Origin of the sequence: Pseudomonas chlororaphis, assembly GCF_001921865.1 — a bacterium.
In the GTDB taxonomy this organism is placed as follows: domain Bacteria; phylum Pseudomonadota; class Gammaproteobacteria; order Pseudomonadales; family Pseudomonadaceae; genus Aquipseudomonas; species Aquipseudomonas chlororaphis_D.
This window is the reverse complement of the sequence record NZ_MSCT01000018.1, coordinates 226,533-281,791: the sequence shown is the minus strand read 5'-3', so window position 1 is coordinate 281,791 and position 55,259 is coordinate 226,533. Positions and strand designations below refer to the sequence as shown.

General features: G+C 61.7%; 56 protein-coding genes (2 of these 56 cut by a window edge). 26 read left to right on the top strand and 30 right to left on the bottom strand.

The window, feature by feature from the left end:
- The 3 genes in view from BTN82_RS20105 to BTN82_RS20095 are tightly spaced (at most 29 nt apart) and all read left to right on the top strand, a layout consistent with a single transcriptional unit that may run on beyond the window.
- Positions 1 to 207, top strand: the final stretch of a protein-coding gene (locus BTN82_RS20105; RefSeq protein ID WP_075120847.1) for an MFS transporter. Its footprint begins 1,098 nt before the window's first position; the window shows 207 of its 1,305 coding nt (coding positions 1,099–1,305); its start codon lies beyond the left edge, outside the window; its stop codon occupies positions 205 to 207.
- A 29-nt stretch (positions 208 to 236) separates the two neighbouring features.
- Positions 237 to 1,466, top strand: a complete 1,230-nt coding sequence (locus tag BTN82_RS20100) for a Zn-dependent hydrolase (RefSeq protein WP_075120846.1) — start codon at positions 237 to 239, stop codon at positions 1,464 to 1,466.
- Positions 1,467 to 1,476: 10 nt separating this feature from the next.
- Positions 1,477 to 2,502, top strand: a complete 1,026-nt coding sequence (locus BTN82_RS20095; protein ID WP_075120845.1) for a histone deacetylase family protein — start codon at positions 1,477 to 1,479, stop codon at positions 2,500 to 2,502.
- A 203-nt stretch (positions 2,503 to 2,705) separates the two neighbouring features.
- On the opposite strand, the gene BTN82_RS20090 is transcribed toward BTN82_RS20095, so the two are convergent.
- The 12 genes from BTN82_RS20090 to BTN82_RS20035 form a co-directional block, all read right to left on the bottom strand.
- The gene (locus BTN82_RS20090) at positions 2,706 to 4,595 is read right to left on the bottom strand and encodes a hypothetical protein (protein WP_075120844.1); all 1,890 of its coding nucleotides are present in this window, start codon (positions 4,593 to 4,595) and stop codon (positions 2,706 to 2,708) included.
- 118 nt (positions 4,596 to 4,713) lie between these two features.
- Complete coding sequence (locus BTN82_RS20085) at positions 4,714 to 5,451, bottom strand: lytic transglycosylase domain-containing protein (RefSeq protein WP_081375502.1); 738 nt, start codon at positions 5,449 to 5,451, stop codon at positions 4,714 to 4,716.
- Positions 5,448 to 6,500, bottom strand: coding sequence for an EscU/YscU/HrcU family type III secretion system export apparatus switch protein (locus BTN82_RS20080; RefSeq protein WP_075120842.1), 1,053 nt, complete (start codon positions 6,498 to 6,500; stop codon positions 5,448 to 5,450). The genes BTN82_RS20085 and BTN82_RS20080 overlap by 4 nt, the downstream gene beginning before the upstream one ends.
- On the bottom strand, positions 6,497 to 7,285 hold the full coding sequence (gene sctT / locus BTN82_RS20075) for a type III secretion system export apparatus subunit SctT (RefSeq protein ID WP_222610220.1): 789 nt from the start codon (positions 7,283 to 7,285) through the stop codon (positions 6,497 to 6,499). The genes BTN82_RS20080 and sctT overlap by 4 nt, the downstream gene beginning before the upstream one ends.
- 2 nt (positions 7,286 to 7,287) lie before the next feature.
- The gene (sctS, locus tag BTN82_RS20070) at positions 7,288 to 7,557 is read right to left on the bottom strand and encodes a type III secretion system export apparatus subunit SctS (RefSeq protein WP_053280204.1); all 270 of its coding nucleotides are present in this window, start codon (positions 7,555 to 7,557) and stop codon (positions 7,288 to 7,290) included.
- Between the two features lie 11 nt (positions 7,558 to 7,568).
- Positions 7,569 to 8,219, bottom strand: a complete 651-nt coding sequence (gene sctR / locus BTN82_RS20065) for a type III secretion system export apparatus subunit SctR (protein WP_075120841.1) — start codon at positions 8,217 to 8,219, stop codon at positions 7,569 to 7,571.
- An 85-nt stretch (positions 8,220 to 8,304) separates the two neighbouring features.
- The gene (sctQ, locus tag BTN82_RS20060; RefSeq protein ID WP_075120840.1) at positions 8,305 to 9,264 is read right to left on the bottom strand and encodes a type III secretion system cytoplasmic ring protein SctQ; all 960 of its coding nucleotides are present in this window, start codon (positions 9,262 to 9,264) and stop codon (positions 8,305 to 8,307) included.
- Positions 9,261 to 9,725, bottom strand: a complete 465-nt coding sequence (locus BTN82_RS31180) for a hypothetical protein (RefSeq protein WP_148169598.1) — start codon at positions 9,723 to 9,725, stop codon at positions 9,261 to 9,263. The genes sctQ and BTN82_RS31180 overlap by 4 nt, the downstream gene beginning before the upstream one ends.
- A 3-nt stretch (positions 9,726 to 9,728) precedes the next feature.
- The gene (locus BTN82_RS31175; RefSeq protein WP_075120871.1) at positions 9,729 to 10,112 is read right to left on the bottom strand and encodes an exodeoxyribonuclease VII large subunit; all 384 of its coding nucleotides are present in this window, start codon (positions 10,110 to 10,112) and stop codon (positions 9,729 to 9,731) included.
- Positions 10,091 to 11,431: an EscN/YscN/HrcN family type III secretion system ATPase gene (locus BTN82_RS20045; RefSeq protein WP_075120838.1), complete on the bottom strand. Its 1,341-nt coding sequence runs from the start codon at positions 11,429 to 11,431 to the stop codon at positions 10,091 to 10,093. The genes BTN82_RS31175 and BTN82_RS20045 overlap by 22 nt, the downstream gene beginning before the upstream one ends.
- A gap of 1 nt (position 11,432) precedes the next feature.
- Positions 11,433 to 13,487, bottom strand: a complete 2,055-nt coding sequence (locus tag BTN82_RS20040) for an EscV/YscV/HrcV family type III secretion system export apparatus protein (protein WP_075120837.1) — start codon at positions 13,485 to 13,487, stop codon at positions 11,433 to 11,435.
- Positions 13,484 to 13,852 carry a type III secretion chaperone SycN gene (locus BTN82_RS20035; protein ID WP_075120836.1) on the bottom strand — a complete coding sequence of 123 codons (369 nt, stop codon included), beginning with the start codon at positions 13,850 to 13,852 and terminating at the stop codon, positions 13,484 to 13,486. The genes BTN82_RS20040 and BTN82_RS20035 overlap by 4 nt, the downstream gene beginning before the upstream one ends.
- 226 nt (positions 13,853 to 14,078) lie before the next feature.
- Between BTN82_RS20035 and BTN82_RS20030 the strand changes: the two genes are divergently transcribed.
- Entirely contained in the window at positions 14,079 to 16,835 is a 2,757-nt protein-coding gene (locus BTN82_RS20030) for a two component system sensor kinase (protein ID WP_075120835.1), read from the top strand.
- A gap of 15 nt (positions 16,836 to 16,850) precedes the next feature.
- Here the strand turns inward: BTN82_RS20030 and BTN82_RS20025 are convergent, their stop codons facing one another.
- Entirely contained in the window at positions 16,851 to 17,501 is a 651-nt protein-coding gene (locus tag BTN82_RS20025; protein ID WP_075120834.1) for a two component system response regulator, read from the bottom strand.
- 121 nt (positions 17,502 to 17,622) lie between these two features.
- Here BTN82_RS20025 and BTN82_RS20020 point away from each other — a divergent pair, with 121 nt between their 5' ends.
- From BTN82_RS20020 to BTN82_RS19995, 6 genes are all read left to right on the top strand, one after another.
- Positions 17,623 to 18,018 (top strand): hypothetical protein, encoded by a 396-nt coding sequence (locus BTN82_RS20020; protein WP_148169597.1) that lies wholly within the window; start codon positions 17,623 to 17,625, stop codon positions 18,016 to 18,018.
- Positions 18,015 to 19,505, top strand: coding sequence for an EscC/YscC/HrcC family type III secretion system outer membrane ring protein (locus tag BTN82_RS20015; RefSeq protein WP_075120832.1), 1,491 nt, complete (start codon positions 18,015 to 18,017; stop codon positions 19,503 to 19,505). The genes BTN82_RS20020 and BTN82_RS20015 overlap by 4 nt, the downstream gene beginning before the upstream one ends.
- A 10-nt stretch (positions 19,506 to 19,515) precedes the next feature.
- On the top strand, positions 19,516 to 20,733 hold the full coding sequence (gene sctD, locus BTN82_RS20010) for a type III secretion system inner membrane ring subunit SctD (RefSeq protein WP_075120831.1): 1,218 nt from the start codon (positions 19,516 to 19,518) through the stop codon (positions 20,731 to 20,733).
- Positions 20,734 to 20,759: 26 nt separating this feature from the next.
- Positions 20,760 to 21,008, top strand: coding sequence for an EscE/YscE/SsaE family type III secretion system needle protein co-chaperone (locus tag BTN82_RS20005; protein WP_075120830.1), 249 nt, complete (start codon positions 20,760 to 20,762; stop codon positions 21,006 to 21,008).
- A gap of 218 nt (positions 21,009 to 21,226) precedes the next feature.
- Positions 21,227 to 23,359, top strand: coding sequence for a TcdA/TcdB catalytic glycosyltransferase domain-containing protein (locus BTN82_RS20000; RefSeq protein WP_081375501.1), 2,133 nt, complete (start codon positions 21,227 to 21,229; stop codon positions 23,357 to 23,359).
- Between the two features lie 105 nt (positions 23,360 to 23,464).
- The gene (locus BTN82_RS19995; protein WP_261793003.1) at positions 23,465 to 24,688 is read left to right on the top strand and encodes a CyaA/EF/ExoY family adenylyl cyclase toxin; all 1,224 of its coding nucleotides are present in this window, start codon (positions 23,465 to 23,467) and stop codon (positions 24,686 to 24,688) included.
- Between the two features lie 39 nt (positions 24,689 to 24,727).
- Here BTN82_RS19995 and sctW read toward each other — a convergent pair whose 3' ends face one another.
- The 8 genes from sctW to BTN82_RS19950 are packed head-to-tail and all read right to left on the bottom strand — an operon-like array spanning position 24,728 to position 29,396.
- Positions 24,728 to 25,828 (bottom strand): type III secretion system gatekeeper subunit SctW, encoded by a 1,101-nt coding sequence (gene sctW, locus BTN82_RS19990; protein WP_075120828.1) that lies wholly within the window; start codon positions 25,826 to 25,828, stop codon positions 24,728 to 24,730.
- Positions 25,716 to 26,486 carry an EsaK gene (locus tag BTN82_RS31170; protein ID WP_148169596.1) on the bottom strand — a complete coding sequence of 257 codons (771 nt, stop codon included), beginning with the start codon at positions 26,484 to 26,486 and terminating at the stop codon, positions 25,716 to 25,718. Before BTN82_RS31170 ends, sctW begins: the two co-directional genes overlap by 113 nt.
- Complete coding sequence (locus tag BTN82_RS19975; RefSeq protein WP_081375499.1) at positions 26,483 to 27,094, bottom strand: type III secretion system domain-containing protein; 612 nt, start codon at positions 27,092 to 27,094, stop codon at positions 26,483 to 26,485. Before BTN82_RS19975 ends, BTN82_RS31170 begins: the two co-directional genes overlap by 4 nt.
- Positions 27,070 to 27,801, bottom strand: a complete 732-nt coding sequence (gene sctJ / locus BTN82_RS19970; protein WP_075120824.1) for a type III secretion system inner membrane ring lipoprotein SctJ — start codon at positions 27,799 to 27,801, stop codon at positions 27,070 to 27,072. The genes BTN82_RS19975 and sctJ overlap by 25 nt, the downstream gene beginning before the upstream one ends.
- Positions 27,798 to 28,130, bottom strand: a complete 333-nt coding sequence (gene sctI, locus BTN82_RS19965; protein ID WP_075120823.1) for a type III secretion system inner rod subunit SctI — start codon at positions 28,128 to 28,130, stop codon at positions 27,798 to 27,800. The genes sctJ and sctI overlap by 4 nt, the downstream gene beginning before the upstream one ends.
- 10 nt (positions 28,131 to 28,140) lie before the next feature.
- Positions 28,141 to 28,449: an EscG/YscG/SsaH family type III secretion system needle protein co-chaperone gene (locus tag BTN82_RS19960; protein ID WP_075120822.1), complete on the bottom strand. Its 309-nt coding sequence runs from the start codon at positions 28,447 to 28,449 to the stop codon at positions 28,141 to 28,143.
- Positions 28,446 to 28,661 (bottom strand): type III secretion system needle filament subunit SctF, encoded by a 216-nt coding sequence (sctF, locus tag BTN82_RS19955; RefSeq protein ID WP_075120821.1) that lies wholly within the window; start codon positions 28,659 to 28,661, stop codon positions 28,446 to 28,448. Before sctF ends, BTN82_RS19960 begins: the two co-directional genes overlap by 4 nt.
- Before the next feature lie 6 nt (positions 28,662 to 28,667).
- Positions 28,668 to 29,396 (bottom strand): helix-turn-helix transcriptional regulator, encoded by a 729-nt coding sequence (locus tag BTN82_RS19950; protein WP_075120820.1) that lies wholly within the window; start codon positions 29,394 to 29,396, stop codon positions 28,668 to 28,670.
- 360 nt (positions 29,397 to 29,756) lie between these two features.
- On the opposite strand from BTN82_RS19950, the gene BTN82_RS19945 reads away from it, so the two are divergent.
- From BTN82_RS19945 to BTN82_RS19915, 7 genes are all read left to right on the top strand, one after another.
- Positions 29,757 to 30,542 (top strand): hypothetical protein, encoded by a 786-nt coding sequence (locus BTN82_RS19945; protein WP_081375506.1) that lies wholly within the window; start codon positions 29,757 to 29,759, stop codon positions 30,540 to 30,542.
- A 119-nt stretch (positions 30,543 to 30,661) separates the two neighbouring features.
- Positions 30,662 to 31,021: a hypothetical protein gene (locus tag BTN82_RS19940; RefSeq protein WP_075120819.1), complete on the top strand. Its 360-nt coding sequence runs from the start codon at positions 30,662 to 30,664 to the stop codon at positions 31,019 to 31,021.
- A gap of 19 nt (positions 31,022 to 31,040) precedes the next feature.
- Positions 31,041 to 31,592, top strand: coding sequence for a hypothetical protein (locus BTN82_RS19935; protein WP_075120818.1), 552 nt, complete (start codon positions 31,041 to 31,043; stop codon positions 31,590 to 31,592).
- A 127-nt stretch (positions 31,593 to 31,719) separates the two neighbouring features.
- Complete coding sequence (locus tag BTN82_RS19930; RefSeq protein WP_075120817.1) at positions 31,720 to 32,205, top strand: SycD/LcrH family type III secretion system chaperone; 486 nt, start codon at positions 31,720 to 31,722, stop codon at positions 32,203 to 32,205.
- Positions 32,202 to 33,689: a type III secretion system translocon subunit SctE gene (gene sctE / locus BTN82_RS19925; RefSeq protein ID WP_222610219.1), complete on the top strand. Its 1,488-nt coding sequence runs from the start codon at positions 32,202 to 32,204 to the stop codon at positions 33,687 to 33,689. Before BTN82_RS19930 ends, sctE begins: the two co-directional genes overlap by 4 nt.
- Positions 33,690 to 33,705: 16 nt before the next feature.
- The gene (locus tag BTN82_RS19920) at positions 33,706 to 34,293 is read left to right on the top strand and encodes a pathogenicity island effector protein (RefSeq protein WP_148169594.1); all 588 of its coding nucleotides are present in this window, start codon (positions 33,706 to 33,708) and stop codon (positions 34,291 to 34,293) included.
- Position 34,294: 1 nt separating this feature from the next.
- Complete coding sequence (locus tag BTN82_RS19915; protein ID WP_075120815.1) at positions 34,295 to 34,726, top strand: hypothetical protein; 432 nt, start codon at positions 34,295 to 34,297, stop codon at positions 34,724 to 34,726.
- A gap of 127 nt (positions 34,727 to 34,853) precedes the next feature.
- On the opposite strand, the gene BTN82_RS31400 is transcribed toward BTN82_RS19915, so the two are convergent.
- On the bottom strand, positions 34,854 to 35,006 hold the full coding sequence (locus tag BTN82_RS31400; RefSeq protein WP_186828422.1) for a hypothetical protein: 153 nt from the start codon (positions 35,004 to 35,006) through the stop codon (positions 34,854 to 34,856).
- Between the two features lie 45 nt (positions 35,007 to 35,051).
- Positions 35,052 to 35,342 (bottom strand): hypothetical protein, encoded by a 291-nt coding sequence (locus BTN82_RS19910; RefSeq protein WP_075120814.1) that lies wholly within the window; start codon positions 35,340 to 35,342, stop codon positions 35,052 to 35,054.
- A 1,092-nt stretch (positions 35,343 to 36,434) separates the two neighbouring features.
- Between BTN82_RS19910 and BTN82_RS19905 the strand changes: the two genes are divergently transcribed.
- The 4 genes from BTN82_RS19905 to BTN82_RS19890 are packed head-to-tail and all read left to right on the top strand — an operon-like array spanning position 36,435 to position 42,016.
- Positions 36,435 to 38,327: a sigma-54-dependent Fis family transcriptional regulator gene (locus tag BTN82_RS19905; protein WP_075120813.1), complete on the top strand. Its 1,893-nt coding sequence runs from the start codon at positions 36,435 to 36,437 to the stop codon at positions 38,325 to 38,327.
- Positions 38,327 to 40,045: an ABC transporter ATP-binding protein gene (locus BTN82_RS19900; RefSeq protein ID WP_075120812.1), complete on the top strand. Its 1,719-nt coding sequence runs from the start codon at positions 38,327 to 38,329 to the stop codon at positions 40,043 to 40,045. Before BTN82_RS19905 ends, BTN82_RS19900 begins: the two co-directional genes overlap by 1 nt.
- Entirely contained in the window at positions 40,035 to 40,712 is a 678-nt protein-coding gene (locus tag BTN82_RS19895; protein WP_075120811.1) for a S8 family serine peptidase, read from the top strand. The genes BTN82_RS19900 and BTN82_RS19895 overlap by 11 nt, the downstream gene beginning before the upstream one ends.
- A complete protein-coding gene (locus BTN82_RS19890; RefSeq protein ID WP_075120810.1) occupies positions 40,709 to 42,016 on the top strand; it encodes an NAD(P)/FAD-dependent oxidoreductase in 1,308 nt (435 codons plus the stop codon). The genes BTN82_RS19895 and BTN82_RS19890 overlap by 4 nt, the downstream gene beginning before the upstream one ends.
- A gap of 100 nt (positions 42,017 to 42,116) precedes the next feature.
- Here the strand turns inward: BTN82_RS19890 and BTN82_RS19885 are convergent, their stop codons facing one another.
- Entirely contained in the window at positions 42,117 to 43,607 is a 1,491-nt protein-coding gene (locus BTN82_RS19885; RefSeq protein WP_075120809.1) for an aldehyde dehydrogenase family protein, read from the bottom strand.
- Between the two features lie 213 nt (positions 43,608 to 43,820).
- Entirely contained in the window at positions 43,821 to 45,749 is a 1,929-nt protein-coding gene (locus BTN82_RS19880; protein WP_075120808.1) for an amidohydrolase, read from the bottom strand.
- Positions 45,750 to 45,938: 189 nt separating this feature from the next.
- On the opposite strand from BTN82_RS19880, the gene BTN82_RS19875 reads away from it, so the two are divergent.
- Entirely contained in the window at positions 45,939 to 46,328 is a 390-nt protein-coding gene (locus tag BTN82_RS19875) for an MliC family protein (RefSeq protein WP_075120807.1), read from the top strand.
- Positions 46,329 to 46,445: 117 nt separating this feature from the next.
- Here the strand turns inward: BTN82_RS19875 and BTN82_RS19870 are convergent, their stop codons facing one another.
- From BTN82_RS19870 to BTN82_RS19860, 3 genes are all read right to left on the bottom strand, one after another.
- Positions 46,446 to 48,011, bottom strand: coding sequence for a methyl-accepting chemotaxis protein (locus BTN82_RS19870; RefSeq protein ID WP_075120806.1), 1,566 nt, complete (start codon positions 48,009 to 48,011; stop codon positions 46,446 to 46,448).
- Positions 48,012 to 48,235: 224 nt separating this feature from the next.
- Positions 48,236 to 48,649 (bottom strand): DUF1090 family protein, encoded by a 414-nt coding sequence (locus tag BTN82_RS19865; protein ID WP_075120805.1) that lies wholly within the window; start codon positions 48,647 to 48,649, stop codon positions 48,236 to 48,238.
- Positions 48,650 to 48,773: 124 nt separating this feature from the next.
- The gene (locus BTN82_RS19860) at positions 48,774 to 49,439 is read right to left on the bottom strand and encodes an HAD family hydrolase (RefSeq protein ID WP_075120804.1); all 666 of its coding nucleotides are present in this window, start codon (positions 49,437 to 49,439) and stop codon (positions 48,774 to 48,776) included.
- A 560-nt stretch (positions 49,440 to 49,999) separates the two neighbouring features.
- On the opposite strand from BTN82_RS19860, the gene peaA reads away from it, so the two are divergent.
- The 4 genes from peaA to peaD all read left to right on the top strand — a co-directional run bounded on the left by peaA (position 50,000) and on the right by peaD (position 54,575).
- The gene (gene peaA / locus BTN82_RS19855; protein ID WP_075120867.1) at positions 50,000 to 51,580 is read left to right on the top strand and encodes a quinohemoprotein amine dehydrogenase subunit alpha; all 1,581 of its coding nucleotides are present in this window, start codon (positions 50,000 to 50,002) and stop codon (positions 51,578 to 51,580) included.
- 78 nt (positions 51,581 to 51,658) lie between these two features.
- Positions 51,659 to 53,092: a quinohemoprotein amine dehydrogenase maturation protein gene (gene peaB / locus BTN82_RS19850; protein ID WP_075120803.1), complete on the top strand. Its 1,434-nt coding sequence runs from the start codon at positions 51,659 to 51,661 to the stop codon at positions 53,090 to 53,092.
- Position 53,093: 1 nt separating this feature from the next.
- On the top strand, positions 53,094 to 53,417 hold the full coding sequence (qhpC, locus tag BTN82_RS19845) for a quinohemoprotein amine dehydrogenase subunit gamma (protein WP_075120802.1): 324 nt from the start codon (positions 53,094 to 53,096) through the stop codon (positions 53,415 to 53,417).
- Positions 53,418 to 53,456: 39 nt separating this feature from the next.
- Positions 53,457 to 54,575, top strand: a complete 1,119-nt coding sequence (peaD, locus tag BTN82_RS19840) for a quinohemoprotein amine dehydrogenase subunit beta (RefSeq protein ID WP_075120801.1) — start codon at positions 53,457 to 53,459, stop codon at positions 54,573 to 54,575.
- Positions 54,576 to 54,772: 197 nt separating this feature from the next.
- On the opposite strand, the gene BTN82_RS19835 is transcribed toward peaD, so the two are convergent.
- Together BTN82_RS19835 and BTN82_RS19830 are read right to left on the bottom strand one after the other, a co-directional pair.
- A complete protein-coding gene (locus tag BTN82_RS19835; protein ID WP_075120800.1) occupies positions 54,773 to 55,174 on the bottom strand; it encodes a lysozyme inhibitor LprI family protein in 402 nt (133 codons plus the stop codon).
- Between the two features lie 73 nt (positions 55,175 to 55,247).
- Positions 55,248 to 55,259, bottom strand: partial view of a DUF6308 family protein gene (locus tag BTN82_RS19830; protein WP_075120799.1) — the 3' end only. It continues 636 nt past the right edge of the window; only the last 12 of its 648 coding nucleotides appear in the window; its start codon lies off the right edge, out of view; the stop codon is at positions 55,248 to 55,250.

The window sequence follows — 55,259 nt, the reverse complement described above, 5'->3', positions numbered from 1 at the left end:
TACACCGCGATCTCCCTGGCCTATCAGGTCTGCGGCGCGTTGGCCGGGGGCCTGACGCCGCTGATCGGCACCTGGCTGGCCCACCAGTTCGCCGGCCAGTGGTGGCCGATGGCGCTGTTCTACAGCCTGATCGCCACGGTCTCGCTGGCCTGTGTGCTGGCCCTGGCGCGCCGGCATGCCGCCGCCCAGCGCTTGGAAATGGCTTGAATCTTTATCGAATCCTGGAGAACCCAAGCATGTTGAAGATCAACGGCGAACGCCTGTGGGCGAGCCTGATGGCCATGGCCGAAATCGGCGCGACGGCCCGCGGCGGCAGTTGCCGCCTGGCCCTGAGCGAAGAAGACAAGGCCGGGCGCGAACTCTTCGCCCATTGGTGTACCGAGGCCGGCCTGAGCCTGAGTGTGGATGCCATCGGCAACCTGTTCGCCCGCCGCCCGGGCAGCGACCCCGACGCTGCCCCGGTGCTGATGGGCAGCCACCTCGACACCCAGCCCGAAGGCGGGCGCTTCGATGGCGTGTACGGCGTGCTCGCCGGCCTTGAGGTGGTGCGCCGCCTCGACGACTTGGGTATCCGCACCCGCAAGCCGCTGGAGATTGCGGTGTGGACCAACGAGGAAGGCGCGCGCTTCACCCCGGCCATGTTCGGTTCGGCGGTGTTCACCGGGATCATGGACCTGGAGACGGCGCTGGCGGTGCGCGATGCCGACGGCATCAGCGTCGCCGAGGCGTTGCAGCGCACCGGTTACGCCGGCACGCGGCCGCTGGGCGGTGCGGTGGATGCCTATTTCGAGGCGCATATCGAACAGGGGCCGATCCTCGAAGACAACGCCAAGAGCATCGGCGTGGTCAGCGGCGGCCAGGCGATCCGCTGGCTCGACGTGCAGGTCGAGGGCATGGCAGCCCATGCCGGCACCACGCCCATGCCGCTGCGCAAGGACGCGCTCTATGGCGCCGCCGAGATGATCCTGGCGATCGAAAAGCTCGCCGCGGATTTCGCTCCCGAGGGCCTGACCACCGTCGGCGAACTGAGCATCGCCAAGTCCTCGCGCAACACCATTCCCGGTTTGCTGCAGTTCACCGTCGACCTGCGCCATCACCGCGACAGCGCCATCGCTGCGATGGAGCAGGAAGTGCGCGGGCGCCTCGCCGCTATCGCCGAACAACGCCAGCTGAATGTGACTGTCAGCCCGCACTGGATCAGCCCGGCCACGCCTTTCGACGCCGAGTGCGTGGCGGCGGTGCAGCAGGCGGTGGACGGCCTGGGCTACGCTCAGCAATCGATCGTCAGCGGCGCCGGCCACGACGCAATCCACCTGGCGCGGTTCTGCCCGACGGCCATGGTGTTTATCCCGTGCGTCGGCGGCCTGAGCCACAACGAAGCCGAAGACGTCCTGCCCGAGGACGTGCGCCAGGGCACCGACGTCTTGCTCAACGCCGTGTTGGCCCGCGCCGGCCAGGTCGAATAAGGAGAAGGTCATGCGCAGTTTTTTCCACCCCGAACAGCTGTTGCACCATCCGCGCAGCTACTACTCCCGCGGCCAGATGCGCACCCCGCAGGAGGTGCCCGAGCGCGCCCAGCGCTTGGTCCAGGCCGCGCATTCTTTGGGCTTCGAGGTACTGCAACCGACGGACGCCGGCTTGCAACCGCTGCTGGCGGTGCACGGCGCGGCGTACCTGGAATTCCTCGAGGAAGCCCATCAGCGCTGGAAGGAAATCCCCGAGGACTGGGGCGACGAAGTGATGTCGAACATCTTCGTCAAGGAGCCCAACGCCCTGCGCGGCATCCTCGCCCAGGCCGCGCGTTACCTGGCCGACGGCAGTTGCCCGGTGGGCGAGGCGACCTGGCGCTCGGCCTACTGGTCGGCGCAAAGCGCGATTGCCGGCGCCCGCGCCTTGCTCGACGGCGAACCGGCAGCCTACGCCCTGTGCCGCCCGCCCGGCCACCACGCCCGGGCCGAAGCGGCCGGCGGTTTTTGCTACCTGAACAACGCCGCGATCGCCGCCCAGGTCTTGCGCGAGCGCTTCGCGCGGGTCGCGGTGCTGGACACCGACATGCACCACGGCCAGGGCATCCAGGAAATCTTCTACGAACGCGACGACGTGCTCTACGTCTCGGTGCACGGCGACCCGACCAACTTCTACCCGGGCGTCGCCGGTTTCGCCGACGAGCGCGGCAGCGGCGCGGGGCAGGGCTACAACCTCAACCTGCCCATGGCCCACGGCGCCAGCGAAGCGGATTTCCTCGGCCAACTGGACATCGCCCTGGAAGCGGTGAGCGCCTTCGACGCCCAGGCGCTGGTGCTGTCCCTGGGCTTCGACATCTACGAGCTCGACCCGCAAAGCAAAGTCGCGGTCACCCGCGCCGGCTTCGCCCGCCTCGGCGAACGCATCCGCGGCCTCGGCCTGCCGTGCCTGATCGTACAGGAGGGCGGCTATCACCTGGAAAGCCTGGAAGACAATGCCCGCGCCTTCTTCGCCGAGGCCGGGGCCTGGAAACTCTGATTGCGGTGGCTGGGAGATGTTTCGCGAGCAAGCTCGCTCCTACAGGGAAAGCGCTGTTGCGGTCGCCGCCGTACTGTAGGAACGAGTTTGTTCGCGGTCTTGCCCATGGTGATGGTGGCGTCATCCGCCTACATATTCAGGCGCGGTCTGCCACGCAGCGTCGCCGAACTCAACGAACATCGGTTGCTGAACTTCGCCTCCGCCTACTTTTGCTGCGCATCCCTAGTTAATTCATTGTTCAGCCGTAAAATAATACGTTCGATAACACAGGCCGAAACGTTGTAAGACTCAACGCTCGGGTGTGAAGCGATCCATCCATTGTCTTTGAACTTATGCAGCAGATCATCCAGGCTCATTTTCTGCTCCTCGAACTCCACCCAGGTATTCTTCTCCGCTTCGAAGAGTGCCTTGAGGGTCTGGGTACGGCCTTCGTTCCAGTAGACATTCGGGGTGTCCGCTGGCCCCTTCAGCTCCTTCTTGATGATTCTTTCTTCTGGCAAAACCGTATTGCGCCCCTCTTTGCTCAGGCCTAGTTCCTTGCTCATCAACATGTCTTCGCCACCTGCAACCATATAAGGAGGGTAAATGCCATCCTCCCATTGCTTGCGAAACGGCGCCTTGATTGAAACAAACTGTTCCGCTGGCCCGTTCAGATCAGCTGGCGTGGGCGGGAGTGTTTCTCCGAAAGGTGCGGGAGGAGACTGTCGCGCCGGGTAACCAATACCATAGCCGACAATCGGCTGATGGCTTGTCTGGTGCAGACCTTCTACTGCCGTTCGCACCTTTGGGTTGGTGTGTCTGGTCTGTTCCGTCTTTACAACATCCTGATCGATCATCATGACTCTTTCAGGGCGATACGAAAGGGAATCGGCAAAGGCCAGGGCCGATGCTCGCGCAGCGCCAAACCCGGTCAACTTTCCGCCATCCCAACCCACCAGGTGCAGATTCGGGTACTGTTCAAGCAGCTCTTTCATCGTCGAGGCATAGGTCGGGTAATCGAGCCTGTGAACAAGAAGATAGACAGGCTCAGCATGCGTGCCATGCTCATTCGTCATGTTTTTCGGGTGCCATGCCAGGCTGTAGTCCTTACTGAGATCTGCACTCAGCTTGTTGGCACTTCCGCCACTGATGACCAGTGCCGGAACAGTGCCTTTGTTCAGGTGCGGCTCATGTAACTGCGGGCCCCTGATAAATGAAAACCAACTGCCAGCACTGGGTATTGCGCGTTCCATGGCAAGCTCCCTGCAGGTATCAATCCTCTTATCAAGAACTGCCTGCATACTTTTAATGGCGTCTTCCCGAGTACTTTTAATGGCGTCGTGATGCGACAGATCGCCTACTTTGACCGGGGAATATTTACAAGTCGGCCGGGTTTCGGGATTGATCCAGCGCTGATTGCGCTCCAGATTGACAGGCACGGAACTCACAAGGGGCGTGATGTTTTTTGCAGCAGTGGCAGCCCCCGTACCCTCCAGTTTCACAAGGTCCTGGAGCCCCTCTTGCCACAGCGCTCCCAGCACGGTGCGCTGTTCAAGGGCATCGCTAGCCAACTGCTTGCGAAACTCGGCGGCTTGTTTGTCACTGATCGCATCTACAGAGACATTCCCTCTGACGGCCAGCATCGTTTTAAAAAAAGCATCTTCGCCGGAGGCTGCCCAGACCTCTCCGGATTTGCTTGCCGAGTAGTTATCCTTGCCGTCATGGCATATTTCAATACTCTGTTTTTGTTGATCCACAGATAACATCCCGGCCTCCACCCAGCATTTGCCCTCCCCAGGGATAAATGCCGTATAGGGCCGGGTATCAGCATCATGTTTCCAGACCAGGGGTATATCGACGGGCCATTCCTTATTCTTGACCAGCGTCAAACTTAATAACTCCAACGTGCTGCCGTTCAGCGAACAAGGCGCGTCTTGTGCAAGTCGATGGGAGGCATCATCGACCTTGCACAGCATTGCCGCTGATGTGTTGTACGCAAAGATGCCGGAGCTGGCTGAGTTACTTTTTTTTCCAGAGGTATTTTCGTTCTCGGACAATTCATGGGGACGACTGGCGGCGTGCAGATTGGGTAGCGAATGACTCGGAGTCAGCATGGGGATTTCCTCTTATGTTAATGGTTACTTTTGACTGCTCGTAAAGGCTGGCCATTTCGTTTCACCGTGGCGCGAGGCGCTGCTTCCAACTCAATGCCAGCCATGTTGTTTGCTGCTTTTATCCATCCTTGTGTTCCGGCGAAGCTAACAGCAGCGAGCCCAGGGTGTGTAAGAACACCGCGGCACTGCGCAGGGCTGTCGATGGATTTTCCGTTGCGTGGACGCCGGGTTGGCGCGCCCGGTCAGGAGCAGAAAACCCCATGGGGTTTTCCCGGTAGCGGGCCATGACGCGAGTGACATAAGCCTGGGTTTCGGGGTAAGGCGGAATTTCCCGGCCGTACCTTTTTACCGCGCCTTCCCCTGCGTTGTAGGCGGCGATGGACAGCTCCAGGTTGTGATCGAAATGATCGAGCAGCCATCTCAGGTAGGCCGCGCCGGCGCGTAGGTTGTCGGGGGCGTTGCTCAAGTTGGTGTAGCCAAATCGCGCGCCTGTGAGGGGCATGACCTGCATCAGGCCGACCGCGCCTTTATTGGAAGCAGCGTCCTGTTGATATCGGGACTCCACGTGAATCATGGCGTGCAGCAAACGTGGGTCGAGGTGGTACTCCCTGGCCACGCTGTCAATCAGTGGACCATAAGGGACGATGAGCCGGGATGGCGCCACGCTGGTCGCAGAAGGAGGAGGCGAAGGGGGCGGCATGAGGGGGGCCGGCTCAGGAGAAATGTCGCTTTCAAGGTCGCCTCGGGTCCAGGTCAGGGGCGCGTCCAATCCGATGCCCTGGGCGCAGACCTGGGCACCGGGGCCACAGGCCAGGAGCAGCCCCATGCCGAGCATTAACCTTCGCCAGCGGATCATGGCGCTTGCTGCTCGTAGTCCAGCTGCATGGCGATTCGCAGAATATGCGCCACCGGTTCGAACAGCTCGGCGGGAATGTAGCGACCCACGTCGCACTGGGCCGCCAGGGCACGGGCGGTGGCGATGTTCTCGACCACCGGGATACCTGCCTTTTCGGCAAGGGCGACGATGTTCAATGCCACATGGTCGTGACCGATCTCGATCACCCGTGGCAAGGGGGTTTCACCGGGCTTGAAGTACAGGCAGACCGCAATGTGGGTAGGGTTGCGCACCACCGCTGTGGACTTGGCTACATTCGCCGCCAGGCTGCCGCTTTGCACTTCCCGGTGCGCTTCCTTGCGTTTTTGCTTCATGTGCGGATCGCCTTCGGCGTTCTTGTACTCCTGCTTGATGTCCTCCAGCGACATCATCAATTGCTGGTTGGTGTTGTAGCGTTGGAAAGCGAAATCGGCGATGCCGACCATCACGTAGAACCCGATCAGCACCGCCCACATCCAGTACAGCAACTGTGTGCTGACCTCCAGGCCACACGCCACGCTGCACAGGGGAAGGAACTGGATGGACGGTGCGTACTGTCGGATCAGGTAGAAAAATATCAGTGACAGGACCCCAACCTTGGCCATGGATTTGCTGAACTCGAACAGGCTGTGCATGGAAAACATCTGCTTGGCGTTGGCCAGCGGGTTGAGTTTCTCCAGGGAGGGTTTGAGCGCCTCGGGCGCGAGCAACGGTCCGGTCTGGGCAACGACGGCCACCAGGGTGGTAAGGATGAGCATGGCCGCGATGCCTCCCGCCACCCGCACAACGATCGCCGCGAACAGCTCGCCCAACTGTTTGAGCGCCGAGGCTAGGTCCAGGTTGATGGCGTTGATCGTGGTATCGAGCAGTGCCGTGAAGCTGTCGAGCAGGTAGCCGCCTTCGAACATGAAATAGCCGAGCATCACCGCCAGTTGCACGCCGCTGGTGACCTCCATGCTTTTGGCGACCTGGCCTTTGGCGCGAGCTTCGCGGATCTTTTTCGCCGTGGGTTGCTCGGTTTTTTCGCTCATCGCAGGTGATCCATCAAGGTGAATATGTGCTGCACCCATTGGTTGCTCTGTTCAAGGGGCGCCTTGAATGCGAAGCCCAGGCTCATGACCAGCATCAGTAGGGCGAAGGCGCTTTTGATCGGCATCGACAGAAAAAACACGTTCAGTTGCTGGGCCGAGCGGTTGATGAGGCCAAGGGCCATATCCACCAGAAGAATGGCAACAATCGCCGGCATCGAGAAACGCAGGCACAACTCATAGGCCAGTTGCCACTGCCGGGACAGGAACGCCAGAAAACCCGGCCCGAAATGAAACACTTCGCCAGGGGGCAAGACGCTGTAGGAGTGATAGATCCCCGCAATCAACTGGTTGAAACCGCCGGTCACCAGGAACAACACGCCAAATATCTGAGTAAACAGGATGCCGAACAGCGACGATTGCTGGCCCAACAGGGGGTTAAGCACGCTGGCCATGGAAGCACCCCGCAGGGTGTCGATCAGGAACCCGGCCATGTCCATGGCCCAGAACGGGATGGCCGCGCAAAAACCCATCATCAGGCCAATGCTCAACTCACCGCAGATCAGCATCAGATAGCGTCCGGCCGTGGCGTTCTGGCGGGCGCTTTCCAGGGTCGGCCAAGTGTCGTGAAGGGGAATCAGCGGCAGGGCAATCATCAGCACCAGGGCATTGCGCACCAGCGTGCCGCCGAGGGTGGCCTGGTTGAACAGCGGCACCATCAGCATCACCCCCAGGGGGCGCAGCATGCACAGGCCGATTACGGGTAGCCATTGAGCCAGGGCGTCCACGCTCAGGCCCTCATCTGGTTGATCAATTCGAACGACCGGTTGGCGTAGGCCAGCAGGATGTCGCCCATCCAGTTGAAGGTCATCGCCAGGGTAATGGCGACAGCCACCAGCTTGATCAGGAACTGAATGGTCTGGTCTTGCACCTGGGTCAGGGCCTGTACCAGACTGACCAGCACCCCGACCACGGAGGCGACGACCACCACCGGCAACGACAGCAGCAGGACCAACCACATCATCTGCATGGCCAGTTGAGTAATCAGCGCTTCACTCATCCGCCATTCCCTCAGTTGAACGACAGCATCAGTTGGCCCAGCAGCTTTTCCCAGCCATTCATCAAGACGAACACCAGCAGCTTGAGGGGCATCGAGATGGTCATCGGTGAGACCATCATCATGCCCATGGCGAGCAGGACGTTGGAGACGATCAGGTCGATCGCGATAAAAGGCAGGTACAGCAGCAGGCCGATCTTAAATGCTTCGATCAACTGGCTGACCGTGAAGGCGGGCATCAGCACCAGCAGGGAGCTGTCGGGGAGACGATCGTGGTACTTCTGCGGCCAGATATCGCGCCCGATACTTGAGAAGAAGTGCGCCTGGTCCGGCGCGGTATTGCGTTCAAGGAACACCCGATACGGCGCGAGTACTCCACTGTCGACCTGCCTGATGAAGTCGTCGGACTCGCTTTGAATGGGATTGGCCGCCAGGTTGTCCTGAATCTCCAGGCCGATGGGCGCCATGATGAACATCGTCAGGATCAATGCCAGGCCGTACAGGGCAATGTTCGGCGGAATCTGCTGGATGCCCAGGGCGTTGCGCAGGAGCGAGAACACCACCGCCAGTTTCAGGAAGGACGTTCCAAGGATCAGCAGCAACGGCAATATGGAGACAGCGGACAGAAGAACGATCAGGTGCAGCGGCTGGTCCAGCAGGTTCATCGATTCGCTCCGGGGGCTGTTTTTCCATTATTGGGCGAGGCCCGCACAGCGCCCATCCGGCGCATACCTGAGATTTTCCGTCGGGTCAGAAAAGTCGATCGATCCGCACAGCCAGCCTTCCATCGATCTCCAGCAGCAGGCCATGGGCAATGGTTTTGCCGGCGATCTTCAGGGTAACGAAGTCGTCGATACAGGCCGAACCTTGCAGTACCGCTCCCACCTGTAGATGGGCCAGTTGGTGCAGCGGTACTTCGAGCGAGCCGACTTGAACGACAACGGTCACCAGCAGGTCGCTGCCATGGAGGGAACCAGAGGCGCCGGGCCCCGGGGCGATGTCCATCCAGTCGTTGAAATCGTGCAAGACAGTCTCCAGGGCAAGGGTCGTGGCATCGTGAGCCGAGAGGGTGGCCAGTGGGCGAGACAGGAACAGCCCCAACTGGCCTTCGGTCGCCCGATAGGCGTGGTGTAGTAGCAAGCCGTCACCGGGTCGCAAGCGTTCAAGGGTATCTCGATCGATATGGCTCCAGCCGGCGATCAGGGCCGCGGGGAGCGTTCGATGGTCGCTGTCGTCCTGGGTGTCCATCGGCTGGAACAGTTCACTGAGGCTATCAAGCCACTGCACGGGGGCTTCCAGGACCAAGGCGGCCAGCGAACGGTCCTCATGCTCGAAGCGCAGGCACCAGGCGGGGGTTGTCTCGACCGTTGCCGCCTCCAGACGGCTGGCCGTGGGCCAGGCAACTGTGCTGTCCGCCAGCCCGGCTCCCGCCGAGGCGAGGGTCCAGCTCGCCAGGACCTCGTGCAGTTCAGTGGGGACTGCCGACCAGTCCGGTACATCGAGCAGCGGGCGGATCCAGCGGCACCAGTCAGGGGCGGCGACCCAGAGACGAACCGGTTGGTCCAATACCTGGGCGTGCACGATCAGTCCATTGCCCCCTGCCATGCCGTAGGTGAGGGTCATGCCCCTCTCGAGCAGTTCCAGCCGCCGTCCGCGACCGAGTTTGCGCAGCAACCGGCCCTCGACCTGACTCAGTTTCGGCAATTTCACCAGGGCTCTCCGTTCAGCTGTTGCAGCGTCAGGGCCACCGGACGATTGAAGATCGCCGCCAGTTGGTTTTCGAGTGGCCCGCGGGTGCCGACGATGCGTTCAAAGGTATCGCGGTCGGCGACCTTGATGTTCAGGCACAACAGGCTGGCCTGGGCGCTGGCCTGTATCTCCAGTCCCGCCAGCGGGCCGTTGGTCAGCCGCAGGTCGAGGGTACCGGGATGGCGTCGGCCCAGGCCGCGCAACTGGGCGATGTCGGGAGTGAAGGCTTGCGCCAGTACCGAGCGGGGGTGTCGTGGCCAGGCCGTCTCGGGGACCGGCGGCGTCGAAGGGGCGTTCCCTGGAGTCGCCGGGTTCAACAGTGCGTCGAATTCTCGTTGCTGTTCGTGGTCCGGGCGCGGGTCGCATGCAATGTGCGATGCGTCGCGCCTCGATGGGTTGGAGAGTGCTTTCAGGCAAGGCATGGGTCATTCCAGAAGCCAGTTCAGTTTTTCTTGTTCCACCATCAGCTTGCGCAGTTGTATCTGCCCCTGCGCCTGTTCACCGTGGATCCGCTGCTGCTCGGCGTGCAACGTTTCCAGCCGTTCGGTCATGGCATGGTCTTGCTGGTGGTATTGGGCGAGTTCGATCTTCAGGTCCCGCAGTGCCCGGTGATCGAGGACTTGTGAAACCTCGCAGCATTCGCGCCACTGGCGCCACAGTTGGCGACGCTGCTGCAGTAACCGGGCGATGCTGTCCTGCAGTTGGATTTCCTGTCGGGCCAGGGCGCTCAGCGCGGCACGCAGGCTTTGTTCGCGCCGCTGCTTGAGTGACAGCAGACGTCGCAGGGTCAGGCTGTCAGTGTCTGGCATAGGTGCTCGATGGTTTCCTGGAAGCTGTTCTTTTGCGTGGTGGATTGGCACAGCAAGCCCTGGATCGCCTCACGACGGGCGAGGGCCTCATCGGCTTCGCTGTCTTGGCCGGCCTGATATTCACCGACCCTGACGAGCAACTCGATGTCCTTGTAGGCTGCCATCAGGCGCCGCACTTTGCCGGCCATGCGCCGATGCTCGGGATCGACGATCTGGCTCATCACCCGGCTGATGCTGGCCCCGATATCGATGGCCGGATAATGGTTGGCTTCGGCGAGCTTGCGTGACAGCACGATATGGCCGTCGAGAATCGAGCGCACTTCATCGGCCACCGGCTCATTCATATTGTCGCCCTCGACCAGCACCGTGTAGATCCCCGTGATGCTGCCGATGGCGGCGGGGCCCGCGCGTTCGAGCAAGCGGGGCAGGCGGGCAAAGAAACTGGGTGGATAGCCGCCGGCACCGCACGGTTCTCCGGCGGCCAGGCCAATTTCCCGGGCGGCGCGGGCAAACCGGGTCAATGAGTCCATCATCAGCAGGGCATTCTTGCCCTGATCGCGAAAATACTCGGCAATGGTGGTCGCCGTGTAGGCGGCTTTCAGCCGTTCGAGCGCCGGGCGGTCGGAGGTCGCCACCACCACAATGGTGCGTTCGCGGGCGGCCGGGGACAACGCATGTTCAAGAAACTCACGAACTTCGCGTCCCCGTTCGCCAATCAGGGCAAGCACGATCACGTCCGCCAGGCTGCCATCGCACACCATCCCCAGCAGCGTGCTTTTACCGCCACCCGCCGCCGCAAAAATGCCGACCCGCTGGCCGACCCCGCAGGTCAGCAGCGCATCGATGGCACGCACGCCCAGCGGCAGGGGCGTGTCGATTATCGGGCGGGTGAGGGCTTCGGGGGCCTCGCGCTCGATGCCGCGCCACAGGCAATCGACCGGGGCATCGCTGCCGTCCAGCGGGCGCCCCAGGCCATCGACGACGCTGCCCAGCAGGAAGTCCCCCAGGGCGATTTCATGGGGTTTGCCCAGTGCGTGCACGTGGCTGCCGGTGGTCACGCCGAGGGGTTCACTGAAGGGCGACAACACCGCGTAATCACCCTCCACGGCGACGACCTCGGCCTCGATCGCGGACGGTTCCAGCCGACACCGTTCGCCGAGTCCGACGCCAGGCAGGGACGCCCGCAACAGGGTTGGACCGACCTCGGTGATTCGCCCGTTGAAGTGCTCGCCGACTTCGGCCGTCGTGGCTCCCGCCCGCTGGAAGCAGGGCCTTTGCTCGAGCAAGTCCCGCAGGGTGGAGAGTTGCGGTGCGCGCATATCAAGCCTGCTCGATCAGGTCGATGTTGCCGATGACACGCAACTCGACTTCATCACCCAGTTCCTGGAACGACAGGACGTGCAGGCCCGAGTATTCACGCTCGACAATCTTGCGCACAAACCGCCGGACATCGATGGCGGTGATCAGCACGGCGCGTCGTGGGTCGCCGTCGCCGTCGCCGACGCGCTCGCGGATGCCTTCGATAATGGCTTGGTTCTGGGAGGCTTCCAGCGTCGAGTAAGAGCCGGCCGCCGTCTGCCGGATCGATTCACGCACCAGCCCCTCGATGCCGTCGCCGATCATCCAGCCACTGATCCACGCCTGGTTGCCACGGTAGCGCGTGGCAATGTGGCGACGCAGGGCCACCCGCACGTATTCAGTGAGCATGATCGGGTCTTTTTCCCGCGGCGACCATTCTGTCAAGGCTTCGAGAATACTGCGCAGGTCGCGGATGGAAACGCCTTCGCTTACCAGGCGTTGCAATACATCGGCAATACGCCCGATGGGCATTTGCCGTTGCACTTCCTTGACCAGTTCGGCATGGCTGCTTTCCATGGAGTCCATGAGGAAACGGGTCTCCTGGACGCCGATGAAATCGGCGGCATAACGTTCCATGACCAGGGACAGGCAGTGCGTGATGCGGGCCTGATCCCGATGCAGCACCACGCCGAGGGCGGCCAGCGTCTCATGCTGCTCGGGCTCGAGCCATTGCAGGGTATGGCCGCCAAAGGGCAATTTGTCGTTGTACCGTGCTTGTGCCAACGGCATCGAGTGCGCATCGGCCAGCAGCAATCCCTCCGGCACCTTCAGGCTCAGGACGGGCTCCAGGTACAAAAGAATGCGCAAGGTTCCGGCTTCGAGCGAGGCATCGATCTGCTGGTGGATGTCGGGGAGCGGAATGCCCAGCTGTTCGAATTTCTTCTGCCGAAGCTGCTGGAAAGCCTCGTCGAGCCCTTTTGAACGACCGAGATCGCTGGCCATGAGCACCATCAGCGGAATCGCCCCCGGCGTCATCGTCGGCTGACTGTCGTTGCCGATCAAGCCTTGCGGCGCATCGGCCGAGGTGCCGTTCGAGGCAGCACGGGGTTGACGTTTCTTGATCCACCAGGCACCGCCGTAGACCGCTCCGGCCAGGCCGACAAAGTAGATGATCGGGAAACCAGGGATCAGGGCGAATACCAGTAACACCCCGGCGGCCAGACTCAGGGCCTGGGGTTGTCGGGTGATTTGCTCGCTCAGGTCGCTGGCCAGGTTCTTGCGCTGCTCCCCCGGGACGCGGGTCACGATAATGCCGGCGGTGATGGAGATCAGCAGCGCCGGAATCTGGCTGATCAGGCCATCGCCGATGGACAGGATGGCATAGGTGGACATGGCGGTACCCGCGCTCATGCCATGGATGAACACGCCGACCGCGGTGCCTCCGAGGATGTTGACCAGGATAATGATGATGCCCGCAATCGCGTCGCCCTTGACGAACTTCATCGCACCATCCATCGCGCCGTACAGCTGGCTTTCCTTCTGGACCAGGCCACGTTGGCGGCGGGCTTCATTGGCGTCGATGATCCCGGCGCGCATGTCTCCATCGATACTCATCTGCTTGCCTGGCATCGCATCGAGGGAAAAGCGCGCGCCCACTTCAGCGACCCGTTCGGAGCCTTTGGTGATCACGATGAACTGCACGATGGTGATGATCATGAACACAATCAGGCCGACACCGAGGTTGCCCCCGACGGCGAAGTTGCCAAAGGTGTAGACGATTTCACCGGCGTCCGCCTGCAGCAGAATCAAGCGGGTGGTGCTGATGGTCAGCGCCAGGCGAAACAGGGTGGTGATCAGCAAGACGGCCGGGAAGGTCGAGAACTCCAGCGGCTCGCGGATATACAGGGCCATCATCAACAGCACGATGGAAATCGTGAGGTTGATGGCAATCAGCAGGTCCACCAGTCCAGTGGGTAACGGAACGATCATCATGAACACCGCAAGCAGCAGAAGCACCGCCAGCACGATGTCCTGGCGGCCCGCGACCAGCGAAAGCCAATGACCGAGGCGGTTCATTGGCGATCCCCTGCGTGGCGTTCGAGCAGCCGCCGCATGCATTTCAGGCATTCGATCCATTGCGTGACGCTAGTACCGGGTACCAGTGCGCCACTGAGCATTTGCTGGTCGCCCACGACATAAGCGCGCAGCGCGACCCCCTGGGTGGATGCCGGGTGGCAGTGCCCTAGCAGGGCCTTGAGTGTGCTGAAACGCCGACAGGCTTCGACCTGGCGCGCCAGTGAAAGCAGCACCCGGCCCTGGGTGTATTCGATGTATAACCGAAAGGGCGGCAGGGAGAACTCCATCCGCGCCTCGACACGGCCAGGGCAAAGGTCCGACAAACGCAGGAACTCTTCAAGGCTGCGTTGCGTTTGTAGGTCCATCTGCATCCTTATTTTTTACACAATGGGCTACCTGGCGCTCCGGGCCCACGGCCTTATGGGGCGGGCCTGGGGTGGCTACGTCATCCGGCGGCAATGATCCCGAGTTGGCGGGGCTTCGAGCTATCGGGCCTTCACCTGATTTATCAAGTCTGTCTCGTGGCGTATCGTTTTGTGCGCTGTGCGCTGTGCGCTGTGCGTTGTGCAGCCTGTCGAGACCGTTATCCACATGCATAAACTTTGGCAAGCATCACTGACCCGTAGTGTCATCGTCACCCTGGCCTGCGCCATGAGCGCGTTCTGGCTGCTGTCCGAGACCATCAGTTTTTATTACCGCTACAGCAAGGCCGAAGTCGAAGTCAGGGAAGACCTGGCCTGGGAACTGAACGGGGTGGCGGAGGAAGAGAATCGTCGTTATGAGTTGGCCCAGGTCAGGGTTAACACCTTGTTGCGCCTGTGGAGCGAGCTGCTCAGGAATGCGAGCCTGCCGGGTACTCAGAGCAACGAACTGAAACACACGGTGTTCGTCCCCTTCGACGGGGTCGATGTGGACCAGGATCGCATTGCCGTTGCCGGCCAGGTCATTGAGATTTTTGGCAACTCGGATTCGGTCAACCGCACCGAAACCTTTCTGTTGGTGCCAGGGCAGGGCGTGTTCTTTTACCGTCCCGAGGGCCAGACGGCAGCCGATATGCAGACCAGGATGAAGGCACTGCTGTCGCGTCAGTACCTTTCGACCACCAGTGACAACTGCTGGGGCGCCGTGTTCGAGGATGACCAGGGGCACCTGCGCAGCGCGGTGACGGCGGTTGACCCGCACTCGGGGATCACCGCGGGGCAGTTGTTGCGGATCGACGATCTGAACGTGCGCAAATATGACTTTTCGTACGTCCTGCGCGATGCCGACGGCACCCTGTTATGGAGCGACGACAAGGCGCAGAGCGCGTTGCTTGCAGCCCAGGGCGTGCAACCGGACTGTCTGCGCAGGGCCATGGAAAGGGCTGGTTTTATTGTCGACTGTACGCTGCTCAAGGGGCCGCCATGGCAGTTGTTCGCCATCGCGCGCGGGGATGTCGCGATGAGCCGGGTGCTGCCGTTGCTGGGGTCGACAGCGCCCTGGACGTTGCTGGCCCAGTTGTTGTTGCTGGCGTTTATTGCTCTGATCCTCCAGCGCCAGCTGGGGCGCCCCTTGAGTCATATCGTCGAACTCATCCATCGCCAGAAACAGCTCACCGACTTGAGCTACCGATTGCCGGAAGGGCGCAAGGATGAGCTGGGTCGCATTGCCAGTGCCTACAACGCGCTGCTCAAGACCGTCAATGCCTATCACCAGACCCTGGAAGACAAGGTCAAGAGGCGAACCCGCGAACTGGATGCGGCCAAGCGTATCGCCGAGCGCGCCAGCCACCGCAAGAGCGAGCACCTGACGAGCATCAGCCATGAGATACGCACCCCGCTCAATGGCATCGTCGGCGCGCTCAGCCTGCTCGAGCGCAGTGCCTTGTCCGAGCAACAGCAGGAGCTGATCGGCACTGCCCGCCAGTCCTCGGGTTTCTTGTTGTGCATCATCAACAATCTGCTGGACTTCTCTCGAATCGAAGCCGGACAGCTGGAATTGTCCTACGAGCAGACGGCGATCCTGCCGATGCTCGACCAGGTGTTGCTGACGATCAATCTGCGGGCCCAGGAAAAACGCTTGTCGCTGCGGACCCTGGTGGCGGCCAATGTGCCTCGCGCGATGTCCCTCGACGGCGTGCGCGTGCAACAGATCCTGATCAACCTCCTGGCCAATGCCGTGAAATTCACTGCGCAGGGCGAGGTCTGCGTCCGGCTTGAACGGCGGGCGGAGATGCTGGTCATCACGGTGCGGGACACCGGTAAAGGCATATCGGAAGAAAATCAACTCGATATCTTCATGCCTTTCATCCAGGTGCGCGCCCATGACAACGGCAGCGGCCTGGGACTGGCCATTGCATCGCGGCTAGCGAACCTGATGGGCGGGGAAATCCTGCTCGACAGTCAGGTTGGCGTAGGATCGACTTTCACCCTGTTGCTACCGATATGCGATCCCAGTGAGCCCTCATTGGCCTTTTCAGCCCGGCTGCCGGCCCCTGCGGCGTTGCAGACGCAGTTGTCCATTTGGGGCATCGAAGCCCAGCCGGGAGACTCGCCCTTGCTCGATATGCCCGAGCTGGTCTATCTGCCCGGCCGGTTGTGGCAGAAGGTCAGCGCCATTCTGTTCGAGGAAAAGTTGCCGGGCGATGAACCGGCCTCGATTGCCCCCTGTGCGTGGGCGCTCAAGGTCCTGGTGGTCGATGACATGCAAGTCAATCGCGATATCGTCGGCAAGATGCTCCAGGAGCTTGGGCACCTGGCCTATTCTGCCTCCTCGGGTGAAGAAGCGTTGCACTGCGGAAGAACCCATGTATTCGATTGGGTGCTGATGGATATTCGAATGCCGGACATGGACGGCCTGCAAGTCACTCGACTCTGGCGCGACATGGCCAGCGGGATGCTTGACCCGGACACCCCCATCATGGCGCTCACGGCGAATGCCCTGCCCGCCGAGCGCTATCGAGCCCGGGCTGCGGGGATGAATGGCTACCTCGCCAAACCCGTCAGCCTGGAACAACTGGCGAGCGGGGTCGAGCAGGTCGTTTCGCTGCAGTTGGCGCGGGGAATCGACCTGGCGCCGAACCGCAAGTTGCAGCAACCGCTTTTCAACCTTGCGGACACCTCGCTGCGCGCCAGGTTCTATGAAACGCTTGAGATCGTGCACCGGGATATCGAAACCGCGTGCCGCAAACAGGATCGCGCAGGCCTGTTGATGCTACTACACACTCTCAAGGGGTGTGCCGGTCAGGGAGGGCTTGATTGGTTGCACACGTGGGCGCAGGACCAGGAGACCCGGGTCAGCCACGGCGAGTGGCTGAGCTGTGAAGAAGTCAGCTACCTGCGCGGGTTGATTTTGCAGAAAATCCATTAGGCCCGTCCCACGCCTTCAGTGGATGCCCAGGCGGCACGCCCAGTTGACCAGCTCGGCAATGTTATGCGCATCGAGCTTGCGCATGAGGTTCAGGCGGTGGGTTTCGACCGTCTTGATGGTAATTGAGAGTTTTTCGGAGATATCCCGGTTACGGTCGCCTTCGGCGATGAGCTTGAGTATCTGGCGTTCCCGGGTGGTCAGGTTGCCCAGCCCGCCGACATTCGGGGCACTGGTCACGTGCGCCAGGTTGAGCGCGGGATCGAGGAAGACCTGGCCTGCGATGGCGGTTTGCAAGCCGGCCAACAGCACTTGTTGGGAACTTTTCTTCAAGATGTAGGCGAGCGCGCCCGCGGCCAATGCATCGCGGGCGCGGTGCTCGGAGGCGTCAGCGGTGACCACCACGATGGTCAGCTCGGGTCGGCGTCGTTTCAACTGTCGGATGACATCGATGCCATCCATGCCGGGCAGGCCGAGGTCGAGCAGTACCACGTCGGGCTTGAGCTCCTGGCAGGCCGCGTACACGTTCAGGCCGTCGACGATTTCACCGACGACCTCATAGCCAGGCATCGCCGAAAGCAGAAGCTTGATGCCATAGATGAGCAAGTAATGATCTTCGACGATCAGGATCCGTTGTGGGGCAGGCGTAGTTTGCAGATATGACAGCATGATCAAAAACCTGATTTTTTTTGGGGCTGGGGCGCGAAGGCTATAGGGTTCAGGTCATTACCGGATCCAGATTTTTCCCCAAAACTGACAAAATCGTGTAATTCCCTTCATCGATAACGCTATGAACTTTCCATCTTCCCTCGCTGGACTTGAAACCATTCGCGTGCATTCGAGAGTGGGGCAGCGTTGGCATATGACCCTGTCCGGTGTCCCCGGATGGTGCTGGGAATACCCGTTGGGGTTGTGCGTTGCCTTGGCGATCGAACGCACATCCATCGATGACGAGTGGCTGGTTCGCACCAGTTTGTGGCTGGCATCGATACCAGAGAGTCTGGACGACAGTTTGTTGCTGGACGGTGAGAATATTTTCCTGATTCGCCGCCATGACAGCCAGTGTCCGCCCCGGGAACTGGAGGCGCGCGTGCAACAACAGTTGTCCATCGCCTGTTGGTTCGCAACCCATGACGCGTCACACCTCACGTCCACCGAGACCCGTACCGTGGGGCGCCTGGCATGAGGTGGCTCGGAGGCTGCCTGGCGGGAGTGGCGGTCTTGTGCGTAACCCTGGGGGCAAACGGCGCGATCGCGCCCCAGGACGCGCCAGCCTTCTTCTTGAATACCCGTGGCGCCAAGCTGGCCGATGTCTTGCGGGACTTGGGGGCCAACTATCGTGTTCCGGTGATCGTCAGCCCGCAGATTGGCGAATCCTTTATCGGCCGCCTGGACGGCGGCACGCCCGAACAGACGCTCGAACACCTGGCGCAGCTCTACCAGCTTGCCTGGTACTACGACGGGCAGACGATTCATGTCTACAAGGCGCAGGAGGTGGGCAGCCAATTGCTGACACCGGCGTATCTGCCAGTACAGACCTTGATGGCCCAGTTGCAGTCCACCGGCATCCTGGATAAGCGTTACTGCCGGGTGCGCAGTGTCCCGAGCTCCAATGCGCTGGAAGTGCAGGGTGTCCCCGCCTGCATGGAACGGGTGTCGCGCCTGGCCGAAGGGCTCGATCAGCAGAAATTCAATCGTGAGCGTAACCAGGAGGCCGTTGAGCTGTTTGCCTTGAAGTACGCCGCCGCAGCCGACACCCAGTACACCTATCGCAACCAGCAAGTGGTGGTGCCCGGCGTGGTCTCGGTGCTCAAGGACATGGCGCAGGGACGCACCTTGCCCCTCAACGAAAACCAGGGGGAGCCGTCAGCGGACGATCGCAGCTTGCCGATGTTTTCCGCCGATCCGCGACAGAATGCGGTACTGGTGCGCGATCGCAAGCTCAACCTGCCGCTGTATACCGACCTGATTGCCCGGCTGGATCACAAACCGTCGCTGGTCGAGATCTCGGTAGCGATCATCGACGTCAACTCCCAGGACCTTGGTGCCCTGGGGATCGACTGGTCGGGGGGAGCGCGTATCGGTAGCGTGGGGGTCAGCTTGAATACGGGCGAAGGCTTTGATTCCGGCAATTTCTCCACGGTGATCGCCAACACCGGCAACTTCATGATCCGCCTCAATGCCCTCGAGCAAAACGCCAAGGCGCGTGTCTTGTCGCGTCCTTCGGTGGTCACGCTGAACAACATGCAGGCCATACTCGATCGCAACATCACCTTCTACACCAAACTGGTCGCGGAAAACGTCGCCAAGCTGGAGTCCATTTCGGCTGGCTCGCTGCTGCGCGTGACCCCGCGCGTGATCGGGGAAGGGAGCCGGCAGGAAGTCATGTTGACCCTGATTATCCAGGATGGGCGGCAAACCAGCCCTATCAGCCAGCGTGAGCCTTTGCCCCAGACACTGAACTCGGAAATTTCCACCCATGCCTTGCTCAAGGCCGGGCAAGCCTTGTTGCTGGGCGGCTTCGTCCAGGATGAGGAAAGCGAAAGCGTGCGCAAGATCCCGTTGCTGGGCGACATTCCCTTCATTGGTCGGTTCTTCAGATCGACGCAGAAGATCAACCGCCAAACGGTCCGTCTGTTTCTGATCAAAGCTGATCCCTGGCATCAACCCTGATAGGCCACTGATGGACTGTACCTACAAACTCAAGTGGCTGAACGGGCCGTTAAGTGGTCGTGAGCTGGTATTGCCCGTGGGCGAACTACGGATCGGCGGCTCGGATTCGGACATTGCCCTGTGCCTTGAGCTGGATGCCCAGGCGACCTTATCGATCGAGGACGAGGCCATCCGACTGGCGTGCGCGACGCCTGCCTGGGTCGAAGGGCAGCCCTGGGACCCGGAACAGGCATTGCCTCTTGGGCGTGTAGTCGATCTTGCCGGGCAGGCTTTTGTACTGGGCCGGGCTAGCGATGAGCTGTCCACGCCGGGGGTGCCCGCGCGACTGGCGCGGCGTAGCCCGGCGCGCGTGTCTGTGTGGCAATGGGGAGCCCTGGCCGGGGTCTGTGGGCTGGTGCTGGCCATGGGGCTGCTGGCCTGGCAACCGATACTCAGGGTACCGGTCCTCGACCAGGATGAGTGGCTGGCCACGCAACTGAAGGATTCGCAGCTCGCCGGGTTGAGTGTCCAGTGGGGCAACCAGGGTAGCCTAGTCCTCAAGGGCCTCTGTCAGTCCTCGACCAGCGTCGCAGGCTTGCGCACCAAGCTGCGCGCAAGGGGGCTGCTGGTGTATGACGAGAGCGTTTGCGTCGACACTTTGCTCGACAGTGTGCGCTCGGTGCTGAGTTTGAACGGCTATCGGGATGCCGAGGTCAAGAGCGGGGCGCGACTGGATCGCGTGGTGATTTTCGGCAATATCGTCGCGGACGCGACATGGCAGCGCACCAGCGTCCAACTGCAGGCGATTCAGGCGCTGGAGGGGTGGCGGGTGGTCAATGACCAGGCGCTGCTGTTCGATGACTTATTGTCCCGGCTCACGGCGCGCCAAGTGTTGGGCGGCTTGAGTGTCAGGGTGTCCGACAAGGCCTTGCGGGTCAGCGGTCAACTGGATACCCAGCGCCTGTCCACCGTGAGTGAAGTGCTCGATGCCTTCAATCGCGACGGCGCCCCACGCCTGTCGGCGGTTTTCCAGAACATTCCGGGAATGGCCTCGGCCGAACGCTACTTGCCCTCATCGATTGTCGGCATTGGCGGCAATGTGGATTCCCCTTATGTACAACTGGCCAATGGCATGCGCTTGCAGCAAGGCAGTGTTCTACCAAGTGGCTACCGCATTTATGCGCTCGATCGCTTGTCGATGGCCTTGCTCAAGGATCAAGAGCTGATATCGCTGCCACTGACACTCTGAATCACCAGATTGAAAAAGGAAGTTGAATGGCCCGTATCACTTATCTGGAAGATGCCTTGTTCGCCGATACCCAGGGCACATTGCGCCGGCACTTGCTGGACAGCCTTCGACAGGCCGAAATACGGGTGCGCGGACAATTGCGTCAGCCACAACCTCCCGCGCGGTTCCAGGCGCTGGAACAATGCGCCAATGCCTGCGCCAGTGCCGCGCAAGTTATCGAGATCTTGTGGGGCCGGTATCACTCGCCTATGCAAGGCATCAGGCGCGCGCGGTGAAAACCGGTATAAAACCGGTAAAGTCGTAAGTTGTTGGGGAGCAATCTGGTGACACTGATACTTGCTGCGAAAGTACATGAAAACGGAAGACTCTGATCCTTTGATCTGAACGTCGCTAGCCACTCATCGCTGGTCTTTATTGAATAAATTCCAAGTTTGGGTCGTTCAGCATCTCTTCATGTCTTTTGCCTGCTTAATCTTGTTGCCAAGGAGTTCCTATGCACATCCAGAATACCTCTGTCTTGTCACAACAGCCGCTGTCGTCTGCTTCCGGAGTTGATGGCGTTCAGGCCCCAAAGGCGTTTTCCGAAGTTTATCCAAAGAGTGAGTTCAAGACGGTTCCGTCCAATATCCATATGGTTTGGGTTGGCTCCCAGCCGGGTGGCGACCAGGATAAATACCTGAGGCAATGGGCGGAAAAAAACCCGGGCAGTACGGTCATGTTATGGGTGGACTCGCAACAGTTCGATGCCTACGCCACCAATAAGACCGCCCGACAAGAGGCTGAGAAGGTGTTTCCGGACTATCAGGCCGAGAAACCTTTGCGCGGTTTGTTCAGCCAGCTCAAGACCACACTGGGCAATACCGATGCACTGCTGAATCTGGGGGCACAAAAACAAGCGCTGAGCGAACTGAACAAAGAGCTGTCAGCCAAGGGTAACGAGTCCTGGAAAGAGCAATTGTTGTCGGGCGCCAACAAGGTGACTCCACAGAATGCGGGCCAAGTGCTGGCGGCATTTGAGCAGCGCACGCGCGGTAATGACGACAAATTCCTGCAAGCCGAACGTTTGATCCTGGACCAGACCGTCAAATCCTGGGACCGCTGCGCGAACAATCCACAACGCGATATTTCAAGACTGAGCGCGTTGCAGGACAAATTCAGCGATGTCAAAAACATCAAGATCTGCGACCTGAGCAATCGCAGCGATATCCAGCTGAAGAACAAGGACGCCTACCAGCATGAAATCATCGGCCGCAATGGCGCCTATCCGGCGGCATCCGACATTGCTCGCTACGAGATCCTGCACGAGCACGGTGGCGTATACGCGGATATCGACCTGGAATGCATGCAGCCGCTTCATGGCGTACTGCAGGCGCATCCGAACCTGATGCTGGTCGGGCTGGCCGAAGGCAAGAACGAAGCCAGTGGCAGCGCGACGCCCTATTTTGCCAATGCGTTGCTGGCCAGCCACCCAGGTAGCAAGATCCTCGCCGATTTCGTCGACAAGATCGGCGAGGATTACCAGACGCTGAAGGGTAACGAATTTCGCGGTGACCGCTATTTCAGTCGTCCGAACAAGAGCACGATCGAAGCCACCGGCCCCAACGGACTGCGCGGGCATGTCGACAGCGTGGTGCGCCAGGCCCAGGAGCAAGCGCATTTGATGCGCAACGATGTGTTGTCGCTTTCCGAACGGATTTGGGACAAGGGCCAGCAGCAGAACGAGGACTTCTGGTCCTCGATGGAGTCGCACTTCAAGTTCCCGGACGATTACGTGAATTTCGAAACCGAGGAGCAGCTCAAAAGTGCGACCAAAGCCATGGGCGGCGTCGCACCGTCAACAGCCTCCTCTCCCCTTGAGGGCATGAGTGTAAAAAAGTCTGAAGGCGCAGCTGGGATGGGTGCGCCCCTGAGTCCAAGTGCGGTGGTGAGCACCGAAAAGGTCGCCGCTCTGATTCTGGAAAAAATCAACGAGAAGCAGCAACCCGGCAAGCCAATGATCATCTTCATCGCCGGTCCTTCTGCATCCGGAAAGTCGGTGTTGACGGGCGCTCTGCAGGAAAAGGCGTTGCAGTTCGAATCGGTCAAGACCGACCACTTCCTGAAGTCGTTCTCGGAGTTGAGTGCCATTCCCGCCAACCGGGGTCTGCCAGTGGCAGACTGGCCTGTCGTTCACGGGCATGCCGACTCGTTCAATCGTCCACTGACAGAGCAACTGCTGGAGGCACTTTCAAGCGGTCGCGAGTTCAGCTACCCACTGCCGAGCAGCTATCGCGAAGGCTTGATGATTGGCGGGTTTCCACGGGGTGAACGGGATGCCAGCGGCCCACACAAGCAAGTCAAGGTGCCGGTGAGCCAGACCTATCTGATTGAGGGCATTTCCACCCCCCATCTGGTCAAGGATGCAACCCATGTCCTGGTGCGCCTGGATTGCGAATTTGATGAAACCGTCAAGCGGCGAGCCGGTCGCGGGCATGATGCGTCGATTCCGGCAGAAGTAAGGATCGCCGAGGATAAACGCCAGTATGAGACGTTCCAGCAGGCGATGAATCAGCTTGGAGAGAACGTGACTCCCGATATTCATCTGGACTCGTCCGGAATGACGGCGGGGCAGTTCCGCCTGTTTTGATCCGGCTCTCCGATCGGCCATGACGGTTGCTTGTGATGGTCGGTCGGAGCGGATGTTTGCTTCCGGCTGTCAGGTTTGTGTTTCTCCATCTTTGGGAGTGTAAGAGTGAACGGTTTTTCGCTCAGTAATGTTCGACCCAGCGGTGCGAGCCTTGAATCGCTGAACAAGGCAATAGAGGGCCAGATGGCTCCAGGCATCGGCAAGAACACCGCGTCCGACCTGTTGCAGATCATAGAAAAAGTTCAGCATCGGACGGGCATTGTGGCCAGTCACTTGGCCCCCCTGCAGAACGTAGCGAAACAGCACAATTGCATTATGGGTATCCGTCCGGTTGAAACCGTGGCAACAGGCTTGATTGAAGAGGGGCACCCCACAAAAGACTTCCATATCAAAGGCAAGAGCGCCAACTGGGGCCCCCAGGCGGGGATGATCTGTGTCGATCAGGCTTTCAGCAAGCTGGAGGGCTGCCTGCCGTCGGATCGGGCGCGTATCGAAAAAGCCAACGGGCAGACTCGCCAATGCATCGAAGACGGTCACGCCGTTGCCATTCCCCTGGTGATTTCCAGAGAGCGCCTGGAGGCGTTGCTGGTGGGCGATCTCATCACGGACATGCAACCTGCGGATGCCGAGGGGGGAATCAGGTTCAACGCGAAAGCGCCCGGCGGCAGATTGTATGAGTTCCAAGCCGCGCCCGGCGTGTCTCAGGGCCTGTACCGGATCAGCCAGCAGGGGCAGCCGCTGGAAGTCCTGGCCAAAGTGCTGGGAGGCAAGGCGCTGACGGCCGATTATGACTTGCACCTGATCGGGCCTCATATGAGCGACCTGGGGTGGCAGGACAATCTCCCGGTTCCGGATGTCGCGCACGAGGTGTTCAAGGTGCGCATCGATGGCTACAGCGCCCGAGCAACGGACTTGCGACCCAAGAATCTGGCTCAGGAACTGCGCCAGGATTATGCAAGCGCCGGCGACTTCTACAGAAAGGAAGACGCGGACATTGGCAATGCCACCAGACGTATTGCCGAGATGATTCCGCTGATCAACGAAGCCCTGGTCGGCGGGGGAGAGCGAGTGGTGCACCACAACGCGGACTCGGGCAGCCCGGCCAGCGACGCCGCAGCCAACTATCCCGCCACGTTCTTCCTGCCGGCCAGGCTGGGGGCATTCGATGAAATTTGCGTGATCGAGAACCGCCAGCAAATGGCCGAACTGATTCTGCAAGCAAAAAACAGCGGGTACCACATACCGTTGAACCCCTTGTGGGAGCCGCAAGTGACCAGCGTCAGGCGCGCAGACTTCACCCAGGCCCTGGCATTGCTTGATCGCGGCTGATAACCGGCAGGGCTGATCCGTGGTCAGCCCTGTCTGTCTTCACACGCCTTCGTCCGACAGCTTTTCCTGATACTCGGAAAACACCTCGGTAATCATCTTTCGCTGCTCATCATCCTCGAAGCATTCATCCGTCATTAACTTCACCAACTCCCCCATCTGTCGCACATAAGCGTATTGCCTGCGCGCGTCGGGCACCTGGCGTGAAGTCTGTTGTTCGAGCCAGTCCACCTGCATCCAGGACTGCTGGACGACTTCCAATAAGGTGCCGATGACCCCGTCGCCGTCCAGGCCGTCGATAGCCAGGGTGCGGGCAACGCGGTGGCAATGATCTTCCATGCCGAAAAACATCATGATGCGTTTCAGGTCGGTGATCACCGAGCTCAATTGGGCGTCCATGGCCGGACCTTCAGCCGAGAGTTCGAAAGCCAGGGTACGGATCAGCGTTTTCAGTTTGCGCTGGCGATCGTGCAGTTGGCGGAACTCTTCGAACCATTGCACCAGGCGCGTACGACGTGAAGTGGCTCGCTGGTAGAGCTGCTTGAGGGCGAGAAAACTGTTTTTGCCGGTACTGCCGAACTCCAGGCGATTGAAGAGCTTCAATGTCCATTCGTCATCGTCCATCACCGCGGACAGAGCATCTTCCAGACGTTTACGCTGTGCGCCACCCAGGTTCTTCCGCCCGAGCGCCGACCCCAGCAGCAGGGCCATTTCTCCCGCATCGAGCCCTTTATCGCCCAGGTATTCTAGAAGGTCCGACGCCTCATCGATGGCCGATGTGTGTTTATGCAGGTCTTCCATTTGCGCCGAGGTGGTTGCCGTGACGTGCTTGACCAGTTGCTGGAGCATGGCGCGGGTACGCGGGCGTTCAGACTTGCCGTCACTTGTCCCGCGACCTGTGGCCTGCTTCTTATAGGAGCCAAGGGCAAACCCCATGTTCTCCAGGGTTTCGGACAGCGCATCGCCTGACACCTCGGTAGGCCTGAAATCAATATTCGTGGCCTGCATATCGAATTCGGTGCGCGCCAGTTCAAGGGCAGATTGCGCTGGGAAGACTTGTGTGGCGCCGGGCAGGGGGCGAGGCGCCGGATTCTGAACCAGCGGAGTCGGCTTGAGGCTGGCGGAGTCGGTCTTGGTAATCATCGGCAGGGGGCTCATGCGGGACCTGCCGCAAACGCGACAGGAGCGATTGAAGGTGGGCGTCGAGATCGATGCGCAGGGTGAACAGGTGCGTTTCCAGCAAGGCCTGAGTCGTCGCCAGCGAAGAGCTGCCGAGTACCTGGACCTGGGGGTAGTCGGCAAAGGTGTGTCGGATGTGCTGCTCGCAATCGGCGCAGACCCGGAGAGTCAGAGCGCCCTGGGCGAGAAACGTCAGGAGCCGCTGTCGCACGCGTCGAACCATCAGCTCGACGCCATCCTGCTCACCGATGAACTCCTCCAGGACCTGGGCGACGAGGGCGCGTAGCCGTGTGTCGAGGTGTTGGGCCAGGGTGGCTTCCAGAGCGGTTTCAGCGACATGCCAGTCCAGGGTTTCCTCGATGAGGCGTTGGCGCAAAGCCTCACCTTCGTTGGCCGCCTCGGCAATGCCTTGATCCCGAGCCCGAATGCGAATCTGCCGGGCTTCTTCCTCGGCCTGGGCCAGGCATTCACGAGCCTGTCGTTGCAGCGCTTCGGCTTCTGCGCGGGCGAGGGCAAGCGCTGAGGTGGCGTTGAAATATTGCGCCAGTTCTGCGGCAGGAATGACCATGGCCTGGGGGGTACTGCCCTGCAGGGCAATGCAGGGGATGTTGAGTGGGTTCATAAGAAACGACCGAGTTTGGTCAGCCACTGGATCGCGTTTTCCCGGACCGGAAGCAGGGCATCGGCAACCGGTGGTAAACGCAGGGTGAGCAGATCACTGAGCGGGGCTTGTTCGACATCGCGTAGCCACCAGCAGGTGCCGGCGTGCAAGGCAGCCTGGCTCAGGGTGTCAGCGGGCAGGGCTGGCTCGGTGTGACTCCAGCCTCGGTGCAAGGCCAGCAGATGGTCGCAGTGTCGTTCATCCAGGTAGGGCTCAAGTGCCTGGCGGTGGTCTTTGATCAACAGGTGATCGGCACAGTTCAATGCCACGATCCCGAGGGCGATGACCAGCTGGGGCAAGCGTGGCTCCAGTGCGAGCATGGCGCGCTGCCTGGCGTCGAGGCCGGCGGGCAACGACGTCCAGGTGATGCCACGGCGGCGCAGGATCAAGCGATCGATACTCGGGCGACAGGCCGGGCGACTGTGGTAGACCGCGTGCCAGGGAGCGAGTCCGAGGTGGGGCCACCAGCCTTCATGCATCCAGTCGCCTGGTTGCCAGCCCCATTGATGCAAGTGCCGTATGCTCTGGTCGATGGCTACCTGGGTCATTGGCTTCTGGACCGCAGCCATTTGCCAATCGTGATCGCGACGATCAGTACCGCCAACACTGCCAGCAGGAGCATGAGCGGCAGACGATTGCGCTCGAGCCAGGTGAGCGGCGCAGTGGTTGGCCCGGGCTGTTCGGGGAGCGGCTGATAGCGGTAATCGGCGGCTTGCAGGACGATGCTGATGTTCTCGGCCAGCAGATTGGGCACGCTGTTGAAAATCAGGCTCTTGATCGCGGTTTCGCGATTGAGCAGATTGCGCTCGGGGCTGTATTTGATAAAGACCGAGGCCGAAGGCTTTGCGGCCTCTCGCGGGTTCTGGCTGATCCCTTCGCCAATCGATACATGGGCGCTGATCACGCCATCCATGGCCTGCAGCATTTTTTCCAGCTGCTGTTCTTTCAGATAAAGGATCTTCGCGTGTTCCTGAACCGGTGAAGTCACCAGTTGGCCGGAGGGAAACAGGTCCTCCAGGGTCGCGACCTTTTCCCGTGGCAGTCCTTCCTGGCGCAATAGTTCAACGGCATTGATGAACTGCGTCTTGTCGACCTTGATCGTGACAAGTCCACCCTTGGCGATTTCCTTGCTGGCATCGATATTGCGGAGCAACAACAGCGCCAGCATCTGGTTGGCGTCGGCTTCGGACAACTCACTGTACAACTCGACCTTGCAGCCGCTGAGCATAAACACCAGCACGCCGATGCAGCCCAGGCGCAACCAGCCCCTGATCATTGCATGCTCACCAGCTTGTTCACCCCTTGGGCAAGAGATCCTGCGGTTTTCGCGATCAGGTCGACTTCGATGATGGCGTGCAACATGTTCGACTGTGCAGAGAGCATTTTCAGCGGGCTGTCGAGCACGCTTTCACGGGCCGTTGCCACGGCGTCGCTCAGGGTTCGGGATTGACTCTGCAGTTGGCTGATGGCCGATATCTCCGCAGGGGCGTCCACCTGGCCGAACAACGCCTGGTTGAAAGCGGCAATATCGGGCGGTGTGGGGGGCGAGGGCGCGGAATCTTTCGGCACGTGGAGTGCGGCCATGCGGACAGCTTCGATTTCCATGGGGGAGGTCTCAGGCAAGTTGAGGGAGGGTGGAGGGCTGCGCAGGGAGGGTTCCCGCGTCCGGTGAAGCGCTTTCGATCAAGCGCCGGAGCGTATTGGCTTCGTCCGAGGCGTCGCCGGCCAACAACGCCAGCGCTTCATGTCCGCGTGACAGGCCGATCAGTAAGGTCGCTTGCAGAATCCTCAGGTCCGCGGGTTCGCTCACCAGGTAGGGCAGGGCGCTGCGAATGGTTTCGACCTGTTCGACAAAACCGTGATTGACCGCCGCCAGGCCGGTCTCGCAGACAATGCGACACACATCGCGCTCAAGGATGTTCATATTTTTTGAATGATCCCTGAAAGCATGTCCTTGACCGCTTTCATCACCGCACTTTGATAAGTGACGAAGGTTGAATATTGCTGAATCGCAAACTGCGCCTGGAGCATTCGCGCCGGGTCGTTCATGTCGGCGGCGGTCAGCTTTGACTGAACGTCATTGCCGGCCTTTTCGACCATTTGCGAGAGCTGGTTATTGACGGTTTCGATGTCCATGATCCGTTATCCCGCATGACTGATGGCTGGAGCGAGGGTTGCTTGGACCCGCAGGCGATATTGGGTGGGATTGCAGAGATAACGCTTGCGGAAGCTTTCGGTGAAATGCCCGTGATTGGAGAAGCCGCATTCAAGGGCGATGTCCAGCACCCGCATCGGAGTGGAAAGGAGCAATTCGCGGGCGCGGGTCAGTCGACGTTCCAGGAGCCAGCGTTTTGCGGAAAGGCCGTATTTTTCCTGGAACAGCAGATTGAACTTGCGTAGCGGCATGTTGAATTCCAATGCATAGCGAGCAACCGACCACTGATTCAGGGCGTGGGTTTCGATGAACTCATAGAACGGCTCGTCTCCGGTCATGATGTGTTGCAACAAGGCAGAGAAATAGCGCCGATCCACGCCCAGGCAATAGATATAGGCAAAGCGCAGCAAGGTATCGGGGGTTCCCTTGGCCAGCAGTTCAAGCACGCCGATCACGTCATCCTGCGCTTTCACCATGCGGATGGGCGCACGCCAGAACAGGGTGCCGTGGGTGACACCGAGCAAGTCCACCACATCGGCGTACAAGTGCTTGAAGTCGGCGGGGTAGAAATCGAAGTACTGGAGGTCGCTGTTGGCGCTGCAAGGTGCTGCTTCGCTGCTCGCCACAACGACGGAGTTTGGCGGTATGAGTTGTACTGCGCCGTCAATATGCACCTTGCCGCCGTACTTTCCGAATAGAAGTCGTACTGCCTGCATCGGTCTTCCCTTCCTGAATCACTGTCTGAGTGAACGCCATGGTCACGCGAGTACTGGAAAATATGCATCAGGTGATTACCTGAAAGATAAGGCCCAGAACGCGTCAAATTCATCAGGGATCGACTAAATATGTAAGGTATTACCGCTTCGGTAAAAAAGGAAAGTTTGAAGGAAATTCAGAAGAGTGGAAGTGGGTGAGTTGTATTCTTAGGCTGTCACTATGAAGAGAAGTCTAGGATTCATGGCTTTCTATTCGTGGTGATAAACGAAGCCTGGTGATGTATCGGCGAACCGTTACTCAATGGATGGGTCGCCAATGTATTGACCATGGTCGAGATTAATACCATTGGGAATACGCATATGAGTATGGTCGTAACAGCAACCACGCCGAGCAGCCCCCTGGAGGGTGTGCGTCCAACACCACAATCCGTTGCCAATCCTCAATCTATGTTCAGTAACGGCTTGATGAGCATGCAGAACATCATGTTGCAACTCACTCAGTCGGGTAACGACCTGTTTGCACAGATGAACAAGAAGTCCGAAATTGCCCGTGATGCGCAAGAGATGGCCAATCAGGTTGAGGCCGTCATGTCCAGGCTGGTAAATCCAGGGGATAAATTGGCGCTGCCGGAGAGTACGGTGGCTTATATGCGCGCCAATAATATTCTGGTGGATGGCAAGACCATTGATGAGTTTATGGGCGAGCGCTCAGGAGCGCAGGCAAGTCTGGAGACGCTGATGGCCAAGATTGCCGCATCCGGCTCTGAGGGCATGGAAACCCGCTCCTGGCAGGACGTGATCACCTACATGGACCAGAACGGCATTACCGTTGAAGGCAAGAAGGCATCCGACTATGTCTGGGGACTGCCGGAAGTCAACTTCCAGAGCGGTAAAAAGGTCAGCCTGGAGCATATGAACAGCATTCGTCAGGCGCTTGAAGACTCCATGGCTTTCGATAAGGGCGACTTGATGATGGTCAAGTCCTCCCTCGAATCGGTGGCTGGGCGGGCAACGGACTTCAACCAGCAAAGCCAGTTGAAGTTGCAACAAGTCATGCAGAACTTCAGTACTTCCAACCAGTTGACACAAAGCATGCAAAGCATGTTGGCCGAAATGACCAAGGGCACTGCATCAGCTATTCGTTGATCTCAAGTACGCAATGAACCTGATAACGAATAATCGGAAAAAAAGTAAAACGCCATCGACTTTTATAAGTATTGGTACGGGTGGCGAGATAATCTGGTTGTGTCCTGAGGAAGTGCTGAATGGACGACGTGGAAAAACTCAAAGTCATGCTGGTCGAACTGGGTAGAAACAAGTCGGTATTTAGCCGGCAAACCCAGGAGTTGGAAAAACTGCAGTTGGAAATTTCCGAGCTTCAACGGCGTGCGGATGTCGATCCGCAGGCCAGGAAGAAGCTGGACAAGTTGAATGACTATATGAACCGCGAGGGAAACGATTCCCAGAGTCGACTTGTCGAGAAAATGGCGAAATCCGAAGCAAGCCTGAAAAAGGTTGGAGAGCAACTGCATGCGTTGTCCACTCTTCAACAAGACTCGTCAGAAAAAGAAGTCCCCGCGGTGAAAAATAACCTGCTGAAAAAATTCAGTCGAAACTTTGCTTGAAACCTTTGGAGAAAACACGATGGATCCTATTGTAAATAAATTTACCCCGGTCAACTCTCTGGGGGGCGTGCAGCCAACCCCGCAGTCGATCGTGAACTCGCAGTCGATGTTCAGCAATGGCCTTCAGACCATGCAAAACATCATGTTGCAGTTGACTCAATCGGGTAATGACCTGTTCGCACAGATGAACAAGAAGTCTGAAATCGCTCGCGATGCACAAGAGAAAGCCAACTTGGTGGAGGGGGTCATGGCCAAGCTGGATAAACCGGAAAGCAAGGGTGAACTGCCACCAAGTGTCATTGACTACATGAAGGCCAACAACATCCTGGTCGATGGCAAGACCATTGACGAGTTCATGGAGGGGAAGGGCGGCAAGCTCGATAAGGGCGACCTGATGATGGTCAAGTCTTCGTTGGAAACCGTGGCGGGACGTGCCACCGACTTCAACCAGCAAAGCCAGTTGAAGCTGCAGCAAGTGATGCAGAACTACAGCACCTCCAACCAACTGACGCAGAGCATGCAAAGCATGCTCGCTGAAATGACCAAGGGTACTGCCTCGGCTATCCGCTGATTGGATAACGCGCTGGCCACCCGGTTTTCCGTCGTGGCCAGCCATGGAGGGTAATTGCCTTGCCGCCCCCTGTAACAGTGACAGGGAGAGGGGGCAGATAAATCGGTTGTTATTGCAAGGAGTCCTCATGACACAACCTATTTGCAGTGCCGGTCAGGACGACCACGAAGTGCTTCAGCACTTCTTTGCACGCGGTGGCTCGATTCGTATGTTGGCGGATATCACGCAAGGCGATATCGACAAGCTATATGCCTATGCGACGCAGTTGTTCCACAGCGGTGATATTCACGCCGCGCGCAATGTTTACTCCTTGCTGGTGCGCATCGACCACTGGAACTTTGAGTGCTGGTTGGCGCTGGGGCTGTGCAATCAGCGCCTGGGCCTGCATGAAGAGGCGGTCGGCAGTTTCGGCCGGGCCGGGATGATCAATGTGGATGATCCACGTTCCGCCTATTTCGCAGGTATCAGCCATAGCCTTCTGGGGCAAATCGAGTGTGCCCGCAAAGCCTTCAATGCCGCGATCAAATGGTGCAACCAACAGCCTGAACATGAGGTCATTCAGCACAGTGCTGCACAGTTGCTGGCTCATTGTGCGGTGGAGGTATCAGCATGAGCATCACAGTGAATCTGCGCCCGCTGGCGGCGCCGCAAACCGAGCAGATGCTGGTCTCGGATACTCCGAACATATCTCCGGAGGCGCAAACAGGGGCCCGTGGTTCGCGCGGTCCATCGAGTGTATTCGGCGATATCAGTCAACAGCATTCGCGGGTCAATACGCCGCCGCCACCGAAAGTCCAGGTATCGCAGCTTGAGGCAATGAAGGCCCTGGATCGGATCTTTGCGAATGTTCCGCTGAAGAACGAAAGCGCTACGCCGATCAGCCTCAAGGATCTCGAAAAGATTCCGATGGACTCGATCATGTTGGCCTCTACACTCCTGTCCAGCGAAATCCTCGGCAGTACCGCCATGGCCAAGTCCAAAGCCCTGGCGATCATGACGGACAAGCAGGAGAGGGTGCGTCAGCAAGAGGTTGCCGACTTCCGCGAGCAGATGGACAAAGCCATCGAGCAGCAGGAGAAAGCCAAGAAGGCAGGCATCTTCGGCGTGATCTTCGACTGGGTTATCGCCGCCGTTGAAATTGTCACCGGGGTGGCAAAGATCATCGGTGGGGCACTGACCGGTAACGTCATGACGGCTGCTGGCGGAGCGATGGACTTGATGGCGGGGCTCTCCGGTGTGGTCAAGGCGGCAGCCAATACCATGGCCCTGATCGATCCCGACAATGCCGAGAAGTACAAGGCGATCGCCGATGTCGCCGGCAAGATCCAGCTGGGTTTTGAAATTGCCGGAGCCATGATCGATATCACCAGCGCCGCGCGCAATATGTTGATGACCAAGGTGATTCCAAAGGTCGCTGGCACGGTTCTCAAGGAGGGGGCCGAACAGGCTCTGGTGGCCGGTATCAAGGCTGGGAGCAAAGGCGCGATCGACCAGACCGCGAAAATGGTCGGCAAGGAAGTGGCATCGCAGGTTTCCGCTCAAATTGCCCAGAGCCTGGGCAAGGCTGCGATGGAAGCGACGAAGACGGCAGGCAAGGAAGCGGCACAGAAGATCGTGCAGCAGCTCGGTGTAAATCGGATGCTGGAGAAGTTTTCCCAGGAAGCCATCGAGAAGTTGGTGACCAACGCGGTGAAAAAAGTCGGACACGGCGCGATCGACAAAGGCGTGGAAATGACGGCCAAGGAAGTGACCAAGGCAGTGACTAAAGAGATCAATCGCGAAGTGCTGCAAGTTGCGCTCAAGGCTTCGACCTACACCGCCGTCAACGTCACACGCAGCGCGGTGGCTGGCGCCAGCCAGATCACCTCTGGAGCACTGGCAGTGGAGCGCGCCAGGCTGCAAAAAGAGATCAGTCAACTGATGCTCGATCAGCAATGGCTGCAGTCGCTTTTCACTTTCTACAAAGACGAAAAAGACGCCGCCATGAAGCGGATTGGCGAACTGATCGAAGGACAATCCCAAGTCGTCCAGGACGGCAGCAAGGCCATCGCACAAGCCGGCGCGGTGCAAGTGCAGATTGCCTCGGCAATGGTTTGATACCAGGAGAAGAAAGATGACCACTACAGTGAATACTCAAGCATTGGCCGCTTCTTTGCCCGTGCAGGATGCAGTACATACCCGGACCGTCGACATGGGGGACAACGCGTTCACCCGCATCAACGAAATCATTATGTTGATGAAGAAAATGAATATCGAGATGCGCGATACCTTGCGCGGATTTCACGATGAGATGCAGAAGAATGCCTTCGACAAACAGCTCAAGGCGCTGGAAACCAAACAGGACGCGATTGAATCGACTTTCAAGGCGGCGATGACAGGAGCGATCGGGCAAATTGTGTCTGGCGTCGTGAGTTTCGGTGGTTCCTTGACCGGAAGCCAGTTGGCTTCGTCGGCAACCACTGGACTTGGCAAAGCTACCGAGGGAGTTGGCGGCGTTGTGGCGGCAGGCGTCAGCCGTGATGCACAACAAGCCCAACTGCTCGGAGAGTTCCAAGCCAACGCCGCGGAAAACTTCGCGAAAAACGTGGCGGCTACCGCCGATCGTGCCGCCGAGGCATCCCGACAATTACGCGATGCAACCCGTGAACTGGTTGGCCTCTATGAGCGGATGGCCAATGCCGTGCAGATGAGGACGAAGTGAGATGCCTGCTCTCCAATCCATTGATCCGGTCACGCTATTTCTCAAGCTGCAAGGGTTGCAGCCAGAAGTCGCCTATTTTGAAAAAAGCGATTTTGTCGTGGGCTGGCAGGTTCACTTGGGAGATTTCGAACTGGTCTACCGGTTTGAACACAACACTTTGACGGTGTGCAACTTCACCGCCATCGAAGGGGCCAAGGGAACGAGCGGAGCAGTTTCCCAGTTCATCTTTTTGATCCATCGGATCGAGCGCTATGTCAAAGAGCTTTATTCGGTGCGAGGACGATTCATCGATAGCATTGCCCACTCGGAAACCAATCAGGTTCGTGAGCGGCTGGCGAATGTATTGATGGCCAAAGGTGCATCCTGGCAAGAGATCGATGGAGAGTCCTGGTTGGTTTATCCTCTCGCTTCGAAGATGACACAGCCGCAATAGCATTAAAAAAGAGGAAGGGTGCTTGAGTGTGCCCTTCACATTGGCTTGGCCCGGTGTCCATTCCTGAAAATCATTGAAGAAGCTTTAGAGCACCTCCTGCCGTGATACCGGCAGGAGGTGGCGCTGTTTAGCTGTAGTCGCTCACATAGGCCAGGATGCCCTGGCCGTGCAGGGTGTTACCGTTGTAACGGGTTGCTTGTAGCAGCACGGCGATCTGGTTGTCGCTGGCGACGACCTTAGGAAAGCTATTGCTGCTGTCGCCCGGGTTGGTCTGTGACATGCCCAATAGGACGCGCTGATGCCCTGGCGCTCGCTGACGCTGTATTTACGCGCGAAGCGTGCGAAACGCTCCCGAATTGCTGTCGGCCCAGACGGCGACAAAGTCGTCGCAGCCCTGGAGCAGCGTGGTGTCGATATCCTTCTGGATCAACGGCGTGAAGGCTGGAAGCAGGAAGGGCGGATACAGCACGCCATTCCTCGTTTGCAGGCGGGTATAGAGCGTGGGGTAGCCTGAAACCTTCGCCCCTTGATAGGTGCCGATCAGGTGACCGCTGGCATCGGTCTTCAGCACGCCGCGCAGGGATTCGTTGTCGGAGTCGTCGTAGAAAATATTCAAGCCGTTTGACCAATTGGTATTTATAAGTCACCTGTGACTGTTTGAGGAATGTCTTCGGAACAGCACCCGTCGGCTGTGCAGGGCCGCAAGGTTGGTTGAGTCGACGGCAAGCCGAATCTGCCTGATGGGCATAAATAAACGCTGGGGAGCCGTCGATGATGGCCGAAGCGAAATCCGCGGAGGGTGAATTGGACATGGAGGTTTGCGGGCGACTGGCTTGGAGGGCGTAGTGTAGGGGACACTCGGAATTCTGGAACCGTGGTGCAGCGAGGCAGGCTATCTGGATGCGCTTGTTATCGATGCCGGTCTGGCGGCCTTGTCGATGGCGCTCTTTGAATGGCTGAGATTCTTGCACGTGTCGAGTCGCGTTCCGTCCTTTCGCATCCAGCAAAATCAGAGTAGTCATTATTTTCTAATGCTCGATGATATTTTTTATTTAAAAAACATAAAGCTAGACCCGTACTTTTAAAGTTATGCCGAGTTGACGGGTAACTGTCTTTGTTTGCGGCTATATCAATACTGCTCTTCCGCTGCTGGCGCTGAATGCCGCGTGTCGTGCCCCTTCAAGGGAGCTCGCAGGTGAATAAGCGTTTTGTGCCAGTAATAGATGTCGCCGAATAAAGGTGCGACCCAGGATCAGCAAAATGTCGGCAGAAACACTGGCGGAGTAATCTTCATAACCACACTCGGGAATGCTTTGAGCGTTCTGCTTGCATCGGCGATAGGTCGGCTCGGGATACATAGGGGATTTGATGAGCAGTTTTATCGCTGGCGGATAGCTGTCTTGTTACTTGTTTTATTGTTTTCCCGCGTCGATCGATCACTGGCCGGTTTTTTCAGTCTCCCCAAAACGCCCATGGAGGACGCCCTACGGCACTTGCCATCCGCTTTACGTTAACGTCAAGATGCTCGGGCGCGGTTTTTCCCGTGGCGCAGGTTTTGCTTGTGCAAGCGAACCAGGGTCGGCCACGGGCCAAACTTCCCTTTACTGCCTTCTGAACCGGGTGTAGACATTGCCCATGGCTTGCGTGCTCCTCGCAATCCAAGGGAATGGACCGGGGAGGTACCGGGCGGACCGATTCGGAGCGCTTGATGACTCTTATAAAAACAACAACGGGCGAAGCTCGCCTGGCCCGGGAAAAACTCCATCGCGAAGGCGAAGTCCCGGATGGCGTATTGCGTGCGGAAATCGATGCGTCATGGCGGCGCAGCCTCAGCCATGGCGTGCACTTCAATAGCCAACCCGAACTGACCCTGGAATCCGGCGCCAGCCTCGAGGTGCTGCTGGCGAGCAATCGCCTGCTGCTCGACGCGGCGATACCCGCCATCGACTACCTGGCCGAGCGCCAGGGCAAGGACGGCCTGATCATCCTGGCCAACGCCGACGCCATCATTCTGTCGATCGAAGGCCGGGCCGACCGGCTCAAGGGCAGCGGCGTGCAGGACATCACCCTGGGTGCCTGCTGGAGCGAAGCCGCCCGCGGCACCAATGCCCTGGGCACGGCGCTGGTGGAGGCGCGCACGACCCTGATCGACTGCGGCGAACATTACCTGGATCGCCTGAGCCACTTCTCCTGCACCTCGGTGCCTATCCATTGTCCCCAGGGCGAGATCCTCGGCGTGCTCGACCTGACCCGCGAAGGACCGCTGGGGCGCTTCCAGGACAGCTCGGCGCTGTTGGCCATGGCGGTCAGCCAGATCGAGAGCCGGGTGTTCAACGCCTCCTACCCGGAGCACATCGTCCTGGCCTTCCACAGCCGCCGGCAGTACCTGGAGTCGCCCTGGCAAGGCTTGCTGGCGCTGAGCCTGGGCGGGCAGATCCTCGCGGTCAGCGGCCAGGCCTGCCAGTTGCTCGATGCCTCGCGCGCGGCTCTAGTGGGCCGCCGCTGCGAAGAGTTCCTCGGGGTCGACGGCCTGCACTTGCTGGCGCGCTTGCAACAGGGCGGGGTCGGCAGCCTGCAGACCGCCAAGGGCGAGTTTTTCTACAAGGCCCTGCGCGCGCCGCAGCGTTCGATCAATGTCGGCAGCGTGGCGAAAAGCGCACCGAAAAGCGCCGCGGCCCAGCCCCGGCTCGATGCCTTGGCCGGCAACAACGAACGTTATGCCCGCGCCTTGCGCATGGCCCGCCAAGGCCTAGCCAACGCCTTGCCGGTGTTGTTGCTGGGGGAAACCGGCACCGGCAAGGAAGTGGTCGCCCGCGCCTTGCACCTGGCCGGCAGCCGCGCCGACAAACCCTTTGTCGCGGTGAACTGCGCGGCGATCCCCGAAGGCCTGATCGAGTCCGAGCTGTTCGGCTATCGCGAGGGCGCCTTCACCGGTTCGCGCCGTGGCGGCATGATCGGCCGCCTGCAACAGGCCCATGGCGGCACCCTGTTCCTCGATGAAATCGGCGACATGCCGCTGGCCTTGCAAGCGCGCCTGCTGCGGGTATTGCAGGACCGCAAGGTGGCGCCGCTGGGCGCGGGCGAAGAGCAGGACATCGATGTGGCGCTGATCTGTGCCACCCACCGCGACCTCAAGCAGCAGGTGGCCGACAAGCAGTTTCGCGAAGACCTGTTCTACCGGGTCAACGGCATCAGCGTGATGCTCCCGGCGCTGCGCGAGCGCGAGGATTTCGACGCGCTGCTGGACACCTTGCTGAGCAAGCTCGGCAGCCCCGGCGTGCCCCTGGCCGCGGACTTGCGCCAACTGCTGGCCGGCTACCACTGGCCGGGCAATATCCGCCAGCTGGAGATGGTCCTGCGCACCGCCCTGGCGATGCGCGAGGAGGGGGATCGAGCCCTGGGCCTGGAACATCTGCCCGACAGCATGCTCGACGACCTCAACGCCGGCGAGCGGCCCGGCGCCGGCAGCATGCGCGAGAACCAGCTGGAGCTGATCCGCCAGGCGCTGGACAACCATCAGGGCAATGTTTCCGCCGCCGCCGATGCTCTGGGCATCAGCCGGGCGACCCTGTACCGCAAGCTCAAGCAGTTGCGCAGCTGATGTCGCGCCTGCTCAGCCGGCTGGTGGACAGCCCCGACCCCGCGGCCCTGCAAGCGGCCCTGCGCTGGCTCTATGGGTTCGTCCGCCCGCAGCGGCTGGCCATCGCCGGCCTGCTGGGGCTGTCGGTCGGCGCCTCGTTGCTGGTGCTGGTGCAGCCGTGGCTGACCAAGCTGCTGATCGACGACGGCCTGCTGGCCCGAGACTACGCCCGGCTGGTGTCGATCGCCGGGCTGATGATTCTCGCCGGGCTGCTGGGCACGGCGCTGTCGGGGATCAATCGCTACCTGCACACGCGCTTGTCGGGGCGGATCCTGTTCGCCCTGCGCGACGACCTGTACCGGCACTTGCAGCGCCTTTCGCCGGGCTTCTACGGGCAGCGGCGGATCGGCGACCTGATGTCGCGCCTGGACGGCGACGTCGCGGAGATCCAGCGCTTCGCCGTCGACTCGCTGTTCTCCGCGGTGTCCAGCGTGATCGGCCTGGTGGTGGCCCTGGCCCTGCTGGTGACCCTGTCCTGGCAACTGTCGTTGCTGGCGCTGCTGCTGATCCCCCTGGACCTGCTGTGGCTGCGCTGGATGCGGCGCAAGGTCGAGCGCGACGTGCGGCAGTTGCGCGAGCGTTCGGCGGACATGTCGTCGTTCATGGTCGAGACCCTGCCGGTGATGAAGTTCATCCAGAGCGCCGGCCAGCAGCAGCGCGAAGCACGGCGCCTGGAGCAACTGGGGCAGGGCTACATGAGCCAGTTGCTGCGCTTGCAGGTCAGCGAGTTCTTCACCCAGGCGGTGCCCGGCACCCTGACTTCGCTGTCGCGGGCCTGCGCGTTTTTGATCGGCGGTTATTGGGTGGTGCAGGGCACCTGGCAGCTGGGCGCGCTGATCGCCTTTTCCACTTATCTGGGCATGGCCGTGGGGCCGGTGCAGAGCCTGTTGGGGCTGTACGTGGCGATCCAGCGCATGACCGTCAGCCTGGGCCGGGTCATGGAGCTGCGCGGCGAAGCGCCGAGCGTGACCACTCCAGCGCAAGCGCTGCCGATGCCCAGCGGCGGCGAGCTGTGTTTCCAGGCCGTGCACTTCAGCCACCCGGGGCGGCCGAGCACCCTGCGGGGGATCGAGGCGCGCATTCCCTATGGGCTGAAGGTGGCCCTGAGCGGCGGCTCCGGCGTCGGCAAGTCGACCCTGATCGACCTGTTGCAACGCCACCACGACCCGCAGTCCGGGCAGGTGCTGCTGGACGGGATCGACCTGCGCCAACTCGACTTGTTCGAGCTGCGCCGGCGCATCGCCGTGGTCAGCCAGGACATCGTGCTGTTTCGCGGCAGCCTGGCCGACAACCTGGCCTACAGCGTGCCCGACGCACCGCGGGCGGCCGTGGCCGAAGTGGCGCGGTTGGCGCAACTGGACGGCCTGGTCGCCTCGCTGCCCGAAGGCCTGGACAGCCCCTTGGGCGAGCGCGGCCAGCAGTTGTCCGGCGGGCAGAAACAACGGATCGCGATTGCCCGCGCGCTGTTGCAGGACCCGTTGATCCTGGTGCTCGACGAAGCCACCTCGGCGGTGGACGAAAGCACCGAGCGCGAGGTGATCGAGGCCATCGACCGGCTGTTCGCCGGGCGCACGCGGATCCTCATCAGCCACCGGCCCTCGACCCTGGCCGACGCCGACCTGCGCTTCGAACTGGTGGACGGCCTGCTGCGGCCCACGCAGGTGACGCATGAAGCCTGAGCTGCGGATCGGTGTGGTCGACAGCGGGCACTTGCCCGGGCAACGCCCGCGGGTCGTGGCCGGGCGGCGCTTCTACCTGGTGGAGGACGGCGTGGGCGAGGGCGACCTGCGCGACGATCCGCTCGGCCACGGCAGCGCGATCATCGACGCGATCGCCGAGCGCGCGCCCCAGGCGTATTTTTGCGTCGCCCAGGTGTTCGATCAGCGGGGGGTCACCAGCGCGCTGCAGATCGCCAGCGCCCTGGACTGGCTGGTGAACCAGCAGGTGCGGCTGGTCAACCTGAGCCTGGGCTTGCGCCAGGACCGCAGCCTGCTGCGCGAAGCCTGCGCCGCGGCCCAGGTGCGCGGGGTGCTGTTGTGCGCTTCCAGCCCGGCCCAGGGCGAGGGGGTCTACCCGGCCCGTTACCCGGGCGTGTTGCGGGTGACCGGCGATGCCCGCTGCACCCCCGGGGAATGGTCGTGGCTCGACAGCCCGCAGGCCGACTTCGCCGCCTGCGTGCAGGGCAGCCACCCCGGCCAGTCCGGCGCCAGCCTGGGCTGCGCGGCGTTGAGCGGGCATATCGCCCGTTACCTGAGCGAGCACGCCGACGCCGACAACTCGCACATCATCCAGTGGCTACGCACCCATGCCCGCTACCACGGCCCCGAACGGCGTGGCTGGCCATGAAACCGATCCTGATTCTCGGCGCCGGCCCGGCCGGGGCCGCGGTGGCCCTGGGCTTGCGGCGCCTGGGCTACGCGGTGGCGCTGGTCAGCGAATGGCGCCGCTTCCCGGCCCTTGAAGGGGTGTCGCTGCGGGTGCTCGAAGCGCTGCGCGGCGCCGGCCTGGAGCGGGCGCTGCAGAGCGCTTTGCAAGCTTCGCAGCGCCAGGTGGCGTGGAACGGCGAGCAGCATGTGCAGAATGTCGAATACCTGCTGGACCGCCCGCGTTTCGATCGCGGCCTGCGCGAGGATTTGCGCGCGGCCGGCGTCGAGTTGATCGAAGGCCAGGTACTGGAGGTGCATTCGACGGCGACGGGGCATCGGCTGCGGATCGAAGGGCAGGCCGAGCGCCGCGCGGATTTCCTGGTGGAGGCGCGCGGGCGTCAGGCGCCGGCCTTGAGCAAGGCCCTTGGTAAGGCGGTGAGAGGGCCGCAAACCCTCAGCCTGCTCAACCGCTGGCAGGGCACGCCGGGCAGTACCGCCAGCGCGGTGCAAAGCCTGGAAGATGGCTGGGCCTGGATGGCGCGCCAGGCCGACGGCCAGTGTTATTGGCAACTGACGGTGGACGTGGCCAGCGCCGATCTGCCGGACAAGGCGCAGTTGCTCGATTATTGCCGCCGGCGCCGACTGGATTCAGCCTTGGCTCGGGATTTTTTCGGCGCCGGGCCGCAACTCGATGGGCAACTGCATGCGCGCAGCAGCACGGCGATCCTCTGCCCGCAGGTGTGCGGCGAGAACTGGATTCGCGTCGGCGACGCGGCCATGGCCGTGGACCCGCTGTCGGGAAATGGGATTTTCCAGTCGCTGTCCTCGGCGTTGCAGGCGCCGGCGGTGATCAACACCCTGTTGCAACGTCCCGAACGGGCGGCGTTGGCGCAGCGCTTCCATCGCCAGCGGGTGGAGCAGTTGTTCCTGCGCTTCGCCCGTATCGGCCGGGATTTCTACGCCGACGAGCAGCGTTGGGCCACGCAGCCGTTCTGGCAGGCGCGACGGCAATGGCCGGACTGCGAGCCGGCGCACGGTGCGGCGGACTTTGCCGCGTTGCGCATCGAGCGCGCGCCGGTGTTGCGCGACGGCCTGGTGGACGAAGCCGAGGTGGTGATCACCCCGGACCAGCCGCTGGGTATCTGGCATGTGCAGGGGGTGGAGCTGGCGCCGCTGCTGCGCCGTCTGCCCGACGAACCGGCGCAGCAAGTGCTGGCGGGGTTGAGCGAGGCGCAGGACCGGGCGGTGCGCGGCTGGTTGCTGGGGCAGGGGTATCGGCCCTGAGGGGATGGGGAATTGATCGCGAGCAAGCTCGCTCCTACAGAGTCGGTGCAATCCCTTGTAGGAGCGAGCTTGCTCGCGATGGCGTCCTCCCGCCGAACGCCTACAACTTGATCAACACCGATTTCAGCTCGGTGTAATGCTCGATCGCCGCATGCCCCATCTCCCGGCCCACCCCCGACATCTTGTAGCCGCCGAACGGCAGCGCCGGGTCGAGGGCGCTGTGGCAGTTGACCCAGACCGAACCGGACTTGATCCGCGGGATCATCCGGTGCACCGCCGCCAGGTCGTTGGACCAGATGCTCGCGCCCAGGCCGTAGGGGCTGTCGTTGGCCAGGCGCAGGGCGTCGGCTTCGTCGTCGAAGGGGATTGCCACCAGCACCGGGCCGAAGATTTCTTCCTGCACCAATGAGTGCTGCTGGTCGACGTCGACGATCACCGTCGGCTGGACGAAATACCCCGGGCCGAACCGCTCGCCGCCACAGGCGAGGGTGGCGCCGCTTTCCCGGCCCATTTCGATGTAGCGCGAGACCCGCTCCTGCTGCCGGGCGGATATCAGCGGGCCCATATCGACGCTGGCGTCCAGGCCGCTGCCGAGCTTCATGGTGTTGGCGATGCCGGCGATGTCGGCCACCACCCTGTCGAAATGCTTGCGCTGCACATACAACCGGGAGCCCGCGCAGCAGACCTGGCCCTGGTTGAAGAAGATCGCGCTGGCGGCGCCGGCCGCGGCGCTGGCAAGGTCGGCGTCGGCCATGACGAGGGTCGGCGACTTGCCGCCCAGCTCCAGGGTGACCCGGGTCATCGAGTCCATGGCGGTCTTGCCGATTTCCTTGCCCACCGCGGTGGAGCCGGTGAAGGTCAGCTTGTCCACCCGCGGGTTGCGGGTCAGGGCTGAGCCGGCGGTGATGCCGGTGCCGGTGACTACGTTGAACACGCCGTCGGGGTAGCCGGCTTCCTGCACCAGCTCGGCGAGTTTCAGCGCGGTCAGCGGAGTTTCGTCGGCCGGCTTGAGCACCACCGTGCAGCCGGTGGCCAGGGCCGGGCCGAGCTTCCAGCAGGCCAGCAGCAGGGGGAAGTTCCAGGCGACGATGGCGCCGACCACGCCCACGGCTTCGCGGCGGATGAAACTGTGGAACTGGTCGCCCGGCATCAACGGCAGCGACACCTCGACGCTGCTGCCTTCGATCTTGGTCGCCCAGCCGGCCATGTAGCGCAGGAAGTCGATGGCCAGTTGCACGTCCATGACCTGGGCCACCGCCGCGCTCTTGCCGTTGTTCAGGCATTCCAGCTGGGCCAGCAGCTCGGCGTCGCGTTGCATCAGGTCGGCGAGTTTCCACAGCAGGTTCTGCCGCTCCCGCGGGCGGGCACGGCTCCAGGGCGAATCGTCGAAGGCTTGGCGCGCGGCGAGTACCGCGCGGTCGACATCGTCCACTGTGGCGTGCGGCACCACGCACAGTACCTCGCCGGTGGCCGGGTTGTGCAAGGGCATGGTCTGGCCGTCGGCGGCCTCGACCCATTCGGCGCCGATCAGCATGCGCGGGGCGCGCTGGATAAACGCGGTGGTGGCGGGAAGCAGGGTTGCAATAGCCATGGCAGGACCTCTTGTTAGACGTGAGGCGAGGGCTTTCGCAATGCCTGTGCCAGTCTGCCGGAGGAGGGGCGCAGGGCTTGATTCCAGGGGGGCAGGGGGTCGCATGACGGGCGTATCGTAGCGAGCGAATGTCGCAATCTGAGACGGGTTTGAGACGCTTTCGCGTGGCCTGGCGAGCCTTCGCGGGAAGGACGCCAGGCCGGTGGCGATAGGTCAGTCGGGGTAGACCTTCTGCCCGCCTTTCCAGGTTTCGCAGACCGCGATGTCGCGGATGCTGCTGGCCGGTACGCGTTCGTCGAGCGGGTCTTGCCCGAGAATCACGAAGTCGGCGAAGTGGCCATCCTTCAGGGAGCCGGCCCAGCCTTCGGCATGGCACTGCCAGGCCGCGTCATAGGTGATGGCCTTCAGCGCCTGCTGGCGCGTCAGGCACTCGCCTTCGTTGAGGGTCGGCTGCAACGCGGCCTTGTCGATGAACCGGCCTTCTTCGTCGCGCTTGCCTTCCAGCTTGCGGGTCACCGCCTGTTCCATGGAGCGCAGGGGCCCCAGCGGCGTTACTGTGCAGTCGCTGTGCAGGGAGATCCGCAGGTTGTGGTCCAGGGCCGACTTGCACAGGTCGAGCATGTGGATGGCCTTGTCTTCGAAGATGGCGTTCTCGAAGGAGTAGCCCCAGTAGCCGACATGGCCGATCAGGAAGCTGGGCGAGATGCCCAGGCGACTCATGTGCCGCAGGTCGTTCTCGCTCAGCAGCGAGCAGTGTTCGATGCGGTGGCGTTTTTCCAGGGCGCTGTCGCCTTGCAGGGCGTCTTCATAGGCTTGCAGGGTGAACTCGATGGCCCGGTCGCCGTTGGCGTGAATCATCAGCGGCCAGCCAGTGTTCATCGCCAGGCGCACCACCGCCTTGTAGCGGGCGGGCGTATGGCTCGGGGTGTCGTGCTGCGGGTCTTCGCAGAAGTTGAAATTGCCGTACGGGCGATCCGTCTCGCAGCAATAGGGTTGCGCCTGGTACCCCGTCAGCCCCTGGTTGGAACCGTCGGACACCAGCTTGACCCCGCCCTGGTAGAAGGTCCGGGCTTCCTCGCGGGTGGGCGCGCGGTAGCGCGGCAGCTTGCCGAGGCTCTCCAGGGTGCCGTTGCAGGCGGCGGCATAGCCGATCCGCAGGTGCCTGGGGTGGGCCAGGAAGTAGGCGGCCAGCACCCACTTGGACTGGCTGTCCATCATGGCGTCGTAGAGCAGCGTCACCCCGCGGCTGGAGGCTTGGCGAAAGTACGCCTTGAGGTGAGTGAAAATGTTCAGCAGTTGCAGGGCTTGCTGGGCCGGAATGGCATTGATGGCCGCGGTGATCCCGGCCTCTTCCTGCATCACCCCCCGGGTGGCCTCGAAGTATTGCGAATAGCTGGGGTACTGCTCGCGCAGCTTGGCGTTTTTCGGCGCCTCATACACCGCCCGGCAGGCCGCGCTGTTCAGGTAGACGGTGTGCATGGATGCGCTGATCAGCAGGATCGGTTGCTGCCGGGTGACGCTGTCCAGGTTGCCGACGTTGGCGGCGGCCGGGTCGAAGTCGGGGTCGCAGCGAAAGTCGATGAGCCTGTTCAGGCCGTCCTTGACCACCTCGAAGGGCATCAGCGCCGGATCGACCCCGCGCCCCAGGAACCAGCTCGAACTGTCCTTGGGCAGGTGGTCCTGGATGTGCTGCTTCAGCCAGCGCCAGTCATAGGGCTCCTTCCTCAGCCGCTGGTCGTCGCCGAAGGGGCCCAGGTCTCGCCAGTCCTCGATGGCACAGGACTGCACGATGTGCACATGGGGCTCGATCAGGCCGGGCAGCAGGGTCTTGCCCTCCAGCGAGCGGACCTTGTAGGCGATACCCAACGCGCGCATGCGGGCTTCGACCAGGGCCAGGGTGCCCGTGGCGACGACATCGCCGGCATGGATGCCCAGGGCCTCGACCCGCTCGCTCATGTTGCCGTCGCGCAAGGGGTAGATGGTGCCGCCGGTGAAGACCAGCGACAGGCCGTTGGCGTCCGTTGCCTGCTCCCGCGCGCCGGGCGCCTGGCCGATGGGGTCCAGGGTGTCCTTGAGGGTATTCCAGACGGGGTTGTGGCACCCGCATTGGGTGCAGTTGTGATCACTTCCATTTGATCCCATGACGCGTTCCTCGATTGAGTGGTGTACGACAAGCGAACCGATGTGCCGGCCCGGATTTCAAGCGTAGCAGCGGCGCCGGGAGGTGGTGGCGCGGCTGGCGGGTTCGCGGCCGGCGCGGGGCCTGAACTTATGGGACGCGAATTCGTCCTAAAGGGGCCTCGCAAGGAGGCATCGATCAAGGAGAGGTACATGAAGATTTCAACGATCCTGGGAACCGCCGCGCTGCTGGCCCCCCTTTTCGCCCAGGCGGGCGCGGCCCCGGCCGAACCGGAACAGCCGGCGTTCCAGAGCAGCGCGGCCCACTATCGCTGCGAAGGCGGGGTAGCGGTGCAGGCGGCGTACCTGAATATCGACAACGGCGCCTCGTTCGCCACCCTGTATTACAAGGGCCAGCTGATTCCGATGCATCGCGCCCGCTCGGGTTCCGGGGAGCTGTACATCGCCGACGACGAGCAGAACAGCTTCCGCTGGCACACCAAGGGCGATTCCGGGGTGTTGAGCTTCCTGGAAGCCGACCACACCGCCGAGGAGCAGTTGCTGCTCAGGGACTGCAAGGAACAGAAGGCCGAGGCGCAATAACGCCTCGCCTTTCAACCTCTGTGGTTGTGTGTCGACCTTCGATCCGCCATCGCGAGCAAGCTCGCTCCTGCAGAGGGTTGCGTATTCCCTGTAGGAGCGAGCTTGCTCGCAATAGATCTAGCGGTTGAAGCGCTCCACCAGCGAGTACTGGGTGGTGGCGGTCTGGGTCAGTTCCTTGCTCAGTTCGGCCGAATGATGGGCCTGTTCCGAGGTCTGGTCGGCCAGCTGGGCGATGGTGCTGATGTTGCGGCTGATCTCCTCGGCCACCGCGCTCTGTTCCTCGGTGGCGGCGGCGATCTGGGTGGTCATCTCGGTGATGTTGGCCACCGCGTCGCTGATGCCCAGCAGCGCCTGGTCCGCCTCCAGCACCCGGGCCACGCCTTCCTCGGCCTGGCGCTGGCCGTTCTGCATGCTTTGCACGGCATTGTGCGAGGACGTCTGCAACTGGGTGATCAGCTCATGGATCTGCTGGGTGGACTGCGCGGTGCGCTGGGCCAGTTGGCGGACCTCGTCGGCCACCACGGCGAAACCGCGGCCCATGTCGCCGGCGCGGGCCGCTTCGATGGCGGCATTGAGCGCCAGCAGGTTGGTCTGGTCGGCGATGCCCTTGATCACGTCGACCACGGTGCCGATCTCGTCGCTGTCCTTGGCCAGTTGCGCGACGTTCTCCCCCGTTTCGCCGACCACCGCCGACAACCGTTCGATGGCTTCGCGGGTGTCGCGCGTCACTGCGCGGCCGCGCCCGGTCAACTGGTTGGCGGCCTGGGTGGCGTCGGCGGTGCGCTGCACGTGGCCGGCGACTTCCTGGGTGGTGGCGGCCATCTGGTTGACGGCGGTGGAGACCTGTTCGGTTTCCACCCGCTGCCGTTCCAGGCCGCGGGAGCTGTCGCCGGCCAGGGTGTCGGAGCGGCTGGCCAGGACATTGAGCAACTCGGCGCTGTCCTGCAAGCGGGTGAGGCAGGTTTTCAGGCGTGCGCCCTGGCTGACGAAGGCGGTTTCCAGGCGGGCCTGGGGGCCTTGGGCGTCGCTGTACATCTGGGCGATCAACGGGTCGCAGGTCGAGGCGTCGACTTGTTGCAACAGGCGCTGCGCGGCGCGGTCGCGACGCTGCCCCGCCAGCAGGCCCAGGGGCACGGAGAGCGCGGCGGTCACGGCCAGTGCCACGGGCGGCGCCAGCCAGAGAGCGCTCAGGCAGCCGGCCACGCCCATGCCCAGGAACGGCGTCCAGGCCAGCAGCGCCGGCTGCCAGCGATGTCGCTGGGGGATGGCCGGTTGCTGGCGGTTGAGGCGCTGGTACAGGGCTTGCGCACGGCGGACCTGGTCGGTGCCGGGTTTGACCCGCACTGACTCGTAGCCGACGATCTTGCTGCCCTCGAAAATCGGCGTGACGTAGGCGTTGACCCAGTAGTGGTCGCCGTTTTTCGAGCGGTTCTTGACGATGCCCATCCACGGCTGGCCCTGTTTCAGCGCGGCCCACATGTGGGCGAAGACCGCGGGCGGGACGTCGGGATGGCGGACGATATTCTGTGGAGCGCCAATCAGGTCGTCGCGGTCGAAGCCGCTGATGTCGACGAAGGCATCGTTGCAGTAGCTGATGACGCCGTGGGCGTCGGTGGTGGAGATGAGTTTCTGGTGCGCCCCCAGGGCCACTTCACGTTGTGTTACGGGCTGATTGTTTTTCATGTCCTGATTGCTCCTTGTGTCCTTCCAAGCCCATCGGCACCAACCAGAACTATCTTAGCCAGTTTTTAGAAAATTCCTTTCATAACAATTAGTTGCATTCCCATTCCCGCGATTTCCCCGCCAGGCACGCAGGTCATTGAGTTTCCTGGAAAAAATCCGTCTTCGTCGGCGCCTCGACGGGCAGCGGCGAATCCGTCGCATGGCGTGTCAACCCAGGATTTTCCTTAGGAGCCGTGGGCGCCGAGGGCGTATTGCAGGACTTGCAAGGCATGGATGAGCCGCGCCTTGCGTTTGTCGATGATGCGCGGATCGCCATAACGCTGCGCGGCGTCGAGTTCGATCTGGCGCAACATCACCTGATATTCGGCCTGGCGCAGGGGCGGGTTGTGCTCGAAGTGCAGGCCGTCGCAGTAACGGCTGAGGGGCTCCAGCGCCTGGTGCAGGCCGGCCAGTTGCCGGTACTGCGGGTCAGGCAGGAGTTTTTCCAGGCTGCTGCTGATCGCTTCGCCCCGGGTCAGGCAACTGTCGGTGGTGTCCGGCAAGACCGGTCGGGGGTGTTCCGGGGTGTGTTCCAGATTGGCTGCCAGGCCCAGCAACGCCAGCAGGGTCAGCAGAGAGAGGGGGATGAGCGGTTTCATGAAGGTCCTTGAAACGACAGGCAGGCGGGGCGCTATCTTCAAGAGCCAGCGCCCGCCGGACTATCAGACACAACTGAAAGTGCTCGGGTAGTTTCTGAGTTTCCCGGCCGGGCCGGGCAGCGGGTCAGCGCGAGCCGTGCATCCGCTCGATCACCGCCCACAGCCGCGGGTCGTTGAAGTCTTCGATGACCAGGTCGGCGCCGGCGGCCAGCAGGGCCTCGGGGCGCTGGCTGGTGGCCAGGCCGACTGTGAAGGCCCCGGAACCGACCGCCGCGGTCAGGCCCGGGATCGAGTCCTCGAAGGCGATGCCGGCCGCGGCCCGGGCGCCCAGGCATTCCAGGCCGGTGAGGTAGGGCAGCGGGTCGGGTTTGGCGCGGGGCAGTTCCTCGGCCACCAGCACCGTGGCGAAACGCTCGCGCAGCCCCAGCACGTGCAGCATGTGTTCGGCGTTGGCCCGCGGCGCATTGGTGACCACGCAGACCCCGATCTCATTCGCCCGGGCGAAATCCAGCAGGCGCAGCAAACCGGGCAGCGGCGTCAGTTGCGGCGACAGTTGGCGAAAGCGCGCCTCCTTGCGGTCGGCGAAGGCCTCGTGCTCGGCCAGCGAGCGCTCGGGGAACAGGTAGCGGCACATGTTGGCATTGGCCTGGCCGCTGACATGCGCCTCGAACTCTTCCTGGGTGAACACCCGGCCGTCTTCTTCCAGCAACAGTTGCTGCAGGGCCAGCAGGTGCAATTGGTCGGTGTCGGTCAGGGTGCCGTCGAGGTCGAAAAGCAGGGCGGTGAGCATGGCGGGTTTCCTGTCAGGCCCTCTCGGGGCTGGTGGCTGAAGCGTTTAAGTCGGCATCCTAGCAGGGCGAAGACGCCTTGATCGAGAACAGGGCAGTTCGCCGCGTGGGGATTTATTCCTTGTGCGCCTGAGTACAGGTCAAAGGTTTGGGGATGTTGACTGCGTTCTGCTTAGGGGCTGTGCTGGAGGTGCCGGTAGGCGACCTCCTGACGATATTGGGACAGCCTAAGGTTTGGCCCTGTCATGCTTGCACTGTCCCAAGCGTTCAGTATCCGTGCCACTGCCTTTGCTTGTGTCAACGTTCTCTCGTTGTCGCGCCCGTCTCAGAGTGGAACAGTTGTCGCGAAATTAAACGCGCCGGGCCGGCGCGCGCCGGGGGCATTCATCGTGAAGCGCTGGCAAGCCATTGAAAAATAGCCTCATTTATAAGCTGGCACGCTCCGTGTATTGCTCGTCTCAGACGTTTCGCTTGCCTCCATGCCCGGCGCGACCGGGCGTGGCAGAAACCCATAAGAACGACGAACTACAACAATAAGAAGCACCGTGGAGGTCCGACCTTGATCAAGAGCACACTCCGAGCAGGCCTGTCCGGCGGCCTGCTGGCGCTGGCTGTCTGCGCTGCCCTGCATGCCCCACCCAGCCTGGCCGCACGCGAGGCCCAGGCGATCCTCAAGGAAACCTGCCAGGGCTGCCACACCCCGCAAGCGGACGGGGCCCTGAGCCGTATCAGCCAGCAGCGCAAGACCCCGGAAGGCTGGCTGATGAGCATCGCCCGCATGCAGGTCATGCACAGCTTGCAGATCAGCGACGACGACCGTCGCGCCCTGGTCAAGTACCTGGCCGATACCCAGGGCCTGGCGCCGAGCGAGACCGACGGCGTGCGTTACGCCCTGGAGCGGCGCCTGAACACCGTGGAGAAATTCGACGAGCAGACGAGCCAGATGTGCGGCCGCTGCCACTCCGGCGCGCGGGTCGCCCTGCAACGGCGGCCGGCCCAGGAATGGGAACGCCTGGTGAACTTCCACCTGGGCCAATGGCCGTCCCTGGAGTACCAGGCGCTGGCCCGCGACCGCGACTGGTTCGACCTGGCGCGCAAGGACATGGTGCCGCTGCTGGCCAAGCGTTATCCGCTGGACAACCCGGCCTGGAAAAAATGGCTGGACAGCGCGCCGAAAGCCCAGGCCCTGGCGGGCGACTGGAGCTTCAGCGGCCATGCGCCGGGCAAGGGCGAACTGGCCGGCATCATGAGCGTCACGGCCGACGCCGGCGACAGCTTCAAGGTCAGCGTCAAGGGCCAGTACGCCGACGGCAGCCCGTTCAATGGCGAAGGCAGCGCGATTCTCTACAGCGGCTACGAATGGCGCGGCAATGTGAACATCGACGGCGTGAGCATGCGCCAGGTGTTCGCCGCCCAGGGCAGTGCCCTGCAGGGGCGGATGTTCGAGGCCGAGCACGACGAGCGCGGCCTGGACTTCGTCGCCGCCAAGCAGGGCAGCAGCCGTCTGCTGGCGGCGCAACCGGGGTATCTGAAGGCCGGCACCGAGACTGAAGTCACCCTGATCGGCAGCGGCCTCACCGGCAAGCCGAGCTTTGGCGACGGCGTGCAAGTGCTCGAAGTCATCGAGCAGAGCCCGGAGCGAATCAAGGTCAAACTCAAGGCGGCTGCCAATGCCCGACCGGGCCTGCGCAACATCACTGTCGGCGCGCTGAAAGGCCCGACGCTGTCGGTCTACAGCAAAATCGCCGCAGTCAAAGTCGTGCCGGAATTCTCGGTGGCACGGATCGGCGAGGGCGGCGGTTCGACGCCGAAAGTCCAGGGCCGCTTCGACGCCGAAGCCTGGGGTAAGGGCGCCGACGGCAAGCCGTATCGCATCGGCGTGTTCCCGGCGCAGTGGAAGGTCGAGGCCTTCGACGATCGCGCCAGGGACGACGAAGACGTCAAGTTCGCCGGCACCATGCAGGCCGACGCGGGCGTGTTCATGCCGGGCGATGCCGGGCCGAACCCGGCGCGCAAGATGTCCACCAACAACGCCGGCAACCTCAAGGTGATCGCCGCCGTCGACGACGCAGGGAAGTCCCTGAGCGGCGAAGGCCACCTGATCGTCACCGTGCAACGCTGGAACAATCCACCCATTCCCTAAGGCGCGGTCCGCGGCTTCAGACACTCTTTCGGAATGACCGCAGGCCCTGCAAGGCGGGGTCGGCACAGGAGGTTTGCAATGGGCGCTACCTTGAATCTGGTCGAACGCAACCTGCACGAAGTGCGGGTCGACGCCGACCGCATGCTGTTCCATATCCCCAGCAGTTCGCTGTTCGCCAGCGACGAGCTGACCGGCACCATCATCGACACCTTGCGCGGCCCCGGCTGCACCCCCGAAGACCTGGTCCAGCGCCTTGGCGCGCGGTTCGACGGCGAGGATATCCACGAGACCCTGCGCGAGCTGATCGCCCTGGAACTGGTCAGCGACGGCTCGCCGCTGACCCCGGAGATCGCCCTCAAGCGGGTCGAGCGCACGGCGATCAACACCGTGGTGCTCAACGTCAACACCGGCTGCAACCTGAGCTGCACCTACTGCTACAAGGAAGACCTGGACAAGCCCTCGGCGGGCAAGAAGATGGACGTCGAGACGGCCATCGCCTCGGTGGAAATGCTGCTCAAGGAATCCCCCGACGAACAGCGCTTCACCGTGGTGTTCTTCGGCGGCGAACCGCTGAGCAACCGCAAGCTGATCGAGTACATGGTCGACTATTGCGAGAAACGCTTTGGCGCGGCGGGCAAGCAGGTGGAGTTCGTCATGACCACCAACGCCACGCTGCTCACCGAAGAGACGGTGGACTACCTCAACGCCCACCGCTTCGGGCTCTCGGTGAGCATCGACGGACCCAAGACCGTGCACGACCGCAACCGCATCACCGTGGGCGGGCAGGGCACCTACGACGTGGTGCGGCGCAAGGCGCAGATGCTGCTGGCGCGCTACGACAGCCGCCCGGTCGGCGCGCGGGTGACCCTGACCACCGGGGTCACCGACGTGGAAACCATCTGGGACCACCTGTTCAACGAGCTGGGGTTCGCCGAGGTCGGTTTTGCCCCGGTGACCTCGGGCGATATCAGCAGCTTCAACCTCACGGGCGACGAGCTGATCGAAGTCTTCGCCAGCATGAAGCGCCTGGGCCGGCGTTACCTGGAGGCGGCCCTGGAACACCGCAATATCGGCTTTTCCAACCTGCACCAGCTGATCACCGACATCCACGAAGGCCACAAGAAGGCGCTGCCCTGCGGCGCCGGGCTGAAGATGTTGGCGGTGGACCACAAGGGCGAGCTGAACCTGTGCCACCGCTTTACCGGCTCGTCGCTGCCGACCTTCGGCAACGTGCGCGACGGTGGGGTCAAACAGATGGAACTCAACGACTTCCTGTCCCAGCGCCTGGACCGGACCAACACCGGCTGCGACAGCTGCCGCATCCGCAACCTGTGCTCTGGCGGCTGCTACCACGAGAGCTACGCCCGCTACGGCGACCCGGCGCACCCCACGTATCACTATTGCGAACTGATGCGTGACTGGGTGGATTTCGGCATCGAGGTCTACAGCCGGATCATGGCCCACAACCCGGCCTTCATCAGCCGTTACATCACCCCGCGCAAGGCTCACTGACATGAAGCATCTCAAGCCGATCAATAACAAAGCCCAGCAGCTGGAACAGGCTGCCGACGAGAACCGGATCGAAGAAGTGGTGGCCATGAGTTCGGTGGCCGGGTGCGCCTCGACCACCGACCCGGGTTGGGAAATCGATGCCTTCGGCGGCGTGTCGTCGTTGTGCCAGCCGATGGAGGCCGACCTCTACGGCTGCTCCGACCCGTGCTGGTGGCCGGCCCAGGTGCCGGACATGATGAGCACCTACCCCGACTGGAACAAGGACGCCCAGGCCTCCAACGAGAACTGGCGCAATCTCGGCACCGTCTTTCCCAAAGATAAATAGCCCAAAGACAAATGACCGGATCTTTAGAAGGAATCCAGCATGCTTCGCAAAAATGCCTGCGGCCTGGCCGCTTCCGTGATCCTGGGGGCTTGTTCGCTCGGCGCCCTGGCCGATGACAACACGCCGCTCAACCCCGGCCACGAATACATGGTCGTCACCAACTACCCGAACAACCTGCACGTGATCGACCTGGCCAGCGACACGCTGTACAAGTCCTGCACGCTGCCCGACGCCTTCGGCCCCGGCACCGTGCAGTTGGCGCCGGACCGCAAGGTTGCCTATGTGCTGAACAACCACTACGCGGATGTCTACGGCGTCGAGCTGGACAGCTGCAAGCAGGTGTTCCACGCCAGCATCACCCAGCAGCCGGGGGAGAAGGCGCGCTCGATGTTCGCCTTCACCGTCAGCCACGACGGCAAGGAGCTGTACACCGTGGCCAACCCGACGCTGATGCTCAACGACCGCTACGAGGTCAAGCAGCCGCGGCTGGATGTGTACGCCACCGACGCCGGACTCAAGGCGAAACCCGTGCGCAGTTTTCCCGCGCCACGGCAGTTGACCATCATGCAGAGCGGCGACGACGGCACCCTGTATGTGGCCGGCGCGGATGTCTACAAGGTCGACGTCAAGACCGGCACGTTCGACGTGCTGATTCCCAGCCGCCACTGGAAACGCCCGAACTACAGCGCCCCGGACGTGCTCTACGTGTGGAACCAGCAAACCTTCCGCCATGACTTCTCGCTGCTCTACACCGCGGCGAAATTCAAGGACCAGAAGCAGGACCCGGCCACCGCCGAGTACCTGTACGGCCTGTTCAGCGTCGACTTGAAGACCGGCAAGAGCGAAACCACCGACTTTGGCCCGCTGACGGAAATCTACTTCAGCGGCATGCGCTCGCCGAAGGACCCGAACCTGATGTTCGGCGTGCTCAACCGCCTGGCCAAGTACGACATCAAGCAGAAGAAGCTGATCCAGGCCGCCACCCTGGACCATTCCTACTACTGCATTTCCTTCAACCAGGACGGCAGCAAGATCTACCTGGCCGGGACCTTCAACGATGTGGCGATCTTCGATGCCGACAGCCTGAAACCGCTCGGCACCATCAAGCTGCCGGGCGGCGACATGGCGATCACCACGGCCCAGGTGTTCGTGCGCTAATCGCGAACGAACTCGCTCCTGCAAGGGGCGTACGCGCTCTGCTTGTTGTAGGAGCGCAGCTTGCTCGCGATAAACGATGACGCGGTGCGCCAGGCGTTCGGTGGTGTGGCCATCGCGAGCAAGCTCGCTCCTACAAGGACCGCGATTCTTCTGTAGGAGCGAGCTTGCTCGCGAAAAACCTCAAGATCGCCGCCTCTTCAACTGGCCGGCACCGGGCAGCTCAGGTCGCCTTCCTGGCACTTGAGGTAGGCCTTGAACGCCTCGACCCGAGCCTTGGTCAGGTCGGTGACACAGTTGCCGTAGATCAACGGATAGACGCTGCCCCCGGCGACCCCGGAGGCGGCGAACCCACACTCCGCATCCCGAAACGCCACCCAGGCCCGCTGGGCGCCGACCAGCAGCTTCTTGCCTTCGGGGTTGTCCTTCAAACGCTGGTTGATGCGCTGGTAAAGGGTGTTCAACTCCTGGTCGGCGGCCTTGTGCTGTTGCGCCGCGCACTGGTTCATGGCGCTCTGGCTGGTGGCGTTGGCGCAGTCGTCGGCCAAGGCCAGCGGGATGCAGAACAGCGGCGCCAGGGCCAGGTACACGCGTGGGTTCATGACGATTCTCCGGTTGAACGGTGATGGATCGGCAACGGGCATTGCCGGGTGTTGGTGCGGCACGGGCGACGGCTCAGTCGCCGCC

Excerpts from the sequence above, each read along its gene's own strand:
- BTN82_RS20100 (WP_075120846.1), top strand. The coding sequence starts at position 237 with ATGTTGAAGATCAACGGCGAACGCCTGTGGGCGAGCCTGATGGCCATG.
- BTN82_RS20095 (WP_075120845.1), top strand. The coding sequence starts at position 1,477 with ATGCGCAGTTTTTTCCACCCCGAACAGCTGTTGCACCATCCGCGCAGC.
- BTN82_RS20090 (WP_075120844.1), bottom strand. The coding sequence starts at position 4,595 with ATGCTGACTCCGAGTCATTCGCTACCCAATCTGCACGCCGCCAGTCGT.
- BTN82_RS20085 (WP_081375502.1), bottom strand. The coding sequence starts at position 5,451 with ATGATCCGCTGGCGAAGGTTAATGCTCGGCATGGGGCTGCTCCTGGCC.
- BTN82_RS20080 (WP_075120842.1), bottom strand. The coding sequence starts at position 6,500 with ATGAGCGAAAAAACCGAGCAACCCACGGCGAAAAAGATCCGCGAAGCT.
- sctS (WP_053280204.1), bottom strand. The coding sequence starts at position 7,557 with ATGAGTGAAGCGCTGATTACTCAACTGGCCATGCAGATGATGTGGTTG.
- sctR (WP_075120841.1), bottom strand. The coding sequence starts at position 8,219 with ATGAACCTGCTGGACCAGCCGCTGCACCTGATCGTTCTTCTGTCCGCT.
- BTN82_RS31180 (WP_148169598.1), bottom strand. The coding sequence starts at position 9,725 with ATGCCTTGCCTGAAAGCACTCTCCAACCCATCGAGGCGCGACGCATCG.
- BTN82_RS31175 (WP_075120871.1), bottom strand. The coding sequence starts at position 10,112 with ATGCCAGACACTGACAGCCTGACCCTGCGACGTCTGCTGTCACTCAAG.
- BTN82_RS20045 (WP_075120838.1), bottom strand. The coding sequence starts at position 11,431 with ATGCGCGCACCGCAACTCTCCACCCTGCGGGACTTGCTCGAGCAAAGG.
- BTN82_RS20040 (WP_075120837.1), bottom strand. The coding sequence starts at position 13,487 with ATGAACCGCCTCGGTCATTGGCTTTCGCTGGTCGCGGGCCGCCAGGAC.
- BTN82_RS20035 (WP_075120836.1), bottom strand. The coding sequence starts at position 13,852 with ATGGACCTACAAACGCAACGCAGCCTTGAAGAGTTCCTGCGTTTGTCG.
- BTN82_RS20030 (WP_075120835.1), top strand. The coding sequence starts at position 14,079 with ATGCATAAACTTTGGCAAGCATCACTGACCCGTAGTGTCATCGTCACC.
- BTN82_RS20025 (WP_075120834.1), bottom strand. The coding sequence starts at position 17,501 with ATGCTGTCATATCTGCAAACTACGCCTGCCCCACAACGGATCCTGATC.
- BTN82_RS20020 (WP_148169597.1), top strand. The coding sequence starts at position 17,623 with ATGAACTTTCCATCTTCCCTCGCTGGACTTGAAACCATTCGCGTGCAT.
- BTN82_RS20015 (WP_075120832.1), top strand. The coding sequence starts at position 18,015 with ATGAGGTGGCTCGGAGGCTGCCTGGCGGGAGTGGCGGTCTTGTGCGTA.
- sctD (WP_075120831.1), top strand. The coding sequence starts at position 19,516 with ATGGACTGTACCTACAAACTCAAGTGGCTGAACGGGCCGTTAAGTGGT.
- BTN82_RS20005 (WP_075120830.1), top strand. The coding sequence starts at position 20,760 with ATGGCCCGTATCACTTATCTGGAAGATGCCTTGTTCGCCGATACCCAG.
- BTN82_RS20000 (WP_081375501.1), top strand. The coding sequence starts at position 21,227 with ATGCACATCCAGAATACCTCTGTCTTGTCACAACAGCCGCTGTCGTCT.
- sctW (WP_075120828.1), bottom strand. The coding sequence starts at position 25,828 with ATGATTACCAAGACCGACTCCGCCAGCCTCAAGCCGACTCCGCTGGTT.
- BTN82_RS31170 (WP_148169596.1), bottom strand. The coding sequence starts at position 26,486 with ATGAACCCACTCAACATCCCCTGCATTGCCCTGCAGGGCAGTACCCCC.
- BTN82_RS19975 (WP_081375499.1), bottom strand. The coding sequence starts at position 27,094 with ATGGCTGCGGTCCAGAAGCCAATGACCCAGGTAGCCATCGACCAGAGC.
- sctJ (WP_075120824.1), bottom strand. The coding sequence starts at position 27,801 with ATGATCAGGGGCTGGTTGCGCCTGGGCTGCATCGGCGTGCTGGTGTTT.
- sctI (WP_075120823.1), bottom strand. The coding sequence starts at position 28,130 with ATGGAAATCGAAGCTGTCCGCATGGCCGCACTCCACGTGCCGAAAGAT.
- BTN82_RS19960 (WP_075120822.1), bottom strand. The coding sequence starts at position 28,449 with ATGAACATCCTTGAGCGCGATGTGTGTCGCATTGTCTGCGAGACCGGC.
- sctF (WP_075120821.1), bottom strand. The coding sequence starts at position 28,661 with ATGGACATCGAAACCGTCAATAACCAGCTCTCGCAAATGGTCGAAAAG.
- BTN82_RS19950 (WP_075120820.1), bottom strand. The coding sequence starts at position 29,396 with ATGCAGGCAGTACGACTTCTATTCGGAAAGTACGGCGGCAAGGTGCAT.
- BTN82_RS19945 (WP_081375506.1), top strand. The coding sequence starts at position 29,757 with ATGAGTATGGTCGTAACAGCAACCACGCCGAGCAGCCCCCTGGAGGGT.
- BTN82_RS19940 (WP_075120819.1), top strand. The coding sequence starts at position 30,662 with ATGGACGACGTGGAAAAACTCAAAGTCATGCTGGTCGAACTGGGTAGA.
- BTN82_RS19935 (WP_075120818.1), top strand. The coding sequence starts at position 31,041 with ATGGATCCTATTGTAAATAAATTTACCCCGGTCAACTCTCTGGGGGGC.
- BTN82_RS19930 (WP_075120817.1), top strand. The coding sequence starts at position 31,720 with ATGACACAACCTATTTGCAGTGCCGGTCAGGACGACCACGAAGTGCTT.
- sctE (WP_222610219.1), top strand. The coding sequence starts at position 32,202 with ATGAGCATCACAGTGAATCTGCGCCCGCTGGCGGCGCCGCAAACCGAG.
- BTN82_RS19920 (WP_148169594.1), top strand. The coding sequence starts at position 33,706 with ATGACCACTACAGTGAATACTCAAGCATTGGCCGCTTCTTTGCCCGTG.
- BTN82_RS19915 (WP_075120815.1), top strand. The coding sequence starts at position 34,295 with ATGCCTGCTCTCCAATCCATTGATCCGGTCACGCTATTTCTCAAGCTG.
- BTN82_RS31400 (WP_186828422.1), bottom strand. The coding sequence starts at position 35,006 with ATGTCACAGACCAACCCGGGCGACAGCAGCAATAGCTTTCCTAAGGTC.
- BTN82_RS19905 (WP_075120813.1), top strand. The coding sequence starts at position 36,435 with ATGACTCTTATAAAAACAACAACGGGCGAAGCTCGCCTGGCCCGGGAA.
- BTN82_RS19900 (WP_075120812.1), top strand. The coding sequence starts at position 38,327 with ATGTCGCGCCTGCTCAGCCGGCTGGTGGACAGCCCCGACCCCGCGGCC.
- BTN82_RS19895 (WP_075120811.1), top strand. The coding sequence starts at position 40,035 with ATGAAGCCTGAGCTGCGGATCGGTGTGGTCGACAGCGGGCACTTGCCC.
- BTN82_RS19890 (WP_075120810.1), top strand. The coding sequence starts at position 40,709 with ATGAAACCGATCCTGATTCTCGGCGCCGGCCCGGCCGGGGCCGCGGTG.
- BTN82_RS19885 (WP_075120809.1), bottom strand. The coding sequence starts at position 43,607 with ATGGCTATTGCAACCCTGCTTCCCGCCACCACCGCGTTTATCCAGCGC.
- BTN82_RS19880 (WP_075120808.1), bottom strand. The coding sequence starts at position 45,749 with ATGGGATCAAATGGAAGTGATCACAACTGCACCCAATGCGGGTGCCAC.
- BTN82_RS19875 (WP_075120807.1), top strand. The coding sequence starts at position 45,939 with ATGAAGATTTCAACGATCCTGGGAACCGCCGCGCTGCTGGCCCCCCTT.
- BTN82_RS19870 (WP_075120806.1), bottom strand. The coding sequence starts at position 48,011 with ATGAAAAACAATCAGCCCGTAACACAACGTGAAGTGGCCCTGGGGGCG.
- BTN82_RS19865 (WP_075120805.1), bottom strand. The coding sequence starts at position 48,649 with ATGAAACCGCTCATCCCCCTCTCTCTGCTGACCCTGCTGGCGTTGCTG.
- BTN82_RS19860 (WP_075120804.1), bottom strand. The coding sequence starts at position 49,439 with ATGCTCACCGCCCTGCTTTTCGACCTCGACGGCACCCTGACCGACACC.
- peaB (WP_075120803.1), top strand. The coding sequence starts at position 51,659 with ATGGGCGCTACCTTGAATCTGGTCGAACGCAACCTGCACGAAGTGCGG.
- qhpC (WP_075120802.1), top strand. The coding sequence starts at position 53,094 with ATGAAGCATCTCAAGCCGATCAATAACAAAGCCCAGCAGCTGGAACAG.
- peaD (WP_075120801.1), top strand. The coding sequence starts at position 53,457 with ATGCTTCGCAAAAATGCCTGCGGCCTGGCCGCTTCCGTGATCCTGGGG.
- BTN82_RS19835 (WP_075120800.1), bottom strand. The coding sequence starts at position 55,174 with ATGAACCCACGCGTGTACCTGGCCCTGGCGCCGCTGTTCTGCATCCCG.